General features: G+C 71.6%; 49 protein-coding genes (1 of these 49 running past the window's edge). 25 read left to right on the plus strand and 24 right to left on the minus strand.

Annotated elements, in window-relative coordinates:
- Positions 1-110 precede the first annotated feature (110 nt).
- The 7 genes from ABD127_RS13125 (at position 111) to ABD127_RS13155 (ending at position 6,684) form a co-directional block, all read left to right on the plus strand.
- Positions 111-497: a phage holin family protein gene (locus ABD127_RS13125; protein WP_344202303.1), complete on the plus strand. Its 387-nt coding sequence runs from the start codon at positions 111-113 to the stop codon at positions 495-497.
- A 3-nt stretch (positions 498-500) separates the two neighbouring features.
- Entirely contained in the window at positions 501-992 is a 492-nt protein-coding gene (locus ABD127_RS13130) for a low molecular weight protein-tyrosine-phosphatase (protein ID WP_344202305.1), read from the plus strand.
- A gap of 10 nt (positions 993-1,002) precedes the next feature.
- Positions 1,003-1,863: a fructosamine kinase family protein gene (locus ABD127_RS13135; protein WP_344202308.1), complete on the plus strand. Its 861-nt coding sequence runs from the start codon at positions 1,003-1,005 to the stop codon at positions 1,861-1,863.
- A 79-nt stretch (positions 1,864-1,942) separates the two neighbouring features.
- Entirely contained in the window at positions 1,943-2,632 is a 690-nt protein-coding gene (locus ABD127_RS13140; RefSeq protein WP_344202310.1) for a response regulator transcription factor, read from the plus strand.
- Entirely contained in the window at positions 2,629-4,086 is a 1,458-nt protein-coding gene (locus tag ABD127_RS13145; protein ID WP_344202313.1) for a sensor histidine kinase, read from the plus strand. The genes ABD127_RS13140 and ABD127_RS13145 overlap by 4 nt, the downstream gene beginning before the upstream one ends.
- A 19-nt stretch (positions 4,087-4,105) precedes the next feature.
- On the plus strand, positions 4,106-5,602 hold the full coding sequence (locus ABD127_RS13150) for a S1C family serine protease (RefSeq protein WP_344202316.1): 1,497 nt from the start codon (positions 4,106-4,108) through the stop codon (positions 5,600-5,602).
- A 161-nt stretch (positions 5,603-5,763) separates the two neighbouring features.
- Positions 5,764-6,684, plus strand: coding sequence for a DMT family transporter (locus ABD127_RS13155; protein WP_344202319.1), 921 nt, complete (start codon positions 5,764-5,766; stop codon positions 6,682-6,684).
- Between the two features lie 4 nt (positions 6,685-6,688).
- Here ABD127_RS13155 and ABD127_RS13160 read toward each other — a convergent pair whose 3' ends face one another.
- Positions 6,689-8,566, minus strand: a complete 1,878-nt coding sequence (locus ABD127_RS13160; protein ID WP_344202322.1) for an anthranilate synthase family protein — start codon at positions 8,564-8,566, stop codon at positions 6,689-6,691.
- Positions 8,567-8,766: 200 nt separating this feature from the next.
- Between ABD127_RS13160 and ABD127_RS13165 the strand changes: the two genes are divergently transcribed.
- Positions 8,767-9,966: an ArgE/DapE family deacylase gene (locus ABD127_RS13165; protein WP_344202324.1), complete on the plus strand. Its 1,200-nt coding sequence runs from the start codon at positions 8,767-8,769 to the stop codon at positions 9,964-9,966.
- Positions 9,967-10,068: 102 nt separating this feature from the next.
- Here ABD127_RS13165 and ABD127_RS13170 read toward each other — a convergent pair whose 3' ends face one another.
- The 11 genes from ABD127_RS13170 to ABD127_RS13220 form a co-directional block, all read right to left on the minus strand.
- A complete protein-coding gene (locus ABD127_RS13170; RefSeq protein WP_344202328.1) occupies positions 10,069-11,709 on the minus strand; it encodes a metallophosphoesterase family protein in 1,641 nt (546 codons plus the stop codon).
- Positions 11,706-13,805, minus strand: coding sequence for a HelD family protein (locus ABD127_RS13175; RefSeq protein WP_344202331.1), 2,100 nt, complete (start codon positions 13,803-13,805; stop codon positions 11,706-11,708). Before ABD127_RS13175 ends, ABD127_RS13170 begins: the two co-directional genes overlap by 4 nt.
- 87 nt (positions 13,806-13,892) lie before the next feature.
- Positions 13,893-14,441, minus strand: coding sequence for a Uma2 family endonuclease (locus ABD127_RS13180; RefSeq protein WP_344202333.1), 549 nt, complete (start codon positions 14,439-14,441; stop codon positions 13,893-13,895).
- A gap of 108 nt (positions 14,442-14,549) precedes the next feature.
- Complete coding sequence (locus ABD127_RS13185; protein WP_344202335.1) at positions 14,550-15,299, minus strand: enoyl-CoA hydratase-related protein; 750 nt, start codon at positions 15,297-15,299, stop codon at positions 14,550-14,552.
- 83 nt (positions 15,300-15,382) lie between these two features.
- Positions 15,383-16,561, minus strand: a complete 1,179-nt coding sequence (locus ABD127_RS13190) for an acyl-CoA dehydrogenase family protein (RefSeq protein WP_344202337.1) — start codon at positions 16,559-16,561, stop codon at positions 15,383-15,385.
- Positions 16,558-18,498 carry an ATP-binding protein gene (locus ABD127_RS13195; protein WP_344202339.1) on the minus strand — a complete coding sequence of 647 codons (1,941 nt, stop codon included), beginning with the start codon at positions 18,496-18,498 and terminating at the stop codon, positions 16,558-16,560. Before ABD127_RS13195 ends, ABD127_RS13190 begins: the two co-directional genes overlap by 4 nt.
- 127 nt (positions 18,499-18,625) lie before the next feature.
- Positions 18,626-20,161, minus strand: coding sequence for an acyl-CoA carboxylase subunit beta (locus tag ABD127_RS13200; RefSeq protein WP_344202624.1), 1,536 nt, complete (start codon positions 20,159-20,161; stop codon positions 18,626-18,628).
- A gap of 64 nt (positions 20,162-20,225) precedes the next feature.
- Entirely contained in the window at positions 20,226-21,380 is a 1,155-nt protein-coding gene (locus tag ABD127_RS13205) for an acyl-CoA dehydrogenase family protein (protein WP_344202341.1), read from the minus strand.
- A complete protein-coding gene (locus ABD127_RS13210; protein ID WP_344202343.1) occupies positions 21,377-23,110 on the minus strand; it encodes an acyclic terpene utilization AtuA family protein in 1,734 nt (577 codons plus the stop codon). Before ABD127_RS13210 ends, ABD127_RS13205 begins: the two co-directional genes overlap by 4 nt.
- Before the next feature lie 159 nt (positions 23,111-23,269).
- The gene (locus ABD127_RS13215; RefSeq protein WP_344202344.1) at positions 23,270-24,055 is read right to left on the minus strand and encodes a TIGR03084 family metal-binding protein; all 786 of its coding nucleotides are present in this window, start codon (positions 24,053-24,055) and stop codon (positions 23,270-23,272) included.
- A 2-nt stretch (positions 24,056-24,057) separates the two neighbouring features.
- Positions 24,058-24,690: a TetR family transcriptional regulator gene (locus tag ABD127_RS13220; protein WP_344202346.1), complete on the minus strand. Its 633-nt coding sequence runs from the start codon at positions 24,688-24,690 to the stop codon at positions 24,058-24,060.
- Between the two features lie 160 nt (positions 24,691-24,850).
- Between ABD127_RS13220 and ABD127_RS13225 the strand changes: the two genes are divergently transcribed.
- Positions 24,851-26,629: a DUF3352 domain-containing protein gene (locus ABD127_RS13225; protein ID WP_344202347.1), complete on the plus strand. Its 1,779-nt coding sequence runs from the start codon at positions 24,851-24,853 to the stop codon at positions 26,627-26,629.
- Between the two features lie 188 nt (positions 26,630-26,817).
- On the opposite strand, the gene ABD127_RS13230 is transcribed toward ABD127_RS13225, so the two are convergent.
- Entirely contained in the window at positions 26,818-28,041 is a 1,224-nt protein-coding gene (locus ABD127_RS13230; RefSeq protein WP_344202349.1) for an alpha/beta hydrolase fold domain-containing protein, read from the minus strand.
- Between the two features lie 145 nt (positions 28,042-28,186).
- On the opposite strand from ABD127_RS13230, the gene ABD127_RS13235 reads away from it, so the two are divergent.
- The 7 genes from ABD127_RS13235 to metX all read left to right on the plus strand — a co-directional run bounded on the left by ABD127_RS13235 (position 28,187) and on the right by metX (position 37,976).
- A complete protein-coding gene (locus ABD127_RS13235) occupies positions 28,187-29,716 on the plus strand; it encodes a flavin-containing monooxygenase (RefSeq protein WP_344202350.1) in 1,530 nt (509 codons plus the stop codon).
- Positions 29,717-29,936: 220 nt separating this feature from the next.
- Positions 29,937-31,256 (plus strand): ATP-dependent 6-phosphofructokinase, encoded by a 1,320-nt coding sequence (locus ABD127_RS13240; protein WP_344202351.1) that lies wholly within the window; start codon positions 29,937-29,939, stop codon positions 31,254-31,256.
- A 193-nt stretch (positions 31,257-31,449) separates the two neighbouring features.
- Positions 31,450-33,549: an MMPL family transporter gene (locus ABD127_RS13245; RefSeq protein WP_344202353.1), complete on the plus strand. Its 2,100-nt coding sequence runs from the start codon at positions 31,450-31,452 to the stop codon at positions 33,547-33,549.
- Positions 33,550-33,589: 40 nt separating this feature from the next.
- Positions 33,590-34,726 (plus strand): sensor histidine kinase, encoded by a 1,137-nt coding sequence (locus ABD127_RS13250; RefSeq protein WP_344202355.1) that lies wholly within the window; start codon positions 33,590-33,592, stop codon positions 34,724-34,726.
- Positions 34,727-34,736: 10 nt separating this feature from the next.
- The gene (locus ABD127_RS13255; RefSeq protein WP_344202356.1) at positions 34,737-35,417 is read left to right on the plus strand and encodes a response regulator; all 681 of its coding nucleotides are present in this window, start codon (positions 34,737-34,739) and stop codon (positions 35,415-35,417) included.
- A gap of 160 nt (positions 35,418-35,577) precedes the next feature.
- Positions 35,578-36,867 carry a bifunctional o-acetylhomoserine/o-acetylserine sulfhydrylase gene (locus tag ABD127_RS13260; RefSeq protein ID WP_344202358.1) on the plus strand — a complete coding sequence of 430 codons (1,290 nt, stop codon included), beginning with the start codon at positions 35,578-35,580 and terminating at the stop codon, positions 36,865-36,867.
- Complete coding sequence (metX, locus tag ABD127_RS13265; RefSeq protein ID WP_344202360.1) at positions 36,864-37,976, plus strand: homoserine O-acetyltransferase MetX; 1,113 nt, start codon at positions 36,864-36,866, stop codon at positions 37,974-37,976. Before ABD127_RS13260 ends, metX begins: the two co-directional genes overlap by 4 nt.
- 148 nt (positions 37,977-38,124) lie before the next feature.
- Here metX and ABD127_RS13270 read toward each other — a convergent pair whose 3' ends face one another.
- On the minus strand, positions 38,125-39,942 hold the full coding sequence (locus ABD127_RS13270) for a flavin-containing monooxygenase (RefSeq protein ID WP_344202362.1): 1,818 nt from the start codon (positions 39,940-39,942) through the stop codon (positions 38,125-38,127).
- Between the two features lie 112 nt (positions 39,943-40,054).
- Here ABD127_RS13270 and ABD127_RS13275 point away from each other — a divergent pair, with 112 nt between their 5' ends.
- Complete coding sequence (locus ABD127_RS13275; RefSeq protein WP_344202364.1) at positions 40,055-41,293, plus strand: GAF domain-containing protein; 1,239 nt, start codon at positions 40,055-40,057, stop codon at positions 41,291-41,293.
- Between the two features lie 185 nt (positions 41,294-41,478).
- Here ABD127_RS13275 and ABD127_RS13280 read toward each other — a convergent pair whose 3' ends face one another.
- Complete coding sequence (locus ABD127_RS13280; RefSeq protein WP_344202366.1) at positions 41,479-42,165, minus strand: TetR/AcrR family transcriptional regulator; 687 nt, start codon at positions 42,163-42,165, stop codon at positions 41,479-41,481.
- A 118-nt stretch (positions 42,166-42,283) separates the two neighbouring features.
- Between ABD127_RS13280 and ABD127_RS13285 the strand changes: the two genes are divergently transcribed.
- Positions 42,284-43,174 carry an NAD-dependent epimerase/dehydratase family protein gene (locus ABD127_RS13285; RefSeq protein ID WP_344202368.1) on the plus strand — a complete coding sequence of 297 codons (891 nt, stop codon included), beginning with the start codon at positions 42,284-42,286 and terminating at the stop codon, positions 43,172-43,174.
- 105 nt (positions 43,175-43,279) lie between these two features.
- Here the strand turns inward: ABD127_RS13285 and ABD127_RS13290 are convergent, their stop codons facing one another.
- Positions 43,280-44,038, minus strand: a complete 759-nt coding sequence (locus ABD127_RS13290) for an SDR family oxidoreductase (RefSeq protein ID WP_344202370.1) — start codon at positions 44,036-44,038, stop codon at positions 43,280-43,282.
- 1 nt (position 44,039) lies between these two features.
- Positions 44,040-44,855 carry an SDR family NAD(P)-dependent oxidoreductase gene (locus ABD127_RS13295; protein WP_344202372.1) on the minus strand — a complete coding sequence of 272 codons (816 nt, stop codon included), beginning with the start codon at positions 44,853-44,855 and terminating at the stop codon, positions 44,040-44,042.
- Positions 44,856-45,008: 153 nt separating this feature from the next.
- On the opposite strand from ABD127_RS13295, the gene ABD127_RS13300 reads away from it, so the two are divergent.
- Positions 45,009-45,584, plus strand: a complete 576-nt coding sequence (locus ABD127_RS13300; RefSeq protein ID WP_344202373.1) for a Uma2 family endonuclease — start codon at positions 45,009-45,011, stop codon at positions 45,582-45,584.
- On the opposite strand, the gene ABD127_RS13305 is transcribed toward ABD127_RS13300, so the two are convergent.
- The 3 genes from ABD127_RS13305 to ABD127_RS13315 form a co-directional block, all read right to left on the minus strand.
- A complete protein-coding gene (locus ABD127_RS13305; RefSeq protein ID WP_344202375.1) occupies positions 45,571-46,212 on the minus strand; it encodes a histidine phosphatase family protein in 642 nt (213 codons plus the stop codon). The two genes, ABD127_RS13300 and ABD127_RS13305, sit on opposite strands and share 14 nt — an antisense overlap.
- Before the next feature lie 140 nt (positions 46,213-46,352).
- Positions 46,353-47,198 carry an ABC transporter permease gene (locus ABD127_RS13310; protein ID WP_344202377.1) on the minus strand — a complete coding sequence of 282 codons (846 nt, stop codon included), beginning with the start codon at positions 47,196-47,198 and terminating at the stop codon, positions 46,353-46,355.
- The gene (locus ABD127_RS13315) at positions 47,195-48,184 is read right to left on the minus strand and encodes an ATP-binding cassette domain-containing protein (protein WP_344202378.1); all 990 of its coding nucleotides are present in this window, start codon (positions 48,182-48,184) and stop codon (positions 47,195-47,197) included. Before ABD127_RS13315 ends, ABD127_RS13310 begins: the two co-directional genes overlap by 4 nt.
- A gap of 154 nt (positions 48,185-48,338) precedes the next feature.
- Between ABD127_RS13315 and ABD127_RS13320 the strand changes: the two genes are divergently transcribed.
- Both ABD127_RS13320 and ABD127_RS13325 read left to right on the plus strand, forming a co-directional pair.
- Entirely contained in the window at positions 48,339-49,763 is a 1,425-nt protein-coding gene (locus tag ABD127_RS13320) for a hypothetical protein (protein ID WP_344202379.1), read from the plus strand.
- Positions 49,764-49,931: 168 nt separating this feature from the next.
- Positions 49,932-50,672 carry an SGNH/GDSL hydrolase family protein gene (locus tag ABD127_RS13325; protein WP_344202380.1) on the plus strand — a complete coding sequence of 247 codons (741 nt, stop codon included), beginning with the start codon at positions 49,932-49,934 and terminating at the stop codon, positions 50,670-50,672.
- On the opposite strand, the gene ABD127_RS13330 is transcribed toward ABD127_RS13325, so the two are convergent.
- On the minus strand, positions 50,653-51,369 hold the full coding sequence (locus ABD127_RS13330; RefSeq protein WP_344202382.1) for an S-layer homology domain-containing protein: 717 nt from the start codon (positions 51,367-51,369) through the stop codon (positions 50,653-50,655). The two genes, ABD127_RS13325 and ABD127_RS13330, sit on opposite strands and share 20 nt — an antisense overlap.
- Positions 51,370-51,635: 266 nt before the next feature.
- Between ABD127_RS13330 and ABD127_RS13335 the strand changes: the two genes are divergently transcribed.
- Positions 51,636-52,640: an S-layer homology domain-containing protein gene (locus ABD127_RS13335; protein ID WP_344202384.1), complete on the plus strand. Its 1,005-nt coding sequence runs from the start codon at positions 51,636-51,638 to the stop codon at positions 52,638-52,640.
- Between the two features lie 21 nt (positions 52,641-52,661).
- Here ABD127_RS13335 and ABD127_RS13340 read toward each other — a convergent pair whose 3' ends face one another.
- Both ABD127_RS13340 and ABD127_RS13345 read right to left on the minus strand, forming a co-directional pair.
- On the minus strand, positions 52,662-54,110 hold the full coding sequence (locus ABD127_RS13340) for an MFS transporter (RefSeq protein ID WP_344202386.1): 1,449 nt from the start codon (positions 54,108-54,110) through the stop codon (positions 52,662-52,664).
- 191 nt (positions 54,111-54,301) lie between these two features.
- Positions 54,302-54,499 carry a hypothetical protein gene (locus ABD127_RS13345; protein WP_344202388.1) on the minus strand — a complete coding sequence of 66 codons (198 nt, stop codon included), beginning with the start codon at positions 54,497-54,499 and terminating at the stop codon, positions 54,302-54,304.
- A gap of 398 nt (positions 54,500-54,897) precedes the next feature.
- Between ABD127_RS13345 and ABD127_RS13350 the strand changes: the two genes are divergently transcribed.
- A complete protein-coding gene (locus ABD127_RS13350) occupies positions 54,898-55,095 on the plus strand; it encodes a hypothetical protein (protein ID WP_344202390.1) in 198 nt (65 codons plus the stop codon).
- 83 nt (positions 55,096-55,178) lie between these two features.
- On the opposite strand, the gene ABD127_RS13355 is transcribed toward ABD127_RS13350, so the two are convergent.
- The gene (locus ABD127_RS13355; RefSeq protein WP_344202392.1) at positions 55,179-56,015 is read right to left on the minus strand and encodes a DUF5926 family protein; all 837 of its coding nucleotides are present in this window, start codon (positions 56,013-56,015) and stop codon (positions 55,179-55,181) included.
- 122 nt (positions 56,016-56,137) lie between these two features.
- On the opposite strand from ABD127_RS13355, the gene ABD127_RS13360 reads away from it, so the two are divergent.
- Positions 56,138-57,304 (plus strand): nucleotide sugar dehydrogenase, encoded by a 1,167-nt coding sequence (locus tag ABD127_RS13360; protein ID WP_344202394.1) that lies wholly within the window; start codon positions 56,138-56,140, stop codon positions 57,302-57,304.
- A gap of 2 nt (positions 57,305-57,306) precedes the next feature.
- On the plus strand, positions 57,307-57,671 hold the start of the coding sequence (locus ABD127_RS13365) for a DUF2264 domain-containing protein (protein WP_344202396.1). The gene runs 2,362 nt beyond the window's last position; 365 of the gene's 2,727 nt are visible here — the first part of the coding sequence; its start codon is at positions 57,307-57,309; the stop codon falls past the right edge of the window.

The following is a 57,671-nucleotide window of genomic DNA, read 5'->3' on the forward strand; positions in this document are numbered from 1 at the left end:
AAATTTGCCGTGCCCGAGGGCCAGCTGCCGTGCCCCGTTCGAGGCTCGCTCGTCCCTCGCTCGCACCTCAAGGGGCGGAGGTACCCGCGCCCTTCTGCCAGACTTCGGGCATGGAACGTTTCCTCAGCACCTGGGTCGCCAGCTCGGTCGCGCTCGCCTTCGCCGCCTGGCTGCTGGGCGACCACATGGACATCGGCGAGCCCAGCGAGACCATGACCAACCGCGTCCTCGCGGTGCTCCTGGTCGGCCTGTTCTTCACGGTCGTCAGCATGTTCGTCGCGCCGGTCGTGAAGCTGCTGTCGCTGCCGTTCATCATCCTGTCGCTCGGCCTGGCGCTGCTCGTCATCAACGCCCTGATGCTGCTGCTGGTCGAGGCGATCAGCGACGGCTTCGGCGTGCACTTCGTCCTCGACGGGTTCTGGTGGGCCGTGCTGGCGTCGGTCGTCATCTCGATCGCGCAGGCCGTCGTCCGGGCGTTCCTGCCCGAGGGCGACTGACCGGTGGCCGACCCCTACCGGGTCACCCTGGTCTGCCTCGGCAACATCTGCCGCTCCCCCATGGCCCACGTCGTGCTGGAGGAGAAGCTGACCGAGGCCGGCCTCGGTGACCGCGTCGTCGTGACGTCCTCGGGCACGGGTGGCTGGCACACCGGTGACCCCATGGACTCGCGCGCCGCCGCGACGCTGAGCGAGGCGGGCTACGACCCGAGCCATCACGTCGCGCGGAAGTTCACGATCGACGAGTACGCCGAGAACGACCTGATCCTGGTCATGGACCACAGCAACGAGGCCGACGTGCTCGAGCTCGCGCCGACCGTCGAGGAGCAGCAGAAGGTGCGCATGTTCCGCTCGTTCGACCCCGAGTCCTCGCCTGAGGACCGGGAGGTCCCGGACCCCTGGTTCGGCGACGAGGGCGGCTTCACGCGCGTGCTCGCGATGGTCGAGCGCACGAGCGACGCGCTCACGGAGCACCTGCGGCCCACGGCCCCGTAAAGTCGACGTCATGGCACGGATGACGGGCACCGCCTCACGCGGTGAGCAGCTGCTGGGCGTCGCCGTGGTGTCGACGACCCCCGTGGCCGGGGGCAACATCTGCACGTCGACGCGTCTGCGCCTGTCCGACGGGCGCTCCGCCGTCATCAAGACCCGCCCCCAGGCGCCCGCCGGGTTCTTCGCGGCCGAGGCCCGCGGCCTGCGCTGGCTGCGCGACGCCGGCGGCGCCGCCGTGCCCGACGTCCTGGCCGTCGACGACGACTGCCTCGTGCTCGCCTGGATCGAGCCCGGCCGACCCACGGCCGAGGCCGCCGAGTCGCTCGGCCGTGCGCTCGCCGCGACGCACGCAGCCGGCGCCGACGAGTTCGGCGCGGCCCAGGACGGCTACATCGGACTCGCACCGCTGCCCAACCGCCCGCTGCCGTCGTGGCCGGAGTTCTACGCCTCGCGCCGGGTCATGCCGTACGTGCGCGCCGGCCTGCAGCGGGGTGCCCTGACGCCCGACGAGGCCGACGTCATCGAGACCGTCGTCAAGCGCATCCACACCCTCGCCGGCGACCCGGAGCCGGTCGCCCGGATCCACGGCGACCTGTGGTCCGGCAACGTCGTGTGGGGCCAGGAGGACACCGCGTGGGTCATCGACCCGGCGGCCCACGGCGGCCACCGCGAGACCGATCTCGCGATGCTCTCGCTGTTCGGCATCACGCACCTGCAGCGCATCCTCGACGCCTACAGCGAGGTCGCGCCGCTGGCCGAGGGCTGGGAGGACCGGGTGGCGCTGCACCAGCTGCACCCGCTGCTGGTGCACGCCGTGCTGTTCGGCGGCGGCTACGGCGCCCGCGCCGCCGCCGCGGCCCGCAGCCTGCTCTGACCCCCGCGCGGCCCGTTCCTCACCCGAAGAACCGCTCAATCTCAGGCGTGGCTCAGGGCCGCCGGGCAGACTAGGCCTCATGCGCATCCTCGTGGTCGACGACGATCGAGCCGTCCGTGACTCGATCCGACGGTCCCTGGAGTTCAACGGCTACACCGTCGAGGTGGCCACCGACGGCGTCGAGGCCCTCGCCCGCACGCCCCAGGTGCAGCCCGACGCGATCGTCATGGACGTCATGATGCCGCGCCTCGACGGGCTCGAGACGACCCGCGCGCTGCGCTCGGCCGGCAACGACGTGCCGATCATCGTGCTCACCGCACGCGACGCCGTGACCGACCGGGTCGACGGCCTCGACGCCGGCGCCGACGACTACCTGACCAAGCCGTTCGCGCTCGAGGAGCTCCTCGCGCGGCTGCGGGCACTGCTGCGCCGGGCCAACCTGTCGCCCGAGCTCGAGGACGAGGACCCGCTGACGTTCGCGGACCTCTCGCTCGACCCCGTGACCCGCGAGGTGCGCCGCGGCGACCGCGAGATCTCGCTGACCCGCACCGAGTTCACGCTCCTGGAGCTGTTCCTGCAGCGGCCCAAGCGCGTCCTGGAGCGCTCGTTCATCCTGCAGGAGGTCTGGGGCTTCGACTTCCCCACGACCGCCAACTCGCTCGAGGTCTACGTCGGCTACGTCCGCCGCAAGCTCGAGGCCGAGGGCGAGACCCGCCTGCTCCACACGGTCCGCGGCGTCGGGTACGTGCTGCGCGAGACCCCGCCGTGACCGACACGCAGACCCAGCGCGAGCGCCCCCGCCGTGGCGTGGTCGAGACGGTGCACCAGCGGATGCACCAGTGGACGCTCCGCGTCTCGCTGGCCGCTCGCGTCGCGACGCTGACCACGACCGCCGTCGCCCTCACGCTCAGCAGCGTCAGCGCGGGCGTCTACGTCGTCGTGCGCGCCGAGCTCGTCGACAACCTCGACGCGTCGATCCGCGTCCGCGCCGAGCAGGCCGTCGCGGCCGGCTACACGCCAGGATCGCTCAACGAGCAGGACGCCGACCTCCTCGACGTCGCCGGCATGGAGATCTACCGGGTCGAGGGCGACCGCGTCCTCGCGACCCTGACCGGCAGCACCAAGGTGCAGCTCACCGAGACCGAGGTCGCGGTCTCGCTCGGCCAGCAGACCAGCTCGGCCCGCACCGCGATCGTCGACGGCGACGCCTACCGCGTCGTCGCGGTCCAGGCGGGCCCCGCATCGGCCCTCGTGATGGTGCAGCGGATGGACTCCGTGCAGCACACCCTCGACCGCCTCGGTCTGGTCCTCGCCATCACGACGCTCGCCGGCATGGCGGTCGCCGGTGCTGCGGGCTGGGCCGTGGCCTCGAACGGCCTGCGCCCGGTCCGACGCCTCACGCGCGCCGCCGAGCACGTCGCCCGCACGCAGGAGCTGCAGCCGATCGAGGTCGTCGGCCGCGACGAGCTGGCCCGCCTCACCACCTCGTTCAACCAGATGCTCATGGCGCTGGACGCCTCGCAGGCCCAGCAGCGGCGCCTCGTCGCCGACGCCGGTCACGAGCTGCGCACGCCGCTCACGAGCCTGCGCACCAACGTCGAGCTCCTGACGCAGGCCAGCACCGCAGGTCGTCCCCTGACCGACGACCAGTCGACCGAGGTCATGGTCGACATCCGGGCGCAGGTCGAGGAGCTCACCTCCCTGATCGGCGACCTCGTCGAGCTCGCCCGCGACGAGCCGCTGCACCACGACCCCGAGCCGCTCGACCTCTCCGAGGTCGTCGAGCACGCCATCAACCGGGTCCAGCTGCGCGCGCCGTCGCTGACGTTCGCGACGACGCTCGAGCCGTGGTGGGTCGTCGGCGAGCCGCGAGCCCTCGAGCGCGCCGTCACCAACCTGCTCGACAACGCCGCCAAGTGGAGCCCCGCCGAGGGCACCGTCGAGGTCTCGCTCCAGGACGGCGTCGTGACGGTGCGGGACCACGGTCCCGGCATCGCCGAGGCCGACCTGCCGCACGTGTTCGAGCGGTTCTACCGCTCCCGCGAGGCTCGCACCCTGCCCGGGTCGGGTCTGGGCCTGTCGATCGTCCGCCGTGCCGCCGAACGCCATGGCGGTACCGTCGAGGTGGAGTCCGAACCCGGCTCCGGCGCCACGTTCCGCATGACGGTGCCCGGATCCAACCCTTCGGCCCCTCACACGCCCGTCTCAGAGCCGTCTCAGTGACCACGGAGATCCTGTCCCCATGAACGAACCGCACGATCCCTTCGCCGAGCGCGTGCCTGCGCCCCCCGTGGACGTCCCCGCGGACACGACCCCCGAGGCCCCGGGCGGCACCGCCGCCGACGAGGCGACCACCGAGCACGTCGCGACGCCGGCAGCGCCGGTCGAGCCCGAGCTGGCGGAGTCGTCCGCCGGCCGCGCCTCCGCGCCGCTGCACGACGACGAGCCGGTCGACCCGGCCAGCGCCGGCGCGCCCGCCTCCACCTCCGTGCTCCCGATGGGTGCCGTCGTGCCGCCCCCGGCCGCTGCGCCGTCCGACACGGCACCTCCGTCGTCCGGGTCCTCGGGCCTGCCCCCGTTCGTGCCCCCCGCGGCTCCGCCGACCGAGACCTCGGGAGCCGGTCCGACCGGCGGGTCCGGCCGCGGCAAGCGGGTCGCGAAGGTCGTGGGCATCGGCGCGCTGATCGCGGTCATCGCCGCCGGCGCCGGCTACGGCGGCGCGGCCCTGCAGGGCGACGGCGGCTCGAGCTCGATCCCCGACGGCACCTCGGCCCTCGACGTCCCGGCCTCCGACAACGAGGCCCCCAAGGGTGACGTCGAGACCATCGCCCGCGAGGTCATGCCGTCCGTCGTGCAGATCAACGTGCGCAGCGGCGAGGAGGGCGGTTCCGGCTCCGGCGTCGTGCTCAGCTCGGACGGCGAGATCCTCACCAACAACCACGTCGTCGAGGCTGCGGCCGAGGACGGCACGATCACGGTGGCGTTCAGCGACGGCACCAACGCCGAGGCCACGATCCTCGGGCGTGACTCGGTGACCGACCTCGCCGTGATCAAGGCCGACGGCGTCAGCGGGCTCAAGCCCGCCACGCTGGGCAGCTCGGCCGACCTGAGCGTCGGCCAGGACGTCATCGCGATCGGCTCGCCGTTCGGCCTGGAGAGCACCGTCACGACGGGCATCGTCAGCGCGCTCAACCGCCCCGTCGAGTCCAGCGACGCCTCCGGCGAGAACGCCACGGTGTTCCCCGCGGTGCAGACCGACGCGGCGATCAACCCGGGCAACTCCGGCGGCCCGCTGATCGACCTGGCCGGCAACGTCATCGGCATCAACTCCGCGATCCGCACCAACTCGAGCGCGTCCGGCTCGATCGGCCTGGGCTTCGCGATCCCGATCGACCTCGCCCGCAACGTGGCTCAGCAGCTCGTCGAGGGCAAGACCGTCGAGCACGCCAAGATCGGCGTGACGGTCACCCCGGCCACCGAGGAGGACGAGCTCACCGGCATCGGCGCCGAGATCCGCGAGATCGAGGCCGGCGGCGCGGGCGACAAGGCCGGGCTGAAGGCGGGCGACATCATCACGGCGCTGAACGGCATCCCGGTCGCGAGCTCGAGCGCGCTCGTCGCCTCGGTCCGCGGCCACCAGCCGGGCGACACCGTCGAGATCACGTACCTGCGCGACGGCAAGACCCAGACCGCCGACGTCACGCTCGACTCCGACGGCGGCCAGCTCTCCGAGGAGTAACCCCCGTCTGCGGATTCCCACGAGACCGCTCGAATCCGGAGTGGGGGCACCTCCCACGACGAAGTCGTAGGGGGACTCGTGGGAAACCGCGGCAGGAAGTCGACGGCACGGGGCCGTATCGGGCCTGTCGGCCTGTCGGTGGGAGTCACTAGCGTTCGAGCGTGGCCACCTCCCCCGCGCTTCCCCTGACCGGCCGCGACCTCTCGGTCCCCGCGCTCGCCGTCACCGTCGTCCTCTGGGCCTCGGCGTTCGTCGGCATCCGCGCCATCACCGACGTCCTCAGCCCGGGCCCGATGGCGCTGGGTCGCCTGCTCGCGGGCTTCGTGGCGCTGACGCTCGTGGTCCGCCCCTGGCGCTACCCGATCCCCCGCGGACGCACCCTCGGGCTGACGATCGTCTACGGCATCATCTGGTTCGGCGCCTACAACGTGGCCCTCAACGCCGGCGAGACCCACCTCGACGCCGGCACGGCGGCGCTCGTGGTCAACGTCGGCCCCATCCTCATCGCCCTGCTCGCCGGCTGGCTCCTCAAGGAGGGCTTCCCGAAGCCGCTGCTCGCGGGCATGGCGGTCGCGTTCGCCGGCGTCGCGCTCATCGCGGCCAGCACCGGCGGCGGCGAGGGCGTCGAGACGGCCAGCACGGTCGGCGTCGTGCTGTGCCTGGCTGCCGCCGTGTTCTACGCCGTCGGTGCGCTGACGCAGAAGCCCACCCTCGCGACCGTGCCGGCCGGCATGTCGGTGTGGATGGCGTGCGGCATCGGTGCCCTCGTCTGCCTGCCGTGCAGCCCGGGCCTGGTCGACGAGCTCGGCTCGGCCGGCACCAGCGACGTCCTCTGGCTCGTCTACCTCGGCGTCTTCCCGACCGCGATCGGGTTCACGACCTGGGCCTACGCGATGCGGCGGCTGTCGGCCGGGCAGGTCGCCTCGACCACCTACCTCGTGCCGGTCGTCGCGACCGGCATCTCGTGGCTCCTGCTCGACGAGGTACCCGCGCCGCTGGCGTTCGCCGGAGGCGCGCTGTGCCTGCTCGGCGTGGGCATCACCCGCTGGCGCCCCCGCCGGACGGTCCCCACCCCGGCCTAGCCGCCTAGCGTCCGATCAGGTCCAGCACGAGGTCGCGCAGGATCCGGAAGCCGTTCTGGGTCAGCACCGACTCGGCATGGAACTGCACGCCGCGGTAGTGCGGACCGGCGATGAGGTGGATGTCGCCCGTGGGCTCGTCCCGCTCGACCGTGACGCCCTCCGGCAGGCCCGACTCCGGCACCCGGGCGACGAACGTGTTGTAGAAGCCGACCGTCTCGGAGCGCCCCAGCACCTCCAGGCGGCTCTGCGTGCCCTGGAAGACGATGTCCTTGAACGCCAGGTCGAGCCCGATCCGGTGCGCGAGCGCCTGGTGGCCGAGGCACACCGCCAGGAACGGCCGCTCCTCGGCGAGCAGCTCGTCGACGACGCCGTGGATCACCGCGATCTTCGGGTCGGCCGTGTCGCGCGGGTCGCCGGGGCCCGGCCCCACGACGACGAGGTCGTAGCCGTCGAGCGCTCCGGGCGTGTAGGCGTCGTGGCGCACGACGTCGGTCGTCATGCCCAGCACGCCGAACACGTGGCTCAGCATGTTGACGAAGTCGTCCTCCCCGTCGAGGATCACGACCCGCTGGTCCGCGAGGCTCGGCTCCGGCGCGGCACCCGACTGGTCGGTCAACCAGAACTGGCTGAGCCGCTGGTTGCGCGCACCGAGCGCGATCAGCACGTCGTCCTCGCGCGTGAACGCGTCGTACCCCTCGGTGGCCGCGGGCGCAGCGTCGACCAGGCCGAACGCGCTGAGGATGCCGCCGGCCTTGGCCCACGTCTCGGCGGTCTCGTAGTCGGGATCGGAGTCGCGCACGAGCGTCGCACCCGCGGTGACCTTGAGGCGGCCGTCGAGGCTGACGTCGGCGGTGCGGATCAGGATGGGAGCGTCAGCCCGCTGCCCACCGTCGGCGTCGCGGCCGATCAGCGCCGCGACCGAGGCGTAATAGCCACGGCCCTCCGGCTCGTAGCGCTCGATCAGGCGGCACGCGTTCTCGACGGGGCTGCCCGTCACGGTCGCGGCGAACATCGAGTCGCGCAGCACGTCGCGCACGTCGCGGTCGGTGCGTCCGGACAGCAGGTACTCGGTGTGCACGAGGTGCGTCATCGGCTTGAGGTAGGGCCCGAGCACCAGGCCACCCTCGTGGCAGATGTCGCACATCTGCTTGAGCTCCTCGTCGACGACCATGAAGAGCTCGTAGATCTCCTTCTCGTCGCGCAGGAACTCCAGCAGCGCCGCCTTGCGCTCGGCGTGCGTCTCGAGCCCGCGCAGCCGGAACGTGCCGCTGATCGGGTTCATCCGCACCTCGCCGTGCTCCACGCTGACGTGACGCTCGGGGCTCGCGCCCACGAGGTAGCGGTCGCCCGTGAAGATGCAGAAGGTCCAGAAGGCGCCGCGCTCGCGCTCCAGCAGGCGCCGGAGGACCGTGAGCGCCTCGGCGTGGCCCCACGTGGAGAGCTGCGCGCGGTAGTGACGACCGATCACGAGGTTGGCGCCCTCGCCCTGGCCGATCTCGTCGTCGATGATCTGGCGCACGACCTGCGCGTAGTCGTCGTCGCTGGTCTCGAAGCCACCGCGGTCGGCGAACTCGACGGGCGCGTCGGGGAGCTGCTCGAGGAGCTCGGCTAGGCCGATCTCCGCCTGCAGGTCGGCGCGGATCACGCTCAGCGGCGTGCCGTCCTGGTGGGCCGCGTACCCGCGCTCGCGGACCTGGGCGAACGGCACGAGCACGAGGTGGTCCCACGTGGCGCCGCCCTCGGGAGCGCCGCTGGTGACCGGGATGTCCGCGAGCGACTCGACGTCGAGGCGCGGACCCCCGATCAGGGTCACGGTGTCGGCCTCGCGCGAGCGGATCAGTGCAAAGGCCGGCTGTACCAGGAGGTCGTCGAGCTGGGTCATGGTGGTTTCCTCACGGGGTTCGCCCGGGGCCCGGACGTGAAGAACGCCCAGCCCCGGTGCGAGGGGTCTGGGCGCGTGCGACGGCAGTCCTCCTCTAGCGGAGGGGCCACCAGCGACGCTCGGACATGGCAGCAGACTAGCGGCCCCGGTCGGCGGACCACGACGGAGTCCGTTCGCGACCCGCTGGAACACTGATGACCATGGACATCGACGTCGACCTGATCCGCCGCGACCTGGCGCAGCTCGTCAGCATCGACTCCGTCGGTGGCTCGGAGGGCGAGGTCATGGCGCAGCGGTGGAGCGCGGCGACGCTGCAGGGCCTCGGGCTCGACGTCGACCTGTGGCGGCTCGACCTCGACGAGCTCCGCGCCGACCCCGACTTCCCCGGCGAGGAGGTCGAGCGTGAGGAGGCCTGGGGCTGCGTCGGCGTCTCGGGCCCTGGCACACCCGCGCTCGTGCTGAACGGACACCTCGACGTCGTCCCTTCGGGTGACCCGGAATCGTGGACCGGCGCCGACCCGTGGCACCTTCACGAGGTCGACGGGTCGTGGTTCGGTCGCGGGGTGTGCGACATGAAGGGCGGGGTCGTCGCGATCATCGCCGCAGCGCGCGCCGTCGCCGCTCTCGACGTCCAGCTCGCGCGCCCCTTCGCGGTGCACACCGTGATCGGCGAGGAGGACGGCGGCATCGGCACGTTCGCGACGCTGCGGCGCGGGCACCTCGGCGACGCGTGCCTGATCGCCGAGCCCACCGCTCACCAGGTCGTCGCCGCGAACGCCGGGTCGCTGACGTTCCGCGTCGAGGTGCCCGGGCACTCGACGCACGGCTCGATGCGGGCGTCGGGCGTCAGCGCGATCGAGGTCTTCGAGTCGATCCACCACGCCCTGCGCGAGCTCGAGGAACGGCGCAACGCCACGCCGGCCGCGCCGTTCGTCGGTGTGCCGTGGCCGATCAGCGTCGGCATCCTGCGGGCCGGCGAGTGGGCCAGCACGGTGCCCGACCTGCTGGTGGCCGAGGGGCGCCACGGCGTGATGCCGGGTGAGTCGCTGGCCGACGCCGAGGCCGCGTTCGAGGAGGCCGTGCGCGCCGCCGACCACCCGTACCTGCGCGAGAACCCGGCGACCGTCACGTGGCCCGGCGGCCGATTCGCCGCGGGGGCGCTGCCCGACGGCGACCCGTTCCTGACCGACGTGCTGGAGGCGGTGGGCGGCGGGCCGGCCGTCGTCGGCGCGCCGTACGGGTCCGACCTGCGGCTCTACCAGGGCGCCGGGGTGCCGACGGTGCAGTTCGGTCCTGGCGACATCGAGCACGCCCACGCGGTCGACGAGCAGGTCCGCATCGACGACGTCGTCACCGCCGCCGAGGCCTACGCCCGCCTCATCCTCGCCCGCTGCACCTGACCCCGCCCGAGCGGTGAGATACGGACGAGTGCGAGGCCCGCACTCGTCTCTGTCTCACCGCTCGCGGTGGGGACTGGTCCCTCAGTCACCGCTCCTGGGGGGTTACTGGACGGTGTCGGGGCCTGGGCCGGGCTCGGGCTCGTCGGTGGGGGCGGTCGACGGGTCGGTCGGGGCCTGGTCGGCGATGAGCTGCTCGAGCGTCACGTACTCCTGCGGCGTGATGCCGCCGCCCGTGTCGATGTCGACGAGCTGGAGGCCGACCGGCACTCCGTCCTCGAACGTCACGAGCGTCATCTGCGCCTCGCGCCGCAGGCCGGTGCCGAGGGCGAAGGCGTAGATCGCGCCGCCCGTCGTGCCGGTCGTGAGCGTGACGGTGGGCTCGCCGTCGTCGCTGAGGACGACGTCGGGGCCCACCTGGCGGTGCAGGTGGCCCGACAGGATCAGGTCGACGCAGCCCGACTCCGAGAGCTCGCGCGAGGCAGCCGCGCTGTGCACCAGCGCGACCGAGACGTCCCCGTCGTCGCACGCGGCCTCGGTGAGGGCCTGGTCCTGCTCCTTGATCGCGGCGATGTTGTCGTCCTCGTCACCGGTGTAGCCCTTGGTGAGCCCGGACGAGCGCGGATCGCTGTCGCCGATGAACCGGACCCCGTCGATCGTGACCGGCTCGCCCTTGAGCAGCTGGAAGCCCTTGTCCTCCATGTGCTTCGCGATGTTGTCGCCCTGGTCGTGGTTGCCCGCGACCGCGACGATCTCGAAGTCCCGGAACTCACGCGCCAGGGAGTTGATGCTGAACTCCTCCCACGACGCGCCGTTGGAGGTGTCGTCGCCGAGGTCGAGCAGCATCGTGGCGCCGGCGTTCTCGGCGATCTGGCGGGCGGTCGGGTCGACCGCGACGTTGTCGTGGCGGTCGGTCACGACGAGCGCGACGGTCTGGCCCTCCTCGGGCTGCCGCACCTCGACGTCCTTCGCGGTCTCGGCCAGCTTGTCGAAGAACGTGCTCGACTCCTGGTACGTGCGGATCGCACCCTCGATGAGCGACTCACCGCTGCGCAGGGCCGCACCGTCGGACAGCTCGAGGCGCTCCAGGATCGGGTCGCTCGGCAGGTTCGGGAAGACCTCGCCGATCTTGACCCACGAGATGTCGCGGTCGACCGACGTCGGGTCGGCGCGCACCGCGACGACCAGTCCGGCGACCAGCACGACGCCCACCGTGCCGCCGGCGACCAGCCGCCGGGGCGCCGGGTTCCGCACACCCTGGAGGATCTCGGCACGCCGCGTCGCCCCGATGCTGAGCCAGCCGGCCGCGAGCACCGCGGCGAGGGCCGCGGACACACCGGCGCCGCGCAGCGCCGAGTCGATCCACATGCCGCGCAGCGCCGCCTCGACCGAGGCGATCTCGCCGTCGGGCTGCGACGCGATGACGGCGTCGCGCGCGAGCAGCTCGTCGAGCGAGACGACGTCGGCGTCACCGAGCTGGATCGTGGCCCCGATGTTGAACGGTGAGTCGTCGACCGGGAGCTTCGCGAGCGGCAGCAGCGGTCCGAAGTCGACGACGATCTCGCCCGAGTAGTCGGGCCGCAGGATCGCCTGGTGCGCACCGATCGAGATCGAGCGCTCCGAGGTCTCGAACGTCGTGCGAGCCACGGCCACGCCGACCGGGGCCACGACCACCAGCAGGACGACCAGCGCCAGGAGGCGCGTGAGCAGCACGCGGAGATCGGGTCGTCGGGGCTTGAGCCTCACGCAGGCTCCTCCGTCCTCCATCGGGACGTCGACCCGACAGTCGTCAGCAGCTGGGTGGCACGGGTGAGCACGACGTAGAACGTGCGCCACCCGGCCTCGGACTCACCGATCAGCACGTCGGGCTCGGCCGCGATGACGGCGTCGAACTCCAGGCCCTTGGTCTCGAGGGCGTCGAGCAGGCGCAGGCGGTCGTGCGAGGCGAGGGTCGTGGCGAGCTCGCGCTCGAGCAGCGGGCGCAGCGCCAGGGGCGCGACGACGGCGACGGAGCCCTCGACCCGGCCCAGGAGCTTCTCGGCCTCCTCGCGCACCGCGGTGGCGATGCCCGCGGCTGGCACCTCGAGGTGAGCCGGCTGCTCGCCCGTGCGACGCACCCCGTCGGCCAGGTCGGCGCCCGGGATGGCCCGGCGCGCGACGTCGGCGGCCAGGTCGTAGATCTCGGCGGAGTTGCGGTAGTTCGTGGACAGTCGGAAGCGGTGCTCCGGCTTGCCCTCGAGAGCGTCGACGCGGGCCTGCTCGGCCTCGGCCGGCACGGGCCAGGACGACTGCGCCGCGTCGCCGACGATGGTCCAGCTGGCGTGGCGGCCGCGACGGCCGACCATGCGCCACTGCATCGGCGAGAGGTCCTGCGCCTCGTCGATCAGGACGTGCGCGTAGCCGTCGTCCTCGATCGACCGGGTCGAGCGGACGTCCTCGCGCTCACGGCGCTCGAAGCTCATGAGCTGCTTGGGCACGTCGACGTCCTCGTCGACGCGCGGCGGCACCTCCCCCAGCAGGTACCGGAGCTCGTCGATCAGCGGGACGTCCTCGATGCTGGGCGGCTGGCCGTCCCACGAGGCGCGCAGGGCGTCGAGCTCCTCGCGGCGGAACGCTCCGTGCGCGATCTCCGCGATGCGCGCGGGCAGGCTGCGCCACAGGTCGACGGCGTCGCGCTCGGGCCACCACGCCTCGACGAAGTCGACGAAGCGGTGGTCGTCGACGAGCACGTCGAGGAAGCCCTCGCGGCCCTCCTCGCGGGCCCGCTCACCCCGCACCTGCTGCCACAGCGCGTCGGCGAGCACCGCAGGTGCGCGCGGCACGACGCGGTTGTAGGTGGACTGCTGGAGCAGGTGACGGCGCAGCCCGGCGAGGCGCTTCTCGTCGAGCCGGAGCACGTCGTCCTTGTAGAAGTACCGGAACGACGTGGGGGTCTCGGGCGACCCCTCGGTGGCGAGGCGGCGCAGCACGCGCACCATGCGCTGCGAGCCCTTGGCCGCGGCGGCGACCGGCTCGTCGTGGCGCGCGGCCTTGACCCCGTCGACGACCTCGCCGAGCGAGCGCAGCGTCACGCTGGTCTCGCCGAGGCTGGGCAGCACCCGCTCGATGTACGCCATGAAGACCCCGGACGGGCCCACGACGAGGACGCCGCCGGACTCGAAGCGTCGACGGTCGGTGTACAGCAGGTAGGCCGCCCGGTGCAGGGCCACGACGGTCTTGCCCGTGCCGGGGCCGCCGCCGATGATCGTGGCGCCGCGGCTGGGCGCGCGGATCGCGTCGTCCTGCTCCTTCTGGATCGTCGCGACGACCGAGTGCATGCGCGCGTCGCGGGCCCGGGACATGCTGGCCAGCAGCGCGCCCTCACCCACGACGACCATGTCGGCCGGGGCCGACTCGGCGTCGAGCAGGTCGTCCTCGATGCCGATCACGGTGCTGCCCGAGCAGCGCAGCACGCGCCGCCGCACGACGCCGGCCGGGTCGGCGGCGGTGGCCTGGTAGAACACCGAGGCGGCCGGAGCGCGCCAGTCGATGAGAAGGATCTCGCGCTCGGCGTCGCGCACGCCGATGCGGCCGATGTAACGAGGCTCGCCCGTGCCGAGGTCGAGGCGCCCGAACACCAGGCCGTCGTGGGCCGCGTTGAGCGCGGTGAGCCGGCGGGTGGCCTGGAAGACCATCGCGTCACGCTCGACCAGGCCGCCCTCGTGACCCACGTGACCGCGCTCGAAGCCCTCCTTCACGAGGGCGCGCGCGACGTCGGCGGAGGCGTCGAGCCGCTCGTACACGGTGTCGACGTAGGACTGCTCGGACGCGATCTCGCGTTGGGCAGCAGCAGGTGAGGTCACCGGTCTCCTCAGACGTTCAGGGCGAGCCATTCAGTGTAGACGCGATGACCGACAGTCGCCGCCACGTGAGGTGAACGCTCGGAGCCGTCAGTACCGCAGGTCGCGCGGGGTGATCGTGACCGGGAACGGCACCTGCGTGGACCAGGTCTCGTCAGCCGTGACGCGCGCGACCTCGACGTACTGCCCGTCGCGCAGCTCGTGGACCGTCAGCACCAGCTCCGCCGGGTCGACCAGCCAGTACCCGGCGATGCCGGCACGCTCGTAGCGCTCCTTCTTGAGCACGAGGTCGACCGATCGGGTCGACGGCGAGAGCACCTCGACCGCGAGCAGCGGCGGCCCGGGCAGGTTGAGGTCGGAGAAGTCGGCGGCCCGGGCGACGAGGACGTCGGGCTCGACCACGGTGTCGTCGGCCAGCACGACGTCGAGCGGCGCGACGTGGACCTTGAGGTGCTCGGGCGCAGCCGTGCGGAGCAGGATGGCCAGGCTCACGAGGACACCCTGGTGCGCCGGGCGAGGTGCGGCGTTCACGAGCAGCACCCCGTCGATGACCTCGTACCGCTTGCCGTCATCGGGCAGCTCGTCGCGCTGGGCCACGGTCCACGGACCCGGTACCCGCAGCGTCTCGACGGTCTCCATGACTCCCATGCTGCCCCTTTTCGTCGCACTCGACCATGCCTGCAGCCTCGGACACTCACGCCGTGCGGCGCGAACGGCCGTCCACAGGCCCCCTAGCGCGGAGGGGTGTCAGCCCTTCTTGCGGTTGAGGAACGCGAGCATCGCCTCGCGGGCCTCGTCGCTGCCGAACAGGCGGGCCGACTGCGCCGCGACGTCGTCGCCCAGGGCGTCGATGCGAGCCACGAGGTCGTGGTTGAGCAGCGCCTTGGTCTCGCGGAACCCCTGCGGGTAGCCCTTCGCCAGGTCCGCGAGCGTCTCGGCGAGCGCGACCTCGAGCTCGGCGTCCGGCACGGTCCGGGTGACGAGGCCGGCCGTCACCGCCTCGGCCGACGTGAACGTGCGGCCGGTGAGGAACAGGTCGGCCGCCGCACGCTGGCTGAACCGCTCCAGCAGCGTCAGCGAGATGACCGCCGGCGCCACGGCGAGGCGCACCTCGGTCAGCGCGAACGTGACCGACTCCCCCGCCAGGACGATGTCCGCGGCACACACGATGCCGAGCCCACCGGCCCGCACCGGCCCGGCCAGCACCACGACGACCGGCTTGACCGACGTCGCCAGCCGGCGCTGCAGGTCGACGATCGCACGGGCCCCCTCCTCCATGCTGCCCGTCGCAGCCTCCGAGAGGTCGGCGCCGGAGCAGAACACCCGGTGCGCCGACCGGATCACGACGACCTTCGCGTCGGTGTCGCCCTCGGCCGACGCCAGGTGCTCGCGCAGCTCGCCCACGAGCTGGCGGCTCAGAGCGTTGCGGTTGTGCTCGCTGTCGAGCGTGATGGTGGCGACGCCGTCGGCGACGTCGAGATGGACCAGTTCAGACATGGGAACGCTCCTGCGGTCGGTGGTGGCGGTGCCCCTTTCGAGGCTCGCTCGTTCCTCGCTCGCACCTCAAGGGGCGGAAGGGGTCAGTAAGACTTCGGGAGGCCGAGGGAGAACTGCGCCACGAAGTTGAGCGCCATCTCCTTGCTGACCGGGGCGATGTTCGACAGCCGCGACGACGCGACCGCCTGCACCAGCCCGTACTCGTTCGCCAGGCCGTTGCCACCGTGGGTCTGGATGGCCTGGTCGACGGCCTTGGCCGCCGCCTCGCCCGCCGCGACCTTGGCCATGTTGGCCGCCTCGCCAGCACCCAGCAGGTCGCCGGCGGCGTAGAGCGCGGCGGCCTTCTGCGTCAGCAGGCGGGACATCTCGACGTCGATGTGCAGGCGTGCCAGCGGGTGCGAGATCGCCTGGTGGGTGCCGATCGGCGTGCCCCAGACCTCGCGGTCCTTCGCGTACGCGACGGCCTTGCGGATCGCCCAGCGTGCGGTGCCCGTGGCCATCGAGGCGGCCATGATGCGCTCGGGGTTGAGTCCCGCGAACAGCTGCTCCAGGCCGGCGTCCTCCGACCCGATCAGCGCGTCCGCGGGGATGCGCACGTCGTCGAAGAACAGCGTGAACTGCTTCTCGGGGCTGATGACGCCCATGTCGATGACCTGGGCCGTGAAGCCCTCGGCGTCGGTGGGCACCATGAACAGCGCCGGCTTGAGCTTGCCGGTCTTGGCGTCGGAGCGCCGCGCGACGACGAGCAGGTGGCTCGCCTCGTCGACGCCCGAGATGTAGGTCTTGCGACCGTTGAGCACCCAGCTGCCGTCCTCGGCCTTCGCGGCGTTGGTGACGATGTTGTGCGAGTTCGAGCCGGCGTCGGGCTCGGTGATGCTGAAGGCGTACGTCGCGCTGCCGTCGGCCAGGCCGGGCAGGTAGCGCTCCTTCTGCTCCTGCGTGCCGTACTGCGCGATCGTGGTGCCGACGATGGCCGGGCTCACGACCATCAGCAGCAGGGGGCAGCCCGCCGTGGCGAGCTCCTCGCACACCGCGGCGAGGTCGCCGATGTCGCCGCCACCGCCGCCGAACTCCTCGGGGATCGAGACGCCCAGGTAGCCGAGCTTGCCGGCCTCCTGCCACAGCTCGGTGGTCTTGCGTCCCTCCTTGGCGGCGGCGTAGAAGTACGTCTCGCCGTACTTCGCGCCGAGCTGCGCGACGGCCTTGCGCAGCTCGCCGCGCTCCTGCGTCTCGCTGAACGCTGCCGTGGTGCTCTCAGTCATGCCTGCTCCTCTGACTCGATGACGGCCAGGACGGCGCCCGACTCGACCTGCTGACCGGCGGTCGCCGTCAGCTCGGTGACGACGCCGTCGACCGGCGCCGCGATGGTGTGCTGCATCTTCATGGCCTCCAGGACCACGATCGTGTCGCCCTTGCTGACGCTCTGGCCCTGCTCGACCGCGACGCTCATGACCGACGCGGGCATCGGCGCGAGCAGGGAGCCCTCGGCGACCACGTCGGCGGGGTCCACGAACGTGGGCACCGGCACGAGGTCGAGGGAGCCGTGCGGGCCGTCGACGTCGACCCAGTCGTCGCCGATCGCGACGTCGTAGGACTCGGTGACGCCGTCGACCTCCAGCACCACCCGGTGCGGCTCGGCGGAGACGACCTGCGCGAGCTCGGAGGCGAGCCCCCGGACCGTGGCGGTGTAGGCGGCCTCGACCTCCTCGCCCGCCACCGTGTAGCGCCGCGTGCGCGGCTGGCTCGGGACGTTGCGGAAGGCCGTGGGGATGCGACTGAGCGTCGGCGAGGTCGTCGAGGCGAGCCGGGCCTGCGCCAGCGCCGCGGCGAGCACGATCCGCTCGCGCTGCTCTGTCGTGAGCACCGGGGCGGTCCACGCCGCGATGCGCTCGGGCAGCAGCGCGGTGTGCACCCGACCCGCGACGAACTCCTCGTCGGCGAGCACGCCGCGCAGCAGGTCGCGGTTCGTCACGAGGCCGTGCAGCCGCGTGCGGCGCAGCGCGTCGTCGAGCTTGCGGATGGCCTGGTGCCGGTCGTCGCCGAACGCCACGACCTTCGCGATCATCGGGTCGTAGAAGTGCGAGACGACTGAGCCCGACTCGACGGCCGAGTCCGAGCGCACGCCCTCGGGCACCTCGAACGCCCGCAGGACGCCGGTCTGCGGCGACCAGTCGTCGGCGGCGTCCTCGGCGTAGAGACGCACCTCGACCGAGTGGCCGACCGGGCCCGTCGGCGGCGCACCGAGCTCACGCCCCTCGGCGACGGTCAGCTGGGCCGCGACCAGGTCGAGGCCGAAGACCTGCTCGGTGACCGGGTGCTCGACCTGCAGGCGCGTGTTCATCTCGAGGAAGAACGGGCGCTGCTCGATCCCGCCGTCCTGGCCCGGGACGCTGGCGACGAGGAACTCCACCGTGCCCGCGCCCACGTAGTCGACCGCCTTCGTCGCGTTGCGAGCCGCGGTGTGGAGCGCCTCGCGCGTCAGGTCGGACAGGCCCGGTGCCGGGGCCTCCTCCACGACCTTCTGGTGGCGACGCTGGATCGAGCAGTCGCGGTCGCCCAGGATCCAGATCGTGCCGTGCGTGTCGGCCATGACCTGCACCTCGACGTGGCGCGCGGTCGGCAGGTACGGCTCGACGAACACGGTGCCGTCGCCGAAGGCCGACTCGGCCTCCGCCTTCGCCGCCGCGAGCTCTCGCTCGAGGTCCGCCGGGCGCTCGACGACACGCATGCCGCGGCCACCACCGCCGGCCGACGCCTTCACGAGCAGGGGGAAGTCGGTGGCCTTCGCGGTCGCCGGGTCGACGTCGAGGATCGGCACGCCCGCGGCGGCCATGAGCTCCTTGGCGCGGATCTTGCTGCCCATCGCGTCGATCGACTCCGGCGTGGGCCCAATCCACGTCAGCCCCGCCGCGGCCACCTGGCGGGCGAAGTCGGCGTTCTCGGACAGGAAGCCGTAGCCGGGGTGGATCGCGTCGGCACCAGAGGACAGCGCGGCGGCGATCACGAGGTCGCCCCGCAGGTAGGTGTCGGTGGCGGCGTTGCCGGGCAGGCGGACCGCGACGTCGGCCTCGGCCACGAACGGCGCCTCGGCATCGGCGTCGGAGTGGACCGCGACGGTGCGGATGCCGAGCTCGCGGCACGTGCGGAACACGCGCCGGGCGATCTCGCCGCGGTTCGCGACCAGGACACTGCGAATCATGAGGACGCTCCTTGGGTCAGGGGGGAGGTTTCGAGGCTCGGCCGCGGGCGGCCTCGCACCTCAACCACCGGTGGCTGAGGTGCGAGTGCCGCCTGCGGCGCGAGCCTCGAAGCCCTCATCACGCGGCTCACAGCCGGAACACGCCGTAGCCGTCGGCGCCCTTGATCTCGGTGTTCGCGATGACGGACAGGCAGATGCCGAGGATCGCGCGGGTGTCGCGCGGGTCGATCACGCCGTCGTCGTAGCCCATGCCGGACGTGAAGTACGCGATCGACTGCTCCTCGATCTGCTGCTCGACCATCGCCTTGATCGGCTCGAAGCCCTCCGCGTCGAAGACCTGCCCCTTCGACTCGGCCGACTGGCGCGCCACGATCTCCATGACGCCGGCGAGCTGCGCCGGCCCCATCACGGCGGACTTCGCGCCGACCCAGCTGAACATGAAGCGCGGGTCGTACGCGCGCCCGCTCATGCCGTAGTGGCCGGCACCGTACGAGGCGCCCATCACGACCGACAGGTGCGGGACCTTGGAGTTGGAGACCGCGTTGATCATCTGTGCGCCGTGCTTGATGATGCCGCCCTGCTCGTACTCCGCGCCGACCATGTAGCCGGTCGTGTTGTGCAGGAACAGCAGCGGGGTGTCGACCTGGTTCGCGAGCTGGATGAACTGCGCGGCCTTCTGCGCCTCCTGGCTGAACAGCACGCCCTGCGCGTTGGCAAGGACGCCGATCGGGTGGCCGTGCAGCTGGGCGAAGCCCGTCACGAGGCTTGAGCCGTAGAGCGGCTTGAACTCGTCGAACTCGCTCCCGTCGACGAGACGCCCGATGACCTCGCGGGGGTCGAACGGGATCTTCAGGTCGGTCGGGACGATGCCGAGCAGGTCCTCGCCGTCGAGCAGCGGCTCGGCGTAGTCGGCCGCCGCGGGGCGGCCCTTCTTGCGCCAGTTGAGCCGGCGGACGATCTGGCGGCCGAGGCGGATCGCGTCGGCCTCGTCCTGAGCGAGGTAGTCGGCCAGGCCGGACGTCCTCGCATGCATCTCGGCGCCGCCGAGCGACTCGTCGTCGGACTCCTCGCCCGTGGCCATTTTGACCAGCGGCGGGCCGCCGAGGAACACCTTGGCGGCCTCCTTGACCATCACGACGTAGTCGCTCATGCCGGGGATGTACGCGCCGCCCGCGGTGGAGTTGCCGAAGACCAGCGCGACGGTGGGTCGGCGGTCCTCGCTGGCGCGGGTGATGTTGCGAAAGCTCGCGCCGCCGGGGATGAAGATGTCCTTCTGCGTCGGCAGGTCGGCACCGCCGGACTCGACCAGGTTGATCGTGGGCAGGCCGTTCTCGTGCGCGACCTGCGAGGCCCGGAAGCCCTTCTTGACCGTGACGGGGTTGGACGAGCCGCCCTTCACGGTGGGGTCGTTGGCGACGATCATGCACTCGACGCCCTCGACCACGCCGATGCCGGTGATGATTGACCCGCCGACCGTGAAGTCGGTGCCCCAGCCGGCCAGCGCCCCGAGCTCGAGGAACGGGGTGTCGGCGTCGACGAGCAGCTCGATGCGCTCGCGGGCCGTGAGCTTGCCGCGTCGGTGGTGGCGGTCGACGTACTTCTCGCCGCCGCCGGCGAGCGCCTTCGCGTGCTGCTCGGCGAGGTCGTCGACGCGCTCGAGCATCGCCGCGCGGTTCTCGACGTAGGCGGCCGAGGTCGGATCGATCACGGTCTTCACAGGTGGCCTTTCAGTAGCCCAGGAGCTTGGAGGCGAGGTCCTTCATGACCTCGGTGGCGCCGCCACCGATGCCGAGGATCCGCGCGTCGCGGTAGTGGCGGTCGATCTCGGACTCACGCATGTAGCCCATGCCGCCGTGGATCTGCACCGCCTCGTTGACGACCCACTCGACGCATGCGACGGCCTGGTTCTTGGCGACGACGGCGTCGAGGATCAGCGACATGTCGGAGCGGTCGGTCTCGAGCGCGCGCTCGACCGCGCGGCGGGTCAGCTCGCGCGCCGCAGCGGTGCGCGTGTGCATGTCGACGAGCTTGTGCCGGATGACCTGGCGGCTGATGAGCGGCTTGCCGAACGTGTCGCGCTCGCGGGCGTAGGCGACGGCGAGGTCGAGGGCGCGCTGGGCGGTGCCGTACGCCTGCACGGCCAGCCCGAGCCGCTCACCGACGAACTGCTGCATGACGAGGTAGAACCCGCCGTTCTCCTCCCCCACGAGGTTCGCGACGGGCACGCGCACGTCGTCGAAGGCCAGCTCGGCGGTGTCGGAGCAGTGCCAGCCCATCTTGCGCAGGCTGCGGCTCACCGTGAAGCCGGGCGTGTCCTTGTCGATCACGAGCAGCGAGATGCCGCCGTGGCCGTCGCCGCCCGTGCGGACCGCGGTCGTGACGAAGTCCGAGCGCACGCCGGAGGTGATGAAGGTCTTGGCGCCGTTGACCACGTAGTGGTCGCCGTCGCGCACCGCGCGGGTGCGCAGCGCGGCGACGTCGGAGCCGCCGCCGGGTTCGGTCACGCCGAGCGAGCCGATCATCTCGCCGGCCAGCGTGGGCCGGACGTAGCGGTCGATGAGGTCAGGATTCCCGGCGCCGATGATGTGCGGCACAGCGATGCTGTGCGTGAAGAGGCTCGCCTGCAGGCCGGTCGAGCCGCCCGCGGCGAGCATCGCCTCGGTCACGACACAGGCGTCGAGGATGTCGCCGCCCTCGCCGCCGACCGCCTCGTCGTAGCCGACGGCCAGGAAGCCGGCCTTCGCCGTGGTGGCGTGCAGCGAGCGCGGCAGCGCGCCGTCGTCCTCCCACTGCGGCAGGTGCGGCACGATCTCGCGGCGGGTGAAGTCCTCCACCGCGCCGCGCAGCGCCAGGCGCTCCGGGGTCTCCCACTGGCTGCTCATGCCCCCACCGCCGGGATCAGGCTCGCGGGGACCGTGACGACGCGGGCGCGCAGCCACTCACCGACCGCCTTGGCCTGTGGGTCGAGCCGGGTCGACGACGCGACACCGGCACCCAGCAGGCCGTGGACGATGACGTTGACCGCCGCGATCCGCGGCAGCGGATGGACCTCGACCTCCAGTCCCGCCGCCTCCGGCAGGAGCTCGCGCACCCGCTCGGGCGTCAGCTCGGCGGCGAGCCAGGCGTAGGCGGCCCCGCGCTGGGGGTGGTCGACCGGGATCCAGACGCCGACGTTCGCGTTGCCGCCCTTGTCGCCCGAGCGGGCGTAGGCGATCTCGCCGAGCGGGACCTGGCGGGTCTCGCCCGCATCGGCCGGAGGGGCTGCGGGCCTGGGTTCGTCGAGGCGCGCGTCAGGCGCGAACGGCGCGGTCTCGCTGGGCGGGGCGATGTCGAGCCGCGTCCCGTCCGGCAGGACGACGACGTGCGGCACGGTGTCCTGCGGGACGTAGGCCGCGCGGTACTCCCCGAACGGCTCGCCCTTCGACGGCGGGGCCATCAGGTAGAAGCCGGGGTACGAGGCGAGCGCGACCTGCACGGCCGCATCGCTGAACGAGCGACCGACCGGCTCCTGACGGCTGCTGCGGGCGTGGCAGTAGAGGATCGACGTGGCCTGCGCCTGCGTGGCGGGGTCGAAGGTGTCGGTGCGGTCGAGGTGCCAGATCACCTCGTCCGGCACGTCGGCGGCGAGCGAGGCCTCCATCTGCGCGCGGATCCACGACGCCTTGGCCGGGATGTCCAGGCCCGTGAGCTGGAACGCGACGCTGTTGCGGAAGCCGCCGAGGGCGTTGAGGCAGACCTTCGTGGTGGGCGGGGGCAGCACGCCGCGCACGCCGCTGATGCGGACGCGGTCGGGGCCCTCCTGCGCGAGCTCGATCGAGTCGAGCTGCGTCACGACGTCGGGGTTGCCGTAGGCCGGGCCCTGGATCTCGTAGACGAGCTGCGCCGTGACGGTGTCGACCGTGACCGATCCGCCGGCGCTGGCGTGCTTGGTGATGACCGTCGATCCGTCGGCGTCGATCTCGGCGATCGGGAAGCCCAGCGGGGCGCTGAGGTCGAGCTCGCGGAAGCCGCTGTAGTTGCCGCCTGTCGCCTGCGTGCCGCACTCGATGACGTGCCCGGCGACGACCGCGCCGGCGAGCGCGTCGAGGTCGCCGCGCTGCCACCCGTGGGCATGGATCGCAGGGCCGACGACGACCGACGCGTCGGTGACCCGGCCCGTCACGACGATGTCGGCACCGGCCTCCAGCGCGGCGGCGATGCCGAACGCGCCGAGGTAGGCGTTGGCGGTGAGCGCGTCGCCCAGGCCGAGCTCGTCGGTGCGGTGGCGCAGGTCGTCGCCCTCGACGTGGGCGATCGCGACCTCGACGCCCTGCTCCTGGGCGGCCTCGCGGAGCGCCTCGGCCAGGCCGGCCGGGTTCACGCCGCCGGCGTTCGCGACGATCTTGACGCCCTTCTCCTGCGCCAGCGCGAAGCAGTCGGTGACCTGGCGCAGGAACGTGCGGGCGTAGCCGCGCGACGGGTCCTTCAGCTGGTCGCGGCCGAGGATCAGCATCGTGAGCTCGGCGAGGTAGTCGCCCGTCAGGTAGTCGAGGTCGCCCCCCTCGAGCATCTCGCGCATCGCGGAGATGCGGTCGCCGTAGTACCCGGAGCAGTTGCCGATGCGAATCGTCACGCTGGCATCGTGCCCCGTCCAGAACAAACAGTCAACCCTGATTGTTTGTTCTGCCACCGGTCGAATTGCGGAGTCGGCACGGCGCGTGGCCCCGGGGCACGGCAGATTCGCCGTGCCCGAGGTCCGACTGCCGTGCCGACTCCGTAACTCGCCCTCGGGCTAGCGGTCGGCGAGGGGCTTGGGGTCGTTGCCCGGCAGGCCGGCGAAGGTCTGGACGACGTCGAGCCAGCCGTCGGCCGCGTCGCCGACCGCAGTGACGTCGACGTCACTGCGGTGGCGGCGGCGGGTCGCCAGGAGCGCGAAGTCCCAGGCGTCGCCCGTGACGCGGTTCTCGGCACCCTCGGGACCCCAGGTCCACACGTCGCCCGAGGGGCCGGTCAGCTCGACCCGGACGTCGACGTCCGGAGCCTCGAGGCCGCGCATCATGTAGGCGAACCCGCGCGTGCGGACGCCCAGGTGGCACACGTTCCGCACGCGGTCGGTGCGCGGGACCTCGATCCCCAGCGCTTCGGCGACGTCGTGGCTGTGCGCCCAGGTCTCCATGTGCCGCGCGGTCGCCATCGACGTCGCACTCATCGGCGGCCCGAACCACGCGATCTTGGTGCCGTCCGGCACCGCCCCGAGCGCGGCCTCGAGCCGCTGCCGCGAGTCACGCCAGTGGTGGAGCAGCGACTCCGCGGCGATCTCGACGAGCCGCTCGGTCTCGCTGTCGACGAACCCGGTCGGGTCCTTCTGCGCGACGCTCACGAGCAGGTCCCACTCCTGGCCGCCCGCGATCGCCGCCAGGCTCGCCCGGTCGGTCCACATCAGGTGCGCGACCTGGTGGGCGACGGTCCACCCCTCGGGCGTCGTCACCGTCTCCCAGCCCGCGTCGTCGAGGTCGGCGACCCAGCCGTCGAGCTGCTCGCTCTCCGCCACCAGGTCGGCGATCACGGGGTTGTCCATCGTCAGGTCTCCAGCTCTCGGTCGAGGGTCTCGGCCCAGGCGTCGAGGATCGACGCCCGGCGGGCACTGTCGTCGGTCAGCGAGGCGGCGAGCCCGAGCCCGCGCGCGAGGTCGAGGGTCGCCTGCACGAGCTGGCGGTTGCGTCCGCGACGCTCGTCGATGTCGAGCAGCGCGATCATGTTGGCGTGGGCGTCGCGGCCGAAGCGGCGCTCCAGCCGCACGACGGCCTCGTGCAGCGCCTCGTCCGTGCGGGCCGCGACCCACAGCTCCAGCGCCGCGAAGAACACGGGCGAGACGTACTGGGCCGCGATCAGCTCGAGAGCGGCGCGGGTGCGTCCCTGCTCCGGGAGGTCCGCCGCCGTCACACCGAGCTCGAGGCGGCGACGCTCCGTCAGGTAGTCGACCGCAGCGACGACGAGGTCCTGCTTGCTCGGGAAGTGGTGCAGCTGGGCGCCACGGCTGACCCCCGCGCGCTGGCTCACGACCGTCGTGGTCGTGCCGGTCCAGCCGACCTCGACGAGGCTCTCGACCGTGGCCTCCATCAGCCGCAGCCGCATCAGCCGCGTCCGCTCCCCCTGAGGGACGCGCGCGGCCGTGACGGGGACGGATCCGTCCGGCTCGGGGGTCGTGGACACCCCCACAGCATGGAGAGCGGCCCAGAAACAGTCAAGCGTGCCGGTTTCTGGATGCCCTACGGCCCCACGAACTTGGCTATCCTGCGGGGCAGTCGCGGCAGGCAGCTGCGGCCGGGCCGGAGCCCACCGGCCCCCGTCGCACCGTGGGGACCCCTTTCCGATGAGCACCTTGCCTCCGCCGCCCGGCACCTCGCCCGAGCCGTCATCCTCGATCGGCACCGTGCCGCCGCCCCCCGGCGCCGGCACCGCGGCGCCCGCCGGCGGATCCGGTCGCGGCGGCGTCCCGCGCGGCCTCAAGATCGGCTTCGGTGCACTCGGCCTGCTGCTGATCGCCGGCGCCGCGTTCGGCGGCTGGTACGCCTACGACAAGCTCAGCGGCGGCGGCCCGCAGCCGGCGGACGTGCTGCCGTCCAGCACCGTCGCGTACGCGCGGCTGGACCTCGACCCGTCGGCGAGCCAGAAGATCGCGCTGCTCGACCTGATCGACCGCGTGCCGGAGGTCAAGGAGGGGCTCGGGCTCGAGGACGTCGACTCCCAGGCCGACCTCCGCGAGGTCGCGTTCACGCAGTGGTTCGGCCTCGACGAGGCGTGCGGCGTCGACTACGACACCGACGTCAAGCCGTGGATCGGCGAACGCGCCGGCCTGGCGCTGGTCGGCGGCTTCGAGGTCACCGCCGACGAGGACGAGACCGCGCTCAGCATCGCCCGCAACGCCGTCCTGGTCGTGCAGGTGACCGACGAGGGCAAGGCCCGCGAGGGCCTGACCAAGCTCGCCGCCGACTGCGGCATCCTCGAGGAGCTGTCGAACGAGCTCGGCGAGGACGTCGAGGAGCCGGGCATCGTCTTCCGCGACGGGTACGCGCTCGTCACGATCGACCAGGACAGCGCCGACAAGATCGACGCCGCGGCCGACGAGGGCACCCTCGCCGGCGGCAACGACAAGTTCGCCGCCGACATGGACACGCTCGGCGAGGACGGCGTCGCCTCGGTCTGGTACGACCAGGGCGCGCTGGTCCTGAAGGCCGAGGAGGCCATCGACGAGCTCGGCGACGACGCCCCGGCCGACCTCGAGGAGTTCCTCGACTCGTACAGCGTCCTCGACACGACGGCGTTCACGATCCGCGCCAGCGACGACTCGCTCGAGGCGGCCGGCGTGTCGACCCTGACCCGCGACATCGACGTGCCCGACGCCGAGAGCCTGGCCGGCCTGCCGGAGGACACCATGATCGGCCTGTCGCTCGTGGGCGGCGGTCGCCTGGCCGACAACCTCTACGAGACGATCCTCCCGCTCGGCGACCTGTTCTTCGGCTTCAACGCCATCGACAACTGCTTCCCGACGGACGAGGACCCGGAGCAGGACTTCAGCTCGGAGGACTGTGGGAGCGGACCCACGTTCGAGGACGCTCTCGAGGACTTCGAGGACGCGACCGACCTGACCCTGCCGGAGGATCTCGAGACCCTCCTCGGCGACGAGCTCAACGTGTACCTCGGCTCGACCGGCATCGAGGACCTGCAGGACGCCGACGACCTCGAGGAGGCGATCGAGATCGCCCAGGCCGGCATCGAGATCTCCTCGCAGGGCGACGTCGTCGACGTGCTGGAGAAGCTGATCGACTTCGCCGGCATCGACCTGGAGGTCACCCCGACCGACGACGGCGCGATCGTCGCGACCAACCCGGACGCGGCCGACACGCTGGAGAGCGACGACGGACTCAGCGGCACCGAGGCGTTCCAGAGTGTCATCAACGAGCACGACCGTCCCCTGGGTGGCGCCTACGTCGAGATCAGCGCCCTGCTCGACGGCCTCAAGTCGCTCGGGATGCCGGCCGACCAGGTCGACGACCTGGCGTTCCTCAAGGCCTTCGGCCTGACGGCCTGGCTCGAGGACGACGACGTCGTGGCCTACAGCGCCAAGCTCAGCTTCACCCCCCAGGACTGACGGAGGTTCTTCCGTCGGCCCCGGTGCGAGGGCGCTCTGGCGCCGGAGCCTCGAAACCTTGGCCGGCTCGACCCGAAACCTGACCCAGGGTTTCGAGGCTCGCGCCGCAGGCGGCACTCACACCTCAACCACCGGGGGTCACCAGCGGTGGTTGAGGTGCGACGAGCTCTGCGAGGAGCCTCGAGACCTCAGGCGGCGCGGCGCCAGAACTGCCACCAGCGGCGCCGGGGCTCGGGCCTCGGGGCCTCCGGCACGACTGCGGGCGACGCCGCGTCCTCACCGACGACCTCGCCGGTGATCGGCTCGGCCGACACGTGCTCCTGGTCGGCGATCGGGGTCTCGTCGGCGACCTCCTCGCCCACCGCGAGCCGGGCGAAGCGGGCCGCGAGACGGACGGCCTCGCGGCTCTCCTCGAGCACGTCGACCACCACGGGGAACGCGTGCACCTGGCCGCGCCACAGGTGGGTCTCGACCTCGACGCCGCGCGCCGAGAGCTGGATCGCCATGGCCTCGACCTCAGGGCGCAGGATCTCGTCCTCGACCGCGACGAGGAACGTCGGCGAGTCGATCAGCTCGGCCGCGTCGAGCGGCGACTCGAAGCCCTCGATCGCGCTCTCCTCGGGGAGCCATCGACGGCGGACCGTCCCGATCCGGCGCAGCGGCAGGTAGGCGTCGTTGACCCGGCTGACCCGCTCGATGCCCTCCTTGTCGACCCGGTCGGGATCGAGGCTCAGCAGCGGCGAGAACCCGATGATCGCGGCCGGCCGCGGCAGCTCGCGCCGGGTCGCCAGCTCGGCGACCTTCATCGCGAGGTAGCCGCCCGCCGAGTCGCCGGCGACGACGAGCTTGCCCGGGTGGTCCGACTCCCCCGCCAGGGCCTCGTAGGCCCGGATGGCGTCGTCGACGGAGTCGGCCACGACACCGTGGGGAAGCTGCACGTAGTCGACCGAGATCACGGTGCCCCCGGTCTCGAGCGCGAGCCGCTCGCAGACCCGGCGGTGCGTCTCGATGCTGCCCGAGAAGAACCCGCCCCCGTGGAAGTAGAGCACCGTCATCTCGCTCGGCGGGCCGTAGCGGTGGGTCATCGACTCGACGTGGACGCCTCCGAGGCGGCGCACGTCGCGGTCGACGTGCTCGGAGCGGGGCCGCTTGGCGGAGAGCTCGTCGAGCCGCTGCACGAACGAGAGCGTGCGGTCGGTGAACGGGAGCAGGACCAGGACGGGCTTGGCCACGAGACGGAGCCCGCGCGCGAGCACGCGGGCCTTGAGGGTCGGGGTCTCGTGGACGATGGCCCGCTCGTGCACGACCTGCAGCGGACCGCGACCGCGTCGCACGACCCGCACGACGCCGTCGCGGGGGGCGTCGGTGCGGTCGAGCACGCTGCCCTGACGCCTGATGAACTCACCGAACATGTCCCCACGGTAGCCACCGGCTCCGGCGAACCACGGATACAGGGACGTATCTCACATGGGCAACCTCGGACGTTTGCGCAGGTCAGCGGCATCAATCTCACGCAGAACCTTGCGGGATACCGACGGTATCTGGGACGGTGGGGCCATGGCAGACGTGACGCAGACCACCCGCAAGCGCAAGCGCCGCACGCCCGAGCACGTCCACGACGCCGTCATCGTCGGCGCGGGATTCGGCGGGATGGGCGCCGCCATCGCGCTGCGCGAGCGTGGGCGCGAGGACCTCGTGATCCTCGAGCGCGAGGACGACCTCGGCGGCACCTGGCACGTCAACCGGTACCCGGGCATCGCGGTCGACATCCCGTCGGCGACCTACTCGTACTCGTTCGCGCCGAACCCGTACTGGTCGCGCCTGTACGCCCCTGGCGCCGAGCTCAAAAAGTACGCCGACCACGTCGCCGCGCTGTTCCAGCTGCGGCCGTACATGCGCTTCGGCGTCACGGTCGAGCAGGCGACGTGGGACGAGGCCACCTCGACCTGGGTCGTCACGCAGACCGACGGCGCCACGGTGCGCGCCCGGCTGCTGCTGACCGCGACCGGCTTCCTGTCGCAGCCCAAGCTCCCGGACATCCCCGGTGTCGACACGTTCGCCGGGAAGGTCATCCACACCGCCGCGTGGGACGCCGACCACGACCTGACCGGCGAGGACGTCGCGGTCATCGGCACGGGCGCCACGTCGGTGCAGCTCGTCCCCGAGGTCGCCCGACTCGCCCGCCACCTCACGGTCTACCAGCGCACCGCGATCTGGGTGACCCCCAAGCTCGACGGCCCCGTGCCGCGCGCGGTGCAGCGGCTGTTCGCGCGCGTGCCGCTGACCCAGCGCATCGCGCGGGGCGTCGGCAGCGCGATCCTCGAGGCGATCATGGTCACCGGCGTGCTCCGCTACGAGCGCCTCAGCGCGTTCAACCGCGCCGCCGCCACGGCGGCCACCCGCCACCTGCACCGCCAGGTCAAGGATCCCGACCTGCGTCGCCAGCTGACGCCTGACTACTCCTTCGGGTGCAAGCGGCCCACGTTCTCGAACACGTACTTCCCGACGTTCACCCAGGCCCACGTCGACCTCGAGACCACCTCGATTGACCACGTCGACGAGCGCGGCATCGTGACGACGGACGGTCGCCGCCGCGACATCGACACGCTCGTGCTCGCGACGGGCTTCGACCTGTGGGACGCGAACTTCCCCGCGTTCACCATCACGGGGACCGACGGCAAGGACCTCGGTGCGTTCTGGCGCTCCGAGCGCTTCCAGGCCTACGAGGGCATCAGCATCCCCGGCTTCCCGAACTTCTTCAGCCTCAACTCGCCCTGGTCGTACTCGGGCCTGTCGTACTTCACGACGATCGAGTCGCAGATGAAGCACATCAACCGGCTGCTCACCGAGGTCGACCGCCGCGGCGCGACGCGCTTCGAGGTGACGGAGGAGGCCAACGCCCGGTTCCTCGCGCACGTGCGCCACCAGGTGGAGTCGTCGGTCTTCGCGCACGGCAGCTGCGCGACGTCGCGCAGCTACTACTTCAACCAGCACGGCGAGGCCACCCTGCTGCGTCCGACGTCGACCCTCAACGCCTTCCGCGAGGCGGGCCGCTTCCCCCTCGACGACTACACCCTCGTCTCCTGAACGACCGCTCGCGAGTGGATTCCCGCCCCACCAGGAGTGAGTTCCCGCCCCGCGGCAAGTGAATTCTGCTGTGGACAGGAGACCTTCGGGCCGCTCGGCCATCGCGCGCCCCCTGCCAGGGGCGGAAACTCTCTGGCGAAGGGGCGGAAACCCGCTCGCCAAGGGGCGGGAATTCACTCGCGAGGGGTACGTGGCGTCGGGGCGTCGATAGGGTCGGGGCATGGTGACGCTCGCGGACCTGCAGGTGACCCGGCTCGGTGAGTGCACGGTCGCGTCACCGCTCGCGTCCTACGTCGGCGGGCGCGCCACGAACCAGTACTACGTCGGCGAGGACGACCGCATCCTGTTCGACGACACCGTCGAGCTGGTCCGTGCGCGGGGACTCTCGCTCGACGAGATGCCCTCGTTCGAGACCGGCGGTCCGCGCGCCGACATCTTCTTCGACCCCGCCACCACCCGCGTCGGCATCGTGACGTGCGGCGGCCTGTGTCCCGGGCTCAACGACGTCATCCGCGCCCTCGTGCTGGAGCTGCACGAGCACTACGGCGTCAACGACGTCACCGGGTTCCGCAACGGCTACGCCGGTCTGGTGCCGGAGCTCGGCCTGACCCCGATCCAGCTGACCCCGGAGTTCGTGCAGACGATCCACGAGCGCGGCGGCACGGTGCTCGGCACCTCCCGCGGCGCCCAGGACGTCGAGGTCATCGTCGACACCCTGCAGCGGCGCCGCATCGACATCCTGTTCGTGATCGGTGGCGACGGCTCGATGCGCGGCGCCCACCGCATCGCCCAGGAGGCCCTCCGGCGCGACGCCGGGATCGCGGTCGTCGGCGTGCCGAAGACGATCGACAACGACATCCCGCACATCGGCCAGAGCTTCGGGTTCCAGACCGCGTACTCGCGCGCCGCGCAGTCGATCAAGGCCGCCAAGATCGAGGCCGAGGCCGCGATCAACGGCGTCGGCCTGGTCAAGGTCATGGGCCGGCACGCCGGCTTCATCGCCTGCTACTCGGCGATCGCCAACCACGACGCCGACTTCGTGCTGATCCCGGAGGTCCCGTTCAGCCTCGACGGCGAGAACGGCTTGCTGGCCCACGTGCGCCGCACGATCGCGGCCCAGGGACACGCCGTGATCGTCGTGGCCGAGGGAGCCGGGCAGGAGCACCTGCCGGACGCCGACGACCACGACGCGTCGGGCAACAAGCGGCTCGCCGACATCGGCCGGCTGCTGCGCGAGCGCATCGGCGACGACTTCGCCGCGCGGGGCGAGGAGGCGCTGTTCCGCTACTTCGACCCGGGCTACTTCATCCGCTCCGTCCCGGCTGATCCCGCCGACTCCGTCTACTGCGCCCGCCTCGCGCAGACCGCGGTGCACGCCGGGATGGCCGGGCGCACCGACCTGGTCGTGGGTCGGCGCCGCCACCGCTTCGTGCACGTGCCGATCGCGTACGTCACGCACCGCACCCACGGGGTCTCCCCCGACGGAGACCTCTGGCTGAGCGTGCTCGAGTCGACGTCGCAGCCCCTCGACATGGTCTGAGGCGCCGCCCGGTCGCTGGGGAACCCCATTCGAGGCTCGTCCCGGGTCCTGAGGTGCGAGGGGCGAGCCTCGAAGGGCGCACCTCACGGGGCGGGCGGTACTCCGCCGGGTGTACGCCCACCGGCTCAGGCGGCGGTGAGACGTCGTCTCCCGGGGCGACGCGGTGGCGAGCCGGCGCCGACAGGCTCGAGCCATGTCGATCTCCCTGACCGAGCGCATCAGCTCCCACCCCCGCCGCACGCTCGCGGCCCTCGTCCTGTTCCTGGCCGTCGCCGGCTTCTTCGGGGGGTCCGTCGCGGGCGCCCTGGACAGCGACGGCGGCTTCGTTCCTGACAACGCCGAGTCGGCCGCCGCGATGGACCGCCTGACCGACGCCACCGGCACCGCCCCCGGCCCGGGCGTCGTCGTGCTGGTCGACGCCGACGCGTCGACCAGCGCCGCGGAGGTCGCCGCACAGCTGTCCGAGCTCCCCGGCGTCGCCCGCGTGGACACACCATCGGGCGCCGGTCCCGACCAGTCGACCGCTCTCGTCCTGGCGACGCTCGAGGGCGGCGCCGACACCGACACCGTCGCCGCCGACGCGGTCGAGCTGCTCGGCGACGAGACGGGCGTCGAGGTGGGCGGACCCGACGTCGCGTTCTTCCAGATCAGCGAGGCGATCGGTGAGGACCTGGCCCGCGCCGAGCTGCTGGCGCTGCCGATCCTGGTCGTGCTGTCGATCCTGTTCTTCCGCGGCCGCGCCGCCTGGCTCCCGGTCATCGTCGGTGCCACCACCGTGCTCGGCACGTTCCTGGTGCTTGCGGGGATCAACCAGGTCTACGGCCTCAGCGTCTTCGCCCTCAACCTCGTGATCGGTCTCGGCCTGGGGCTCGCGATCGACTACACGCTGTTCCTCGTCACTCGCTACCGCGAAGAGCTGGAGCGCCAGGGACCGACGCCGGGCGCCATCCGCACCACGATGCGCACGGCCGGCCGCACCGTCGTCTTCTCTGCGGCGACCGTCGCCGTCGCCCTCGCGACGCTGACCGTGTTCCCGCTCGGGTTCCTCGTGACGATGGGCATCGCCGGTGCCGCGGTGGCCGTCGTCGCCGGGGCGGCGGCCCTGCTCGTGACCCCCGCACTGCTCGCCCTGTGGGGCGCGAAGCTCGCCCGGAAGAAGCGCGCCGACGGCGTGGCCGGCGAGACCCGCTGGTACCGCTTCTCCCACGCCGTCATGCGCCGACCCGGCGGGATCGCGATCGTCACGACGCTCGTCATGCTGGCGCTCGCGCTGCCGGCGCTGCGCGTCGAGTGGACCCCGATCGACAGCACCGTCATCCCCGAGGGGCAGAGCGCCCGCACCGTCGCGGACCGCCTGGACGCCGCCGGCGACACCTCCGACCCGGTCGTCGTCGCCCTCTCGGACACCACGGCGGCAGGCGTCGAGGACTTCGCCGCGGAGGCCGCCGACCTGACGGGCGTCGATGCCGTGGCCGAGCCCGTCCAGCTCGACGACACGACCTGGCAGCTCGCGGTCACGGCCGACGGACCACCCCAGGGCGACACGGCCCAGAGCGTCGTGGCCGAGCTGCGGGACCTGCCCGCGGACGGCACCGTCGAGGTCGGTGGCGCGGCGGCGGAGTTCGTCGACCAGCAGGCCGCGATCGGCGACCGTCTGCCTCTCGCCCTCGGGATGCTCCTGGTGCTCACCGTGCTCGTGCTCTGGCTCATGACCGGGTCGGTGATCCTGCCGCTCAAGGCCGTCGTCATGAACGTGCTGACGGTCGGCACGGCGCTGGGCGCCCTGATCTTCGTCTACCAGGACGGACGGTTCACCGAGCTGCTGGGCTACACGTCGAACGGGGGCATCGAGCCCACCGACTTCCTGGTCGCCGCGGCCCTGGTCTTCGCGCTCTCGACCGACTACGGCGTGTTCCTGCTCGGCCGCATCAAGGAGGCACGCGACGCCGGGGTGCCGGAGCGGGAGGCGGTGGCCGTCGGGCTGGGCCGCACCGGCAGCGTGGTGACGGCCGCAGCCATCCTGCTGGCCGTGGCGATCGGAGCGTTCAGCACGAGCTCGATCTCGTTCATCCAGCAGATCGGCGTCGCCACTGCGGTCGGCGTGCTGGTGGACGCGTTCATCGTGCGCTCGCTGCTGGTGCCGAGCCTCATGGCGCTGATGGGTCGCTGGAACTGGTGGTCGCCGCCCGCCCTGCGCCGGCTGCACGACCGCATCGGGCTCAGCGAGGGCGAGTCGCCGGTGGTCGCGGCCCCGGCCCCGGTCGCGCTGCCCGAGCCGGCACGTACTCCCTGAGGACGATGACACCGCCCGGGCCCGGCACTACCGTCGCACCATGACGACCCGAGCCCGGGCGGTCGCCGTCGACCTGGCCCTCACGACCGCGCTCGCCACCGCGATGTTCGTCGAGGCCATCATCTCCACCAAGGTGGACGGCGGGTTGTCGCCGGTAGGGGCCGTCGCGATCGTCGCCGCCGCGGCACCGGTCATGCTCCGCCGGCGGGCCCCCGGACTGGCGTTCGCGGCCTGCCTGCTGCTGCTGTTCCCGCTGTTCGCCGCGGTCGACATCTACCAGACCATCCCCTTCCCGAGCGTCGTCACGGCCTACGCCCTGGCGCTGCGCGGGTCGCGGGTGCAGGTCCTGGCGGCCTGGGTCGCCGCGAGCGCGACCGTGGTCGCGACGATCTCGATCCACAGCGACCACGGGCTGTTCCACTTCGAGACGGTCAAGAACCTGGTCATCGTGGTCGTCCCCCTGCTCGCCGGGCTGGCCGTCAGCAACTACCGCGCGTACCTGTGCTCGCTGGAGGAGCGCGCCGCCATGGCCGACCAGAAGCGGGAGGAGGAGACGATGCGCCGCATCGGTGAGGAGCGTCTGCGCATCGCCCGCGACCTCCACGACGTCGTGACCCACTCGATGGTCGCCATCAACGTGCAGGCCGGGGTCGCGGCGCACCTGCTCGACCGCGACACGGAGCAGGCCCGCGCGAGCCTGCTCGACATCAAGCGCGTGAGTGGCGAGGCGCTCAGCGACCTCCGCTCGGCCCTCGAGGTGGTGCGCGGCGACGACCTCGACGCCCCCGTCGCTCCCACGGCCAGGCTCCCGCGCATCGACGAGCTCGCGACCGGCCTGCGGGCCGCCGGCATCCACGTCGACACGAAGGTGGAGCCCGGCGTCGAGCTGCTGCCGCCGGAGGTCGACGAGGCCGCGTTCCGCATCGTCCAGGAGGCGCTGACCAACGTGCTGCGCCATGCGCGTCCGCGGCGCACGACGGTCACGGTGCGTGCGGTCGACGACAGCGTCGAGGTCGACGTGCACGACGACGGTCGGGGATCCGTGGCCGGCCCGCACGGCAACGGCATCACCGGCATGCACGCGCGAGCTGCCGCGCTGGGCGGGTCCGTCACGGCGGGGCCCGCCGACGACGGCGGCTGGCACGTCGCCGCCCGCATCCCGGTGGGTGCCCCGTGAGGTGGGTGCGATGATCTCGGTCCTGCTCGCCGACGACCAGCACCTCGTGCGCGCCGGCTTCCGTGCCCTGCTGGACTCCGAGCCCGACCTCCACGTCGTCGGCGAGGCGGTCGACGGTCGGCAGGCCGTCGAGCTCGCGCGCGCGACGCGACCCGACGTCGTGCTGATGGACGTGCGCATGCCGGTGCTCGACGGGCTGCAGGCGACCGCCCAGATCTGTGCCGACCCCGCGCTGGCCGGCACCCGCGTGCTGGTGCTGACGACGTTCGAGCTCGACGAGTACGTGTTCGGCGCACTGCGCGCCGGGGCGTCCGGCTTCCTGCTCAAGGACGTCGAGCCCGTGGCGCTCATCGAGGCCGTTCGGCTCGTGGCCGCGGGCGAGGCGCTGCTCGCGCCGAGCGTGACGCGCACCGTGATCGAGGCGTTCGCCGCCGCACCGGTCGGGGCGCCGTCCGCCGCCCCTGCCACCCCGGGCGACGACCCCCGCATCGCGCCGCTCACGCCTCGCGAGCGCGAGATCCTCACGCTCGTCGGACGCGGGATGTCGAACTCCGAGATGGCGGCGCAGCTCGTGGTCTCGCCGCTGACCACGAAGACCCACGTCGCCCGGCTGTTCCAGAAGCTCGGCGTGCGCGACCGGGCGCAGCTCGTCGTCGTGGCCTACGAGGCCGGCCTGGTGGGTCGCGACTGAGCCCCGGCGGTCGAGCCTCGAAACCTCGGTCACGTGACCACAACCACCGATGATCACCTCGTGGGCACCGGGTCCACGATGTGGGACCTTCTCGCGCGGGCGTCAGGGCGTGCCACTGTCGAAGGCAGACCTTCCGACACCCGAGCCCTCAGGAGCACCCATGAGCGAGAACTGGTCGTTCGAGACCAAGCAGATCCACGCCGGCCAGGTGCCGGACCCCGCGACCGGCGCGCGTGCGCTGCCGATCTACCAGACGACGTCGTTCCAGTTCCGCGACACCGACCACGCGGCAGCGCTGTTCAGCCTCGCCGAGCCGGGCAACATCTACACGCGCATCATCAACCCGACCCAGACCGTCGTCGAGGAGCGCCTCGCGGCCCTCGAGGGCGGCGTCGGCGCGCTGCTGTTCGCCTCGGGCCAGGCCGCCACGACCGGCGCGCTGACCAACGTGGCCGAGGCCGGCGACCACATCGTCGCGTCGGCCAGCCTCTACGGCGGCACCGACAGCCTGCTGCGCCACACGTTCCCGAAGCTCGGCATCACCGTCACCTTCGTCGAGGACAACAACAACCCCGACGCCTGGCGCGCCGCCGCCCAGGACAACACCAAGGCCTTCTTCGGCGAGACCGTCGGCAACCCCAAGGGCGACATCCTCGACCTCGAGGCGATCTCCGCCGTCGCGAAGGAGGTCGGCGTGCCGTTCATCGTCGACAACACGGTCGCGACGCCGTACCTGCTCAACCCGCTCAAGCACGGCGTCGACACCGTGGTGCACTCGGCCACGAAGTACATCGGCGGCCACGGCACCGCGATCGCGGGCGTCGTGATCGACGGCGGCACGTTCGACTACGGCGCGCACGGCGACAAGTTCCCCGGCTTCACGACCGCCGACCCGAGCTACCACGGTCTCGTGTTCGCCGAGGCTCTCGGACCGGCCGCCTACATCGCCAAGCTGCGCGTGCAGTACCTGCGCAACGTCGGCGCGGCCATCGCCCCGTTCAACGCGTTCCTGCTGGCCCAGGGTCTCGAGACCCTGAGCCTGCGCCTGGAGCGCCACATCGAGAACACCCGCAAGGTCGCCGAGTGGCTCGAGGCCCGTGAGGACGTCTCGAAGGTCACCTGGGCGAGCCTGCCCAGCAGCCCGTACAAGGCGCTCGCCGACAAGTACACGCCCAAGGGTTCCGGCGCCGTGCTGACGTTCGAGCTCCCGGGCGGCCTGGAGGCCGGCAAGGCGTTCATCGACTCGCTCGAGCTGTTCAGCCACGTCGCCAACATCGGCGACGTGCGCAGCCTCGCGATCCACCCGGCGAGCACGACCCACTCGCAGGGCTCGCCCGAGGAGCACGCCGCCACCGGCGTGACCCCCGGCCTGATCCGCCTGGCCGTCGGCCTGGAGGGCATCGACGACATCCTGGCCGACCTCGACGCCGGATTCCGCGCCGCCAAGTGACGCCTGCTCCGACACCCCTGGATCTCCCTCCCGTCACCGGTGCGTGGCGGGAGGGAGATCCTGTCGGTTCACGTCGATTTGTCGACATTGATCGAATCGTCCTCGAGTCGGGCGACCAGCTGCCCGGGGTGCGGGTCGCCTACGAGACGTGGGGGACGTTCACGGGCGACAACGCCGTGCTCGTCGAGCACGCCCTGACCGGCGACTCCCACGTCGTCGGTCCGGTCGGCCCCGGCCACCCGTCGCCGGGCTGGTGGGACGGCCTCGTCGGCCCCGGCCTCGCGATCGACACCGACCGCTGGTTCGTCGTGGCCACCAACATCCTCGGCGGCTGCCAGGGCACGACCGGTCCGGCCAGCACCTCCCCCGACGGCACGCCGTGGGGCAGCCGGTTCCCCGCCATCACCGTGCGCGACCAGGTCACCGCCGAGATCGCCGTGGCCGACGCGCTCGGCATCGACCGCTGGCAGGCCGTGATCGGCGGGTCGGCCGGCGGCATGCGCGCACTGGAGTGGGCCATCACCGTGCCCGACCGGGTCGTGCGCCTCTTCCTGCTGGCGACCTCGCCCTGGGCGTCGGCCGAACAGATCGCCGGATCGTCGAACCAGCAGCTCGCGATCACGTCGGACCCGCACTTCCACGGCGGCGACTACTACGACCAGGCACAGGGCCCGGCAGCCGGGCTCGAGCTGGCCCGCCGCATCGCCCACGTCGCGTACCGCAGCGAGCCGGAGCTCGCCCAGCGCTTCGGGCGCGAGGTGCAGGACGACGGCCGGTTCGCGGTCACCTCCTACCTCGCGCACCACGGCGCCAAGCTCGTGCGACGCTTCGACGCCAACTCCTACCTGGCGCTCACCCGTGCGATGGACAGCCACGACGTCGGCCGCGGCCGCGGTGGCGTGGAGTCGGCCCTGGGCCGCATCTCGGCCCGCACCGTCGTGGCCGGGATCGACTCCGACCGGCTGTACCCGCTGGGACAGCAGCAGGTGCTCGCGGAGGGGATCGCGCGGAGCAAGGAGCTCGCGGTCGTCAACTCCCTCCACGGTCACGACGGCTTCCTCGTCGAGACCGCCCAGGTCGGAGCGCTCGCCGCCAAGCTCCTCCGCTGAACGGGCACCCCAGGCCCCGCTGCGGATTCCCACGATACCGTCGGAAACTTCCTGGGTTAACCCAGGAATCCCGCATCGAGCGCATGAAGTTTCGTGCGCTCGATGCGGGATTCGAGCGGTCTCGTGGGAATCCGCGCGCGGGTGGCGGTTAACCCAGGTGGTGGACCTCCTGGAGGCGGTACACCGGCGTCGGGATCTCCTCGTACCGGGCCTTGAGCTGCAGCGCGAGGTACAGCGAGTAGTGCCGCGACTGGTGCAGGTTGCCGCCGTGGAACCACAGCTGCGGTACTTGGGTGGGCTTCCACATGTTGCGCTGCTCGCCCTCCCACGGACCGGGGTCCTTCGTCGTGTCCGACCCCAGGCCCCAGACCTTGCCGACCCGGTCCGCGGTCGCCTGGTCGATCAGGTCCGCGACCCAGCCGTTCATCGAGCCGTAGCCCGTGGCGTAGACGACCAGATCGGCCTCGAGCTCGGTGCCGTCCTCGAGCACGACCGAGTGCTCGGTCAGTCGAGCGACCTGGCCGTGCGCGAGCTTGACCTTGCCGTCGGCGACGAGCTCGGCCGCGCCGACGTCGATGTAGTACCCCGAGCCGCGGCGCAGGTACTTCATGAACAGGCCCGAGCCGTCGTCGCCCCAGTCGTGGTCGAAGCCGGCCGCCTCGAGCCGCTCGTAGAACTCGGCGTCGACCTCGGCCATCTTCTCGTAGGCGGGGATCTGGAACTCGTGCATGATCCGGTACGGCAGCGACGCGAAGATCATGTCGGCCTTGTCGGTCGTGACGCCCGCCGCGAGAGCACGCTCCGAGTAGAGGTCACCGAGCCCGTGCTCCATCAGCGACGCGGACTTCACGATGTGCGTCGACGAGCGCTGCACCATCGTGACGTCGGCGTCGTTCTCCCAAAGCGCGCCGCAGATGTCGAACGCCGAGTTGTTCGACCCGATCACGACGACCTTCTTGCCGGCGTACGCCTCCGGTCCGGGGTGCTGGCTCGAGTGCTGCTGCTCCCCCACGAAGACGTCCTGGCCCTCGAAGGTCGGCACGTTCGCCTTGCCCGACATGCCGGTGGCGAACACGAGCTGGGTCGGCCGCAGCTCGACCGACTCGCCGTCGCGGTCGACCGTGACGCTCCAGACGCCGGCGGCCTCGTCGAAGGTCGCCGAGCGCACGGTCGAGCGCGACCAGTACGGCACCTCCATGACCCGGGTGTACATCTCGAGCCAGTCGCCGACCTTGTCCTTCGGTGCGAACACCGGCCAGTTCGCCGGGAAGGGCAGGTACGGCAGGTGGTCGTACCAGACCGGGTCGTGCAGGCAGAGGCTCTTGTAGCGCGAGCGCCACTGGTCGCCGGGGCGGTCGTGCTTGTCGAGCACCAGCGTCGGCACACCGAGCTGGCGCAGCCGGGCACCGAGCGCGATGCCGCCCTGGCCGCCACCGATCACCACGACGTACGGCTGGGTCCCGTAGCCCAGGTCGGCTTCCTCCGCTTCGCGCTCCTCCTTCCACGACGTGCGGCCCTTCGACAGCTCGTGGCTCACGCCCTGGGGCCGGCTGGTTCCCTGGCTCTCCTCGAAGCCGGTGAGCTCCCGGAGCGAGGTCAACAGCGTCCACGCGCCCTCGTCCTTCAGGCGCAGGTGCCCCTTGGCCGTGCCCGTCGCGGTGCGGAACTCGATCCAGGCCTCGGTCACGCCGTCGGCCTCGGTCGGCGGCTCGGTCGTGGCGAAGCCGCGCGGGTCGGCCTGCTCGAGCTGGGCGCGCAACAGGTCGGCGACCCCGTCACGCCCCTCGACCGTCGTGATGTTCCAGGTGAACGACACGAGGTCGCGCCAGTAGCTGTCGACGGCGAACAGCCCGGCGGCCGCCTCGACGTCCCTGGCGGCGAGCGCCGCCTCGAACTCGGCGAGCCACTGGTCGACCCGCTCCTGCGGGCCCTGCGTGGTGGTCTCACGCTCGATGGTCTGGGTCATGGCGACCCCTCCTTCCGGTGTGACCCACAGCACACCCCGGTGGGGGGCGAGCCCGAAAGAGTTGCACGACGTTGCAACGCCCGTGCAACCGCGGCCGGCGCACGCTGACGGCATGGACACCCGGTCGACCCACGTCGCGCGCGAGGCGGTGCTCGGCGGGTCTGGGCACGGCGGCCGCGCGACGCGACCGGTGCGCTCGGTCATCCGCGCGTCGTGGTCACGCGTGCGCCAGCTCGGCATGAGCCCGGACGGCGCGCCCGAGATCACGCCCCTGCCCTCCGACGAGCTCCTGCGGCGTCGCGAGACGAGCGGGCTCGCGCCGCTGATGCCGACGTTGCGCCAGCACCTCCTGCCGGCGTGCGACGCGGCCGGCCAGCTGCTGGTCGTGGCCGACGTCGAGGGGCGGGTGCTGTGGCGCGAGGGTCGCACGGCGGTGCTCCACCACGCCGACCGCCTGGGCTTCGTGGGCGGTTCGGCCTGGACCGAGGGCAACGTCGGCACCAACGCGGTCGGCACGTGCCTCGTGACGGAGGCGCCGGTGCACATCCACGCGGCCGAGCACTACGCCGAGACCCACGCGCCGTGGACCTGCGCCGCCGCGCCGCTGCGGGACCCGGGGACGGGCCGGATGCTCGGGGTGGTCGACCTCAGCGGGCCCGTCCAGACCGTGCACGCCGGCACGCTCTCGATGGTGGCGCTGGCCGCTCGCATCGCCGAGCTCGAGATCCGCTCCGCGACGCACGACCGGCTCGCGGTGCTCCGGGCGATCGCCGCTCCCCTGCTCGCCCGCATCGACGGGGTCGCCCTCGCGGTGACGACCGACGGTCTGGTCGCCGCCGCCACCGGGGTCGTGCCACCCGAGCGCGTCGTGCTGCCGAGCGGCTTCGGCGGTGGTGACGCCTGGGTCGCCGGCCTGGGTCTCGTGACGTGCGAGCCCGTCCCGGGAGGCTGGCTCGCTCGCGTCCAGGCCGACGCGGACGCGGGGGTGACCCGGCTCGCCCTGGACCTGTCGGCCCGCGTGCCCGTCGCGACGCTCACGGCGGCCGGCGGCACCTGGCGCCACGAGCTGTCGCCGCGCCACGGGGAGATCCTGCTCGCGCTCGCGCTCCACCCCGCCGGGCGGTCGGCGGCGGAGCTGGCCGACGACCTGTTCGGCGACCCGAGTCGGACCGTCACGGTCCGGGCCGAGGTCTCGCGGCTGCGGAAGGTGCTCGGCTCCGTGATCGCGCACCGCCCGTACCGCTTCGCGCACGACGTCACCGCGACGCTCTCGACGGGACCGACGTCAGCCCTCGACGGCTCCAGCGCCCCCGTGGTCACCCGCTGGCGCACCTCGACCACCAGTGGTTGAGGTGCCCCGTCCGCCCTTCGAGGCTCGCTCGTTCCTCGCACCTCGAGGGGCGGGGCTTCGCCCGCCGCCGGTGGTTGAGGTGCCCCTTTCGAGGCTCGTTCCTCGCACCTCAAGGGGCGGGGCTTCGCCCGCCGCCGGTGGTTGAGGTGCGAAGACGCTCTGGCGCCTGAGCCTCGAAACCCTCGTCAGAAGCCGACGGAGGTGATGAGAGCCTCGAGGTGGAGGTCGAAGAACGCGCCCGGGTCCGTGAACGTGTCCGGGCCGTACTGGTCGAAGATCTCGAACGAGACGGCTCCGACCAAGGCCGACCACAGACCGAGGCCGCGGGCGAGCGACGCCGCGGGGGCCGTGAGGCCGTACTCCTGGGCGATCGCGTCCATGTCACGCCGCACGGAGCGCGGGACGGGACCTGCAGGCGGCGTCACGGACCCCGTCTGGTGCGCCTCCTCGAGCAGGGCCATCAGCACGGCGGGGACGCGGGTGCCAGGCTCGACGGTGCGGTCAGCCGGGGCGGCGTAGCCGGGCACCGGCGTGCCGAACAGGAGGGCGAAGCGGGACGGCTCCCGCAGCGACCAGGCGCGGAACGCCTGGCACGCCACCAGCGCACGGGCGCGGGGCGAGCGCCGGGACGCAGCCGCGACGGCGTCCTCCACCGCGGCGCCCACCTCGTCGTAGGCGTCGACGATCAACAGGGTCAAGAGCTCGTCGCGGTCCTTGACGTAGCGGTAGATCGCCGACGACACGATGCCCAGCTCGCGCGCGACGGCGCGCAGCGACAGCTCGGCCGCAGTGACGGTCGCGAGCTGCTCTCGCCCGAGCCGCACGATGTCGTCCATCGTCTGGCGACGAGCGCGCTGGCGTGGGGTCTCCATCCCGACACGGTAGACGTGCGAGACCCTGCGTGCCAAATGTGAGCACTGCTCTTGCTTTCTCGACCGGAGCCGTGCACACTTCGAGGGAGAGCACTGCTCACACTTACCAGGAGAAGCCATGAAGCACCTCGTCATCGGGGCCGGTCAGATCGGCCCGCACGTCGCCCGCCAGCTCGCCGACGCCGGCGAGACCGTCACCGTCGCCACGCGGTCGGGTCGCGGACCCGCCGGGCTCACGAACGTCTCGCTCGACGCCACCGACGGCGCCGCCCTGCGCGCAGCACTCGCGGACGTCGACGTCCTGTACCTGTGCCTCCACGCCTCCGCCTACCGCGACGACGCGTGGAGGCGCGAGCTGCCGCCGCTCGAGCGCACCGTCCTCGAGGCCGCGGCCGCGACCGGCACGACCGTCGTCTTCCCCGAGAGCCTGTACGCGTTCGACGCCTCCGCACCGATCAGCGCGACCACCCGGATCGCACCCCGCAGCCCGCTCGGGCAGGTGCGCGAGCTGTTGCTCGAACAGCGTGCCGCGTCACCGGCCACGACCGTCAGCGTGGTCGCCGGCGACTTCATCGGCCCCGGCGTCGGGCAGTCCCACGTGGGCCCGCGGATGTGGGAGCCCGTGCTTGCCGGGAAGACCGTGCGCCCCATCGGCGACGTCGACGCGGTCCACTCCTGGACCTACCTGCCCGACCTCGCCGCCACGATGATCGCCGCTGGCGCCCGACCGAGCGAGCCGATCGTGATCGCCCCCGCGATCCACGCCACGCAGCGCGAGATCGTCGCGGCGTACGCGGTCGCCGGAGGGGTCGACGTTCCCCGCATCAGCCCGGTGCCCCTGGGCCTGCTGCGCCTGGTCGGCACGGTTCACCGCGAGACCCGCACGATCGCGCAGACCGGCTACCTGTTCACCGAGCCCGTCCGGATGGACTTCACGGTCACCCGCACCGCCCTCGGCATCGACGCGACCCCGCTCGACGTCGTCGCCAAGGCCACCATCACCCCCTGACCCCCGCGCGGTTTCCCACGAGACCGCTCGAATCCCGCGTCGAGCGCATGAAGTTTCGTGCGCTCGACGCGGGATTCCGACGGTCTCGTGGGAAACCGCAGAAGGTTAGACGAGGCGGCGGGCGATGCCTCGGGGCGCGTGCTTGAGCACCTGGCCCAGCGGGAGCCACGGCCAGGTGGGCACGGCCGCGTCGTCGACCTCCTTCTCGATGGCCTTGACCATCGAGCGCACACCCGTGGCGGTGTCGACCATGAGCCGCTGCTCCTGCTCGACCTGCTCGTTCATCTCCGAGGCGATGTAGCCCGGGTAGATCGTCGACACCGCGATGTCGTGGCCCTTGCGGTTGACCAGGTCCATGCGGATGCCCTCGGCCACGTGCGCGACGGCGGCCTTGGTGGCGGCGTACGAGGTCATCGAGCCGGGCATGCCCCGCAGCGCCGAGACGCTCGAGATCAGCACCAGGTGACCGGCCTTGCGCTCGTAGAAGTGCTCCATCGCCGCCTCGCACTGGGCGAGCGCCGCGATGAAGTTCGTCTCGGCGGTCTGCTTGTTGGCCTCGAACTTGCCCGTGCCGATGCGGCCACCCTTGCCCAGGCCGGCGTTGACGATGACACGGTCGAGGCCGCCGAGCTCGGTGATGGCCTCCGCGAAGACGGTGAACACCTGCTCGTGGTCGGTCACGTCGAGCGCGTGCACCGAGACGCGCACGTCCGGATGGGCGGCGAGGATCTCCTCGCGCAGCGACTCGAGCCGGTCGGTGCGGCGGGCGGTGATCGCCAGGTCGTGGCCCTTCGCGGCGAACTGCCGTGCCATCTCGGCGCCCAGACCGGAGCTCGCCCCGGTGATCAGGATGGTGCGGCGCACGTCAGACCTTCCCGCTCGTCCGGGCTGCCAGCTTCGCTGCTGCCTTGAACATCATCCGATCGTAGACGGGCCGGGCGACGCGCTTGGCGTGATACGCCATGACCGCGTCGCGGTCCGGGAGGATCAGGTAGGCGCCCCGGCGCACCTGCTTCAGCACCTCACGAGCGACGCCGTCGGCCGTGCGGCCCGAGTTGTTGATGAGCTTCGACGCCGCGCGCAGCGCCGCCTCGTCCTTGCCGCGCATCGAGTCGCCCAGGTTGGTCTTGAAGAAGGTCGGGCAGACGACGCTGACCTTGACGTCGAACGGGTTGAGCTCGTGGCGCAGCGTCTCGCTCAGGGCCACGACCGCGGCCTTGACCGCGTTGTACTCGCTCATCGCCGGCGCGTGCACCAGGCCGGCGGCCGAGGCGGTGTTGACGATGTGGCCCGAGCCCTGCTCCTTGAACAGCGGCACGAATGTCTTGCAGCCGCGCACGACGCCGAGCACGTTGATGTCGATGATCCACTGCCACTGGTCGATCTCGGAGAGCTCGATCCGGCCGCCGGCGGCGACACCGGCGTTGTTGAAGAGCACGTCGAGGCCCTCGAAGTTCTCGACGACCCAGGTGTGGGCGCGGTCCCAGTGGGCGTCCTGCGTGACGTCGAGCTGGAGGTAGGTCACGTCGGCGAGGTCCGCGAGCTCGGCCGGGGCCTCGGCGTGGACGTCGGTGGCGAGCACGCGGCAGCCGGCGTCGGCGAGCTGCTGGGCGAAGGCGAGGCCGAGGCCGGAGGAGGCGCCGGTCACGAGCACGCGAGTGCCCTGGGTCAAGGTCGTCATGTTTCAGATACTACCGGTATCTGAGTTCGCTGGCACGTGACGCTGTCCACAGGTCGCACGCTGACTCTTGCCGTCCACAGCTCGTTCAGGTGTCCTGGTGGGAGGGCCGCGCAACGCGTTGGCTCGTGGCCATGTCGACGAAGGAGACCTACCATGACGGCCATGCCCACCGAGGCCTCACCGGGACTCCCGCGCGGTCGGTCGCTCACGCGCGACGACCTGGACGCGATGCCCGATGACGGCCACCGCTACGAGCTCATCGACGGGATCCTCATCGTGAGCCCGGCACCGCGCCGCGTGCACCAGCGGGCATCCTTCCGACTCAGCGTGCTGATCGACGCCACACTCCCGAGCGACCTCGAGCTGCTGCCCGCGCCCTTCGATGTCGCGCTCACCGACGACACGGTGATGCAGCCCGACCTCGTCGTGGCCCGCGTCATCGACTTCACCGAGCGTGACCTGCCCGTCGCACCGCTGCTGGCGGTCGAGGTGCTGTCGCCGTCGACCCGCGGCATCGACCTGTTGCTCAAGAAGGAGCGGCTGGAGCGGGCCGGGTGCGCGCACTACTGGGTCGTCGACCCCGATGCTCCGTCGATCACGGCGTGGGCGCTGGAGAAGGGCAGCTACCGCGAGATCACGCGGGCGTCGGGGGACGAGGTGCTCGAGGTCGACGAGCCGGTCGCGTTCACCGCGGTGCCGGCCGACCTCGTGAGGACTAGCGGAAGCTGACGCCGTCCCGCGGCACGTGGGTGTGCTCGTTGAACGTCAGCAGGCGGGTGCCGCCGCGGCCGACCATCAGCGTCGTGACGGAGGCGTTCACCACGACCCGGTTCAGCGTGATGAACAGCGACGCGTCGCCCGTGAGCAGGTGCGAGGCGACCAGGGCGATCGGTCCGCCCGAGGTGAAGACCGCGACCTGCTGACCCGGTCCACCGTTCTCGACCGCCACGTCGAGCGCACCGAGCACGCGGCCCTGGAACTCCGCGAACGACTGCCCCGCTGCCGACCCGGTGCCGGCCACCCACGCCTCGAGCGAGGCGTCGAGCTGACGCTGGAACTCCTTCGGGTCGCTCGGGCGGTCGGACGCCGACGACGCGCCCGTCAGCGCGAGGTGGTCGTACTCGTTCCAGCCGGCGTCGACGTCGTAGAGGTCGCCGTCGATCGCGTCGATGACCCCGACCGCGGTCTGCGCGTGGCGCTTGAGCGAGCCCGCGACCGACCAGGTCGGCTCGAAGCCCGACGACTCCCACGACTGGCCGAGCCAGGACGCCTGCCGGTACCCGAGCTCGGAGAGCTGGTCGTAGTCGTCGGACTCCCACGAGGCCTGCCCGTGCCGGATCAGATGAATGGCTCCCACGGCCCGAGGCTATCGGGGGGCGTCGCGGAGTGAACCGGCCAGGGTTTCGAGGCTCGGGCGCTGGGCGCCCTCGCACCTCAACCACCGGTGGTTGAGGTGCGAACGCCGCCTGCGGCGTGAGCCTCGAAACCTTCGCGCGGTCAGGTCTTGCGGGAGTAGGCGCGCATCGTGAGCGGGCCGAAGATCGCGACGAGGACGCCGGAGATGATCAGCACCTGCAGGATCGAGCCGCCGTGCGGGTCGCCGACCATGAGGCTGCGCACCGCGTCGACCAGGATCGAGACCGGGTTGTGCTCGACCACGGGCTGGAGCCAGTCGGGCATCGTGTCGATCGGCACGAACACGTTCGACAGGAACGTGAGCGGGAACAGCACCATCATCGAGACGCCCATGACCGACTCGGGGCTGCGCAGCTTCATGCCGAGCAGGGTCCAGATCCAGCTGACGCTGAAGCAGAACAGCAGCAGCAGCGCGACCGCCGCGACGACGCCCATGACGCCGCCGGGCGGGCGGTAGCCGATCAGCATCGTGACCACGAGGATCACGACCGACGCCATCGTGTACCGGAGCGTGTCGCCGAGCAGGGCACCGACCATGAGCGACGGACGCCAGACGGGCAGCGACCGGATGCGGTCGAAGACGCCCTTCTTGATGTCGTTGTTGATCGTCATGGCCGTGTACATCGTGATCATGACGACGGTCTGCACGAGGATGCCGGGCGCGAGGTACTCGAGGTACTGGCCCGTGGAGCCCGCGATCGCGCCGCCGAAGATGTAGGTGAACATCAACGTGAACAGGATCGGGAACATCGTCACGTCGAAGAGCTGCTCGGGGACGTGCTTGATCTTGAGCAGCGCGCGGTGCGTGAAGATCAGCGACGACGTGAGCGGGCCGACCGGGTCGGGTCGGTCGGCGCTGCCCACCGCCTCGCGGACCTTGGCGTCCATCGTGGCGGTGCTGCTGGCGGTGCCGGGCGTCGTGGTCATGCCGTCACCTCCCCCTTCTCGTGAGGCAGAGCGGCGGTCTCGACGTCGGCCACGTGCTCGCCGGTGAGGGCGAGGAAGACCTCGTCGAGGCTCGGCTGGCCGAGCGAGAACTCGCTGATGTCGACACCGTGCTCGCGGACGCGCACCAGCGCGGCCGGGACGTCGCCCGGACTGCCGACGTTCAGGCTGAGCGCGTACGGGTCCTTCTCGAGGACCGGCTCGCCGCCGAGCGTCTCGGCGAGCAGCGAGGCCGCGCGTTCGCGGTCGGCCGGATCGGCGACCCGGACCCGCAGGGCGCCCGTGCCGACCGAGGCCTTGAGCTCGCCCGTGGTGCCCTCGGCGATCACCCGGCCGCGGTCGATGACCGCGATGCGGTCGGCGAGCTGGTCGGCCTCGTCGAGGTACTGGGTCGTGAGCAGGACCGTGGTGCCCGCGCCGACCAGGGCCCGGACGATGTCCCAGACCTGGTTGCGGCTGCGGGGGTCGAGCCCCGTGGTGGGCTCGTCGAGGAACATGAGGTCGGGGCGGACCACGATGCTGCCGGCGATGTCGATGCGGCGCCGCATGCCGCCGGAGTAGCTCTTGACCTGCTTCGTGCCGGCCTCGGTGAGGTCGAAGGCGTCGAGCAGCTGGTCGGCACGGTCGCGCGCGGCGCCGCCGCGGTAGCCGTAGAGCTTGGCCAGCATCACGAGGTTCTCGAGCCCCGTGAGGTCCTCGTCGAGCGAGGCGAACTGCCCCGTCATGGCGACCCGGGACCGCACGGCCGCCGCCTCCGTGACGACGTCGTGGCCGAGCACCCGGGCGGAACCCCCGTCGGGCTTGAGCAGCGTGGCGAGCATGCGGATCGTCGTGGTCTTGCCGGCGCCGTTGGGTCCCAGCACGCCGTAGACACCACCGGACGCCACCTGGAGGTCGACACCGTCGACCGCGCGGTGCTCACCGAACACCTTGACCAGGCCGGTGGTTTCGATCGCGAGATCACTCATGCCTGCAGAGTTTCACAGGGTTGGGACGAAATCCCACCCCTGACAGCGGATTTCGCAAGAACGGTCGGGTCATCACGCCCCCCGACTCGGTCACTCGGAGTTCGACTTCCGAGTAGCAACGGGCGTCCCTACGGTGGGCGCAGGAGGAGTCTTCATGAGCGATGCAGGTCTGCGGTTCCCCACCGAGAGCACGACGTCCACCGCACGCGACGTCCTGGCCGACGCGCTGCGCAAGGCCGACCCCGTCGGCGCGCGGGCGGTCGAGCAGGAGACGAACTGGCGCCGTCACTACCTGGCGCACTACCTGCGTGCGGTCGAGGCCGGCATCGGCGACGCCGCCGCAGCGCGTCGGATCGCTCACGACGGCCTGCAGTCGGCGCAGGAGCAGATGCGGTTCGGCGACGGTCCGCTGACGGCCGCGATCGACTCCGCCCCCCTCGCCCAGATGCTCAAGACCACGACGGTCCAGGGCGAGGGCGAGCCCGAGACGGAGCTGTCGGTCCCGTACCGCGGTGAGCGCCTGCGCGGCGCGGCGCTCGAGACGCAGCTCGACGAGTGGCGCGACCGCGGCATCATCACCGCGTCGTGCGTCGAGGCCGTCCGCAACGTCATGGCGAACCCGGAGTGGCTGCGGCTCGAGGGCGACACCGTCGTGGTCCTGGGTGCGGGCGCCGAGATGGGCCCGCTGCGGGCCCTGCAGCGCTGGGGCGCCGAGACCGTCGCGGTCGACCTGCCCCGCGAGGACCTGCAGGACCGTCTCGTCGAGCAGGCCCGCGAGGGCGCCGGCCGCACGCACCTGCCCGCTCGCATCGTCACGAAGTCCTCGGCCGACACCGGCGCCGACCTCCTGGTCGACCTGCCGGCGATCGCGGAGTGGCTCGACCACCTGCCGGGCCGGCTCGTGCTCGGCACGTACTGCTACGCCGACGGCGCGAAGCACGTGCTGGTCTCGATGGCCGCCGACGCCCTCGCCGACCACCTGCTGAAGGAGCGGCCCGACACCGGGCTGTCGTTCCTCGCGACCCCGACCGACGTCTACGTCGTGACCGAGGAGGAGATCCGCCAGGCCGAGGCGAAGTACCGGCGCCGATCGGTCACGTCCGCGGCCCGCACGCCGTTGCGCGTGGTCAGCGGTGGCCGTCTGCTGCAGCGCCACTACGCGCCGGGGGCCGAGATCGGGACGTGCGACGCGCTCGTGCCGCAGCAGGGCCCGAACTACGCGCTCGCCAAGCGGCTCCAGCGCTGGCGGGCTACCGACGCGATCGCGGCGGGTGCGCGCGTCTCGCTCAACGTCGCTCCCGCCACCCGGACGCGGTCGGTCGTCAAGAACAAGGCGCTCGCCGCCGCGTACGCGGGAGCCCACCGGTTCGGGGTCGAGGTCTTCGATCCCGCGACGTCGAACGTCCTGATGGCCGCGCTCCTGGTGCACGACCTGCGCGCCGACCTCCCCGCTTCCGACGAGCCGTGGCAGGACGAGCACCGCGGCGCGGCGCACGGCGGACTCTGGACCGCGGCGTACCACCCGCGCAGCGCCCTCGGCCTCGCCGCGGTGCTGGGCGTCGGCGCCCTGCGGAGCTAGGTCGGGGCGGGCGAGCCCCCTTCGAGGCTCCTCGTTCCTCGTCACACCTCAGGGGGCGGAACAGGTGACCGCACCTCAGGGGGCGGTCACGGTCCGCGCCCTGAGGTGCGAGGAACGAGCCTCGAAGGGCACACCCGCACCGCTGGTTCGCGCCGATACGCTGCGGGCGTGACCGCCGATCCCCCCGCCCAGCGCCCGCAGGCGATCGCGGTCGGAGACAGCGTCACGCTGCTCGCCGGTGCCGTGGTCGATCCTGCCGTGGCGGAGCTGACCTGGGCCGAGCGCGTGGCCGCGGATGCCGGCTGGGACCTCCGGACGTTCGCCGTCTCCGGTGCCCGCACCGCGGAGATCGTCGAGCTGGTACCGACCGAGGGGCGCTTCGACGTCGCGCTCGCGTGCGCCGGGACCAACGACTGCATCAGCCCGAAGACGTGGGACCCGGCCCGGTTCAGGTCGCACGTCGAGGATCTCGCGGGCCGGCTCGCGGTCCGGGCCGACCAGGTGGTGCTGCTCGGCCTGGCCCCCAACCTCCTGCGACTCCCGGTGCCCCTCGCCTACGGGTTCGGACGGGCTCGCCGCGTGCGGACCGCGAACGCGATCATCGCGGCGGTCGCCGACCTGCGGGGAGCGGTGTTCGTGCCGGCACCCCGCCTGCGCACCCCGGTCGAGCTCTACGGCGACCGCATCCACCCCACGACCGTCGGCAGCGCACGCCTCGCGGGCGTGGTCGCCGAGCGGCTCGGCGTGCCCCACGCGCCCGTCACGGCGCGCCCCAGCGCGGAGTTCCTGCGCGCCTCGCGCCGCAAGCTCCTGCACGACGCGATCGTGCGCCCCCCGCGCGGCGTCATGTCGAGCCTGCTCGGCCTGGTCGCACGACGCCGCGCCCGCGTCAGTCGATCTCGGGGTTGAACATGTCGTCGTACCGGTAGAGGAACGCCGAGATCTGCTCCCTCAGCACCGGCTGCGACGGACGGAACGACAGCGTGCCGTTGCCGTTGTCGTAGCCCTTCGTGATGCCGACCGAGTACGCCCAGTAGATCTCCTTGTAGAACGTGTGCGTGACCGGGACGTCGGTGAACGGTGAGACCGACGGCGCCACGAGCACCGGGCCGGTGTGGAAGCGGTAGAGGAACGCCGCCATCTGCTCGCGCAGCACCGGGTCGCTCGGGTGGAACGACACCGTGCCGTTGCCGTTGGCGTAGCCCTTCGTGATCCCCTCGGCGGCCATCCACTGGATGTGCTGCTTGAAGCGGTGGTTGTCCGCGACGTCGGTGAACCCGCTCGGCCCGGGGAACTGGTCGCCGTCGTTGCCCCACTGGTAGCGGTAGAGGAAGGCGGCCGCCTGCTCGCGCAGGACGGGGGCGCTCGGGCTGAAGTAGCGCGAGCCGTCGGGCGCCACGTAGCCCGTCGAGATGCCCTGGTAGAGCATCCAGTTGATCTCGGTGGAGAACGTGTGCGAGTACGGCACGTCGGTGAACGGCGGGCCGTCCGGCGCGATGATCTCGGCCGAGCTGGGGCCGGCGACGACCGAGCTCAGCATGCCGACGGCGAGCAGCAGGGCCGCGAGCCGGCGGACAGTGCGACGTGGTGCGGTGCGGTGGTTCATGGCAGGTCCTCGTTTCACGGAGCCGGGTCGGCCAGCATCACGCTAAGACCGATCCGCCGCAGCGTCCCGGGTTTACGACCCGGGACGGAAGGTCGAGGGAAAACCCGCTTCGGAGGGCTCCGGGGGGACCACTCGGCGGGGTCCGGAATGACTACGGATTTGCCCGGTGGCGCCGACGCTGAGGACAGATACTGACGCTCGGGCTCCTTCGGGTCGCCCACCTGCGGAACCCCCGATCCGCGGGTCCCTCTCAGCAAGGAGCTGTCATGTCAGCCTGGTCCGTCCGCCGACGTCTTGCAGGAGCAGTGATCGCGGGTCTCGCGCTCACCCTCGCCCCTGCGGTCACCACCGCCGCCTCCGCCGCCGACGCGCCCGCGGCTCCGTCCAACGTGCGCGTCGACCTTTCGACACCGCCCGCGGTCGGCACGCTCAAGATCACCTGGGACGCCTCTCCGTCTCCGGACGTGTCGGAGTACCTGATCATGGCGATCGGCGAGAACGGCATCGGCAAGCCGATCGGCTTCACGCCGGTCAGCAACCGCACGTTCACGATCACGAACGTGAACCCCGGAGAGTCGCTCGACATCTCGGTGTCCGCCGTGCGCTCCGAGCAGATCTCCGGCGCGGCCACCCTGCGCGCGACGGCGATCGACGACAACGCCCCGGCCTACCCGTTCACCGACACCGGAGCGAACACGTTCCGCTACCAGATCGCGTGGCTCAGCTCGAAGGGAATCACGACCGGTTACCTCGGCCCGAACAGCACGCGCTTCTTCTCGCCGTCGCAGCCGGTCCTGCGCGAGCAGATGGCGGCGTTCCTCTACCGCTTCGCGCAGAGCCAGGAGTCGTTCGACTACACGGCGCCGGCCACCTCGCCGTTCATCGACGTGCCCACGACGGCGACGTTCTACAAGGAGATCACCTGGCTCAACAGCCGCGGCATCACGACCGGCTACGACGAGCCGGGCGGAAAGAAGAGCTTCCGCGGCAACCAGCCGGTCCTGCGCGAGCAGACCGCCGCGTTCCTCTACCGCTACGACGGGGCCGAGTTCGCCCCCGAGGGCCAGTCGTTCCTCGACGTTCCGCCGACGGCCACGTTCTACCGCCAGATCGAGTGGCTCGCGTCGCAGGGAATCACGACGGGATACGCCGAGGGCAACAGCGTGGTGTTCCGCGGCGGTCAGGCCGTCCTGCGTGAGCAGATGGCCGCGTTCCTCTACCGCTACGAGAACGGGTTCTTCGGCGACAACACGGTCATCATCGAGGGGTGACGGGGACGGGTCCCCGTCACCTCACGCGGTGACGGGGACCCGTCGCTCCGCGGCCGAGCGGGCCTCGAGCTCCTCGGTCTCGATGTCGACCCGGCGGCGCGCGGCTGGAATCAGCAGCCCCGCGAGCCCGGCGACCAGCATGACGACCGCCAGCATCGCGAAGCCCGTCAGGTAGCCGGACTCCTCGGGGAAGCCGGTCGAGCCGGCGTGGCTCGTGACGATGGTCGACATGACGGCGGTCCCGATGGAACCACCGATCGTGCGAATGTTGGCGTTCATGCCGCTGGCGGCGCCGCTCTGGTGGGCCGGGACCGCGGCGAGGATCAGCGGGGCCAGGCTTGAGAACACGAAGCCGATGCCGAAGCCGACGACGCCGTTGATCACGAGGATCTGCCAGTGCTGGTCGTGCGCGAACACCATGGCGCCGAGGCCCGCCGATCCGACGATGCCGCCCACGACCACGACGGCCTTGGCACCCACGCGCTGGGTGATCGGTGCGGCCGCGATGCCGCAGATGAACGAAGCGATCGCGTTGGGCAGGATCAGGTAGCCGGACTCGGCGGTGCTGGCTCCGAAGCCGTACCCTGCGGACTCCGGAGTCTGCAGGAACTGCGGCAGGAAGCCGAACATCGCATACATGCAGAAGCCGACGAGCAGGGCCACGAGGTTGGCGGTCCACACACCCTTGAGCCGCATCATGCGCATGTCGATGAGCGGGACCGTCTCGTGGTTCTCGACCCAGACCCAGACGACCAGCAGGATCGCCGCGGCGGTGATGAGGCCGAGGATCTCTGGCGAGGTCCAGCCCCACTTGGGTGCCTGGCTCAGACCGAGCAGCAGAGCGACGAGCCAGCTGGCCATCAGCACGGCGGGCAGCATCGGCACGCGTCCGGGGGTGCGCACGGGTGACTCGGGCACGAACAGCCAGGCGGCGATCGCGGCCGCGACGGTCACGATGAAGGGGATCCAGAACAGCCAGCGGAACCCGAGGCCCTCGGCGATGGGTCCGGCGATGACGATCCCGGCACCGAAGCCGACGGCCATCAGCGACGAGACGAACCCGGCAGCACCGGCGACGCGGTGCGACGGGAGCTCGTCGCGGATGATGCCGAACGCGATCGGCAGCACGCCGCCGCCGACGCCGGTGAGGACGCGACCGGCGATGAGGATGCCGATCGTGGGGGCGAGTGCGGCGGTGAGGGAGCCGAGCGACAGGAACACCATCGAGATCACGAGCATGCGGTGCTTGCCGTAGGTGTCGCCGAGGCGGCCGATGATCGGGGTGAACACTGAGGCCGACAGCAGGTAGGCCGTGAGCACCCACGTGACCGTGGCCTGGTCGGTCTTGAACTCGGTCTCGATCGTCGAGAGGACCGGGACGGTCATCGACTGCATCAGCGCGAACGAGGCGACGGCGACCGACAGGATCCCGAACGTGAGCTGGTACGGGGTGCGGTTCGCGGTCTTCACGGTGCGGGGCGCCTGTCTGTCGTGGGCTCGGACTCGGTCTTCAACAAGAAGTCTCTGACCGCAACTATCATTCCCGGCCCGGGTGTGGGCTCGCTCACTCGGGCCGGTGGAGGTGCGAGGAGCCCGCGACAACCGCCACCCCGCCGGCTGAGGTGCGAGGAGCCTGCGACGAGCCTCGAAGCCTCCGACCGTCACTTCACGCGGAGCACGACGCCCAGACCGATGCACCACATGACGAACGCGACGATGTCGCCCTGATGCACCCCGTGCTGGTTCTCGACGATCGTGAAGACGACCGAGCCGCTGATGCGCGAACTTCCTGCCACGGCGTAAACGAGCAGGACGGTCAGCACGACCACCAGCACGCCCCGCAGGATCCACACTCGCATCCGCGAGACGCTATGCCATCCAGGAGTCACGAGCGAACGCAAACGCACGAACGTCGCGCAGGTCACGCACGGCTGGAGCGAGACGTCACCTCCGTGACACCTTCGCTGCCTAGCCTGAAAGGCATGAGGAAGACCTGGCGGCGACTGCGCTGCCACCTGAAGTACAAGGGCGCCTGCCCGCACCGCGAGCTGCACTACAGCTGAGCGGGGCGAAGGGAGGGAGACGTGACGACGAGGAGAACGTCGTCACGATCGGGGAGGACGTGCCGGGTTCGAGCACGCCCTGATCCAGGCCGTCGCGCGGGTCAGCTCAGCTCTCCGCCGACGCGCCCTCGTGGGGGCGGTCACACGTTTCCGATTCTCGCCTCGAGAACGCGAGAGATCCATAGGATTGACGTGTGCCCCAGTACCGGATCAAGCGCGACGACGACGTCCTTGCGCAAGGCGCGTCCCGCAACCTGCTCGAGGCGACGCGTCGAGCAATGGAAATCAAGGCCGAAGAGTCTGCTCTCGCCGACGATTACGTGATCGAAGAGCTCAAGTCAGGCGCGTGGCAGCGTCGCGTCACGGTTCATCGCGCGGCCGGCGCCAGGTAGCTGACGCGTCCTGTCAGGTTGCCGCTGCCCCAACCCCGGACACGCTCAGGCGACGGGTCCAGGCCGATCAGACGTGCTGACCGTCAGCGGATCGTGAGCTGGCGGTTCGCCAGTCCGTTGCGAGCGTTGCGCTGCTCGCCGGTCAGCGGCGTCTCGTCGGCGAGTGCCTCGTCGAGGCGTGCCTTCAGAGCGAGGACGGGCTCCTCGAGCTCGGCTCCCTCGCCCTCGGTCTCCCACACCGGCACCAGCAGCCCGTGGGCACGGAACATGCCGATCAGACGGACGTCGTCGCCGAGGTCGTCACCGCCACCCACGTGCAGTCGGGCGAAGGCGTCGAGCAGCGTGCCCTCGTCGTGGGGCTGCACCCAGCGCAGGAAGCGACGCTCCCCCATCTGGGTCCAGTAGGCGGCCTCGACCCCGTCGAGCTTGACGGTCGGGGCGATGCTCGCGTTGGTCTGCTCGAGCAGGGCTCGGGCGTCGTCACCGGCGTCGACGTCGTCGAGCCAGAAGTCGAAGCCGTCGTGGACCGTGACCTCGAAGGGCGCCGCGGTGTCGAGGAGGTCCTGGAGGCGCGGGCCGACGCCCGGGTCGGTCACCGGCACCGGCTGACCCGCCTCGAGCTCGAGGGCCGTCTCGATGATGCCCGCGTAGTCGCGGCTGATGTCGCCGTGGTTGTGCTGGACCTGCAGGCCGAGCCAGATCTGGCCGTCGGGTCGGACGAGGCCGGCGCCGTTGCCGGGCAGGAGCGAACACACGAGGATCTCGCGGCCGCCGTCGGCCAGCTTCACCGTGCCCGTGGCGGACGGCACGAACTCCCGCAGCGCCACGAGGTCGAGCTCGCCGGCCAGCCCCTCGAAGGTGCGGGCGACGTACGGCATGCGGACCTTCTTCTCGCCCTTGCGGCGCGAACTCTTACCCATGGTCCGAGCCTAGGGGGCGAAGGAGCCCTCGGTGCGATAGGGCGGGTCGGCGGTCGACGTCACACGTGAACGCCTGACGAACCACGGCCTCAGCGGAGCCGGTGAAGGCTAGTGTCTGTCCCATGAAGATCGCGGTCGTCGGCACCGGCTACGTGGGCCTCTCCAACGCCGTCATCCTGGCCCAGCACCACGAGGTCGTGGCGGTCGACATCGACGCGGCGAAGGTCGACCAGATCAACCGCCGTGAGTCGCCCATCGAGGACGTCGAGCTCGAGCAGTACCTCGTCGAGAAGCCGCTCGACCTCACCGCCACGTTGGACGCCGAGGCCGCGTACGCCGGCGCCGACTTCGTGGTCGTCGCGACGCCCACCGACTACGACACGAAGACCAACTACTTCAACACGCGGTCGGTCGAGGGTGTCGTGCGCGCCGTGGCCGCGGCGAATCCCGCCGCCGTCGTCGTCATCAAATCGACCGTTCCCGTTGGCTTCACCGCGCGGCTGCGCGAGGAGCACCCGGGCCTGACGATCATCTTCTCGCCGGAGTTCCTCCGCGAGGGTCGGGCGCTCTACGACAACCTGCACCCATCGCGCATCGTCGTCGGCTCGGAGACGGCCGAGGGCAAGACTTTCGCCGCGCTGCTGCAGGAGGGCGCGGTCGCCCAGGACATCCCCGTGCTGATCACCGGGTCGACCGAGGCCGAGGCGATCAAGCTGTTCGCCAACACCTACCTCGCCCTGCGGGTGGCCTACTTCAACGAGCTCGACACCTACGCCGCGGTGCACGGTCTCGACTCCCGTCAGATCATCGAAGGCGTAGGTCTCGACCCGCGCATCGGCAGCCACTACAACAACCCGTCGTTCGGCTACGGCGGCTACTGCCTCCCGAAGGACACCCGCCAGCTCCAGGCGAACTACGCGAACGTTCCGCAGAACCTCATCAGCGCGATCGTCGAGGCCAACACGACCCGCAAGGACTTCGTCGCCGAGGACATCCTGCGCCGTAAGCCCCGGACGGTCGGGATCTACCGCCTCGTGATGAAGGCCGGCTCCGACAACTTCCGGATGTCGAGCATCCAGGGCGTCATGAAGCGGCTGAAGGCCAAGGGAGTCGAGGTGCTCGTGTTCGAGCCACTGCTCCCCGACGAGCCGTTCTTCAACTCCGAGGTGCTGCGCGACCTCGACGAGTTCAAGCGCCGCAGCGACGTGATCGTCGTGAATCGCCGTACCGACGAGCTGGCTGACGTGACCGAGAAGGTCTACACCCGGGATCTGTTCGGATCGGACTGAGCGTGAGCATCCGGGTCGTCGACGAGGCGAGCTGGCGTGCGCTGGCCGAGACCCTGGCGCTCGACGGCGTGCTGGCCGACCACTGTGCCGTCGTCGACGCACGAGGCCGTCCAAGCTCGAACGGCCGCGACGCCGACCTCATGGAGGCCTTCGCGCGCACGTTCCTGCTGTTCGCCATCTCCGAGAGTGGTGCCGGCGCGGAACCCCAGGGACGCCGTGCGGAGGCGTGGGACAAGGTCGTCGCGACCCTGGACGAGGTCTTCGACCCCACGACCACCCGAACGTGGCCACGCCCCGAGGACAACCGCCAAGCGGCGGTCGAGGCCGCGGCCCTCGCGCTCGGCGTCCTCATGCTCGGGGAGCGTCT

The sequence above is a fragment of the Aeromicrobium alkaliterrae genome, assembly GCF_039529015.1.
In the GTDB taxonomy this organism is placed as follows: Bacteria; Actinomycetota; Actinomycetes; order Propionibacteriales; family Nocardioidaceae; genus Aeromicrobium; species Aeromicrobium alkaliterrae.

Coding starts and splice junctions, on each gene's coding strand:
- ABD127_RS13185 (WP_344202335.1), bottom strand. CDS start 15,299: ATGTCTGAACTGGTCCATCTCGACGTCGCCGACGGCGTCGCCACCATC.
- ABD127_RS13205 (WP_344202341.1), bottom strand. CDS start 21,380: ATGAGCAGCCAGTGGGAGACCCCGGAGCGCCTGGCGCTGCGCGGCGCG.
- ABD127_RS13295 (WP_344202372.1), bottom strand. CDS start 44,855: ATGACGACCTTGACCCAGGGCACTCGCGTGCTCGTGACCGGCGCCTCC.
- ABD127_RS13190 (WP_344202337.1), bottom strand. CDS start 16,561: ATGACTGAGAGCACCACGGCAGCGTTCAGCGAGACGCAGGAGCGCGGC.
- ABD127_RS13230 (WP_344202349.1), bottom strand. CDS start 28,041: ATGTTCGGTGAGTTCATCAGGCGTCAGGGCAGCGTGCTCGACCGCACC.
- ABD127_RS13235 (WP_344202350.1), top strand. CDS start 28,187: ATGGCAGACGTGACGCAGACCACCCGCAAGCGCAAGCGCCGCACGCCC.
- ABD127_RS13195 (WP_344202339.1), bottom strand. CDS start 18,498: ATGATTCGCAGTGTCCTGGTCGCGAACCGCGGCGAGATCGCCCGGCGC.
- ABD127_RS13135 (WP_344202308.1), top strand. CDS start 1,003: ATGGCACGGATGACGGGCACCGCCTCACGCGGTGAGCAGCTGCTGGGC.
- ABD127_RS13275 (WP_344202364.1), top strand. CDS start 40,055: ATGGACACCCGGTCGACCCACGTCGCGCGCGAGGCGGTGCTCGGCGGG.
- ABD127_RS13200 (WP_344202624.1), bottom strand. CDS start 20,161: ATGCTCGAGCGCGTCGACGACCTCGCCGAGCAGCACGCGAAGGCGCTC.
- ABD127_RS13300 (WP_344202373.1), top strand. CDS start 45,009: ATGACGGCCATGCCCACCGAGGCCTCACCGGGACTCCCGCGCGGTCGG.
- ABD127_RS13160 (WP_344202322.1), bottom strand. CDS start 8,566: ATGACCCAGCTCGACGACCTCCTGGTACAGCCGGCCTTTGCACTGATC.
- ABD127_RS13270 (WP_344202362.1), bottom strand. CDS start 39,942: ATGACCCAGACCATCGAGCGTGAGACCACCACGCAGGGCCCGCAGGAG.
- ABD127_RS13335 (WP_344202384.1), top strand. CDS start 51,636: ATGTCAGCCTGGTCCGTCCGCCGACGTCTTGCAGGAGCAGTGATCGCG.
- ABD127_RS13320 (WP_344202379.1), top strand. CDS start 48,339: ATGAGCGATGCAGGTCTGCGGTTCCCCACCGAGAGCACGACGTCCACC.
- ABD127_RS13310 (WP_344202377.1), bottom strand. CDS start 47,198: ATGACCACGACGCCCGGCACCGCCAGCAGCACCGCCACGATGGACGCC.
- ABD127_RS13125 (WP_344202303.1), top strand. CDS start 111: ATGGAACGTTTCCTCAGCACCTGGGTCGCCAGCTCGGTCGCGCTCGCC.
- ABD127_RS13150 (WP_344202316.1), top strand. CDS start 4,106: ATGAACGAACCGCACGATCCCTTCGCCGAGCGCGTGCCTGCGCCCCCC.
- ABD127_RS13250 (WP_344202355.1), top strand. CDS start 33,590: ATGACGACCCGAGCCCGGGCGGTCGCCGTCGACCTGGCCCTCACGACC.
- ABD127_RS13255 (WP_344202356.1), top strand. CDS start 34,737: ATGATCTCGGTCCTGCTCGCCGACGACCAGCACCTCGTGCGCGCCGGC.
- ABD127_RS13345 (WP_344202388.1), bottom strand. CDS start 54,499: ATGCGAGTGTGGATCCTGCGGGGCGTGCTGGTGGTCGTGCTGACCGTC.
- ABD127_RS13315 (WP_344202378.1), bottom strand. CDS start 48,184: ATGAGTGATCTCGCGATCGAAACCACCGGCCTGGTCAAGGTGTTCGGT.
- ABD127_RS13240 (WP_344202351.1), top strand. CDS start 29,937: ATGGTGACGCTCGCGGACCTGCAGGTGACCCGGCTCGGTGAGTGCACG.
- ABD127_RS13285 (WP_344202368.1), top strand. CDS start 42,284: ATGAAGCACCTCGTCATCGGGGCCGGTCAGATCGGCCCGCACGTCGCC.
- ABD127_RS13140 (WP_344202310.1), top strand. CDS start 1,943: ATGCGCATCCTCGTGGTCGACGACGATCGAGCCGTCCGTGACTCGATC.
- ABD127_RS13225 (WP_344202347.1), top strand. CDS start 24,851: ATGAGCACCTTGCCTCCGCCGCCCGGCACCTCGCCCGAGCCGTCATCC.
- ABD127_RS13280 (WP_344202366.1), bottom strand. CDS start 42,165: ATGGAGACCCCACGCCAGCGCGCTCGTCGCCAGACGATGGACGACATC.
- ABD127_RS13360 (WP_344202394.1), top strand. CDS start 56,138: ATGAAGATCGCGGTCGTCGGCACCGGCTACGTGGGCCTCTCCAACGCC.
- ABD127_RS13245 (WP_344202353.1), top strand. CDS start 31,450: ATGTCGATCTCCCTGACCGAGCGCATCAGCTCCCACCCCCGCCGCACG.
- ABD127_RS13260 (WP_344202358.1), top strand. CDS start 35,578: ATGAGCGAGAACTGGTCGTTCGAGACCAAGCAGATCCACGCCGGCCAG.
- ABD127_RS13215 (WP_344202344.1), bottom strand. CDS start 24,055: ATGGACAACCCCGTGATCGCCGACCTGGTGGCGGAGAGCGAGCAGCTC.
- ABD127_RS13330 (WP_344202382.1), bottom strand. CDS start 51,369: ATGAACCACCGCACCGCACCACGTCGCACTGTCCGCCGGCTCGCGGCC.
- ABD127_RS13180 (WP_344202333.1), bottom strand. CDS start 14,441: ATGGAGACCGTCGAGACGCTGCGGGTACCGGGTCCGTGGACCGTGGCC.
- ABD127_RS13165 (WP_344202324.1), top strand. CDS start 8,767: ATGGACATCGACGTCGACCTGATCCGCCGCGACCTGGCGCAGCTCGTC.
- ABD127_RS13355 (WP_344202392.1), bottom strand. CDS start 56,015: ATGGGTAAGAGTTCGCGCCGCAAGGGCGAGAAGAAGGTCCGCATGCCG.